Raw genomic sequence first — 57,671 nt, 5'->3', positions numbered from 1 at the left:
TTACCTCACCGGCATGTTTAATCGTCGCTATTTACAAGAGCATGGTCGGCGCTTATTTGCAAAAGATAAACACGCTGTCACGGTGGCGCTAATCGACGCCGATAACTTCAAACAGATCAACGATCAGTATGGTCATCAAGCCGGAGACAGCGCGCTTCGACAGCTTGCCCAGCGACTACAGCAGCACCTTGATGAGCACATTGTTGCGCGGTTTGGTGGCGAAGAGTTCGCCGTGTTGGCACATTGTCACGACAGTGCACAATTGCAGCAGCAGCTGGAAAATGTAAACGACTCGCTGCGCGATGAGCCAATTGAACTAGCCGATAGCACGCATACACTGAGTGTTAGCATTGGCTTAGCAGCGATGAATCATCATGACTTTGATGCCTGCTTAAGTGCTGCTGATAAAGCCCTTTATCGCGCCAAGGCGCAAGGTAAATGTCAGCTGGTGTGTGAATAACATCATCGCTGTGATGAGTTAACGCACAACTTTGGCCAGAGCGACTGATAAACGCACCACAATGGTGCGTTTTTTTATGCTCTGATAAGTTAATGCGCTGTTAAATAAAGGGAATTTAAACTGGCATAAAGGTTGGATTGGTCCTTAGACAATAATAATGAATATTGCCTAAGGGGGCCGTATGAAAATGATCAGCGCCATCATCAAGCCGTTCAAACTTGATGAAGTACGCGAAGCCTTGGCGGAGCTGGGTATAGAGGGGATGACTGTGGTTGATGTTAAAGGCTTTGGCCGGCAACGCGGACACACCGAACTCTATCGCGGAGCCGAATACCAGGTGGACTTTATTCCCAAAATTAAAATCGAAATCGCAACCTTAAGCGACAACGTCGACAGAGTGGTTGAACTCATCACCCAGGTGGCCTCCACTGGCAAAATTGGCGACGGTAAGATTTTCGTTTATGACCTTGACCAAATTGTGCGCATCCGTACGGGTGAGCTCGACGAAGAAGCGATTTAAGGGGAGCCATCATGGAAAATACGGTTGTAGAATTACAGTTTTCACTCAATACCTTTTACTTTTTAATCTCCGGGGTGCTGGTGATGTGGATGGCAGCAGGCTTTGCTATGCTCGAAGCAGGGCTCGTGCGCTCTAAAAACACCACCGAGATTTTAACGAAAAACATCGCTTTGTATGCTATCGCTTGCACCATGTACTTGCTGATTGGGTATAACATCATGTACGTGGATAACGCTGAGGGCGGCTTTATACCTAGCTTTGGAGCCTTGATAGGCACCCAAGCCAGTGATGCCGATCATGCGCTAGAGTCTGACTTTTTCTTCCAAGTTGTCTTTGTTGCCACCGCCATGTCGATTGTCTCTGGCGCTGTCGCAGAGCGTATGAAGCTGTGGGCGTTCTTAATCTTCTGTGTTGCTCTCACTGGCGTGCTATACCCACTTGAAGGCTACTGGACATGGGGTGGAGGCTTTTTATCGGAAATGGGCTTTATTGATTTTGCCGGCTCAGGCATTGTGCACGGCGCGGGTGCATCAGCAGCGTTGGCCGGTGTGTTACTGCTCGGTGCGCGCCGAGGTAAATACGGTAAAAATGGTGAAATTTACCCCATTCCTGGTTCTAACTTGCCACTGGCAACACTGGGCACCTTTATTTTGTGGATGGGCTGGTTTGGTTTCAATGGCGGTTCCCAGTTATTTATTAGCGATGCTGAGAATGCCACCGCAGTGGGTAAAATCATGCTCAACACCAATGCTGCCGCAGCAGCCGGTGCCGTGGCTTCCTTACTTGTGTGTAAAACTTATTGGGGTAAAGCCGATTTAACGATGGTATTAAATGGTGCTCTTGCTGGACTAGTGGTGATCACCGCCGAGCCGGCGTCACCTTCACCCTTGTTGGCTATTTTGCTTGGCGCGATAGGGGGCATTGCCGTTGTCTTTAGCATTGTCGCTTTGGATAAGGCGCGTATTGATGACCCAGTGGGTGCTATCTCGGTGCATGGGGTGTGCGGTGCTATTGGCTTAATGTTAGTGCCCTTGTCTAATGCTGACGCCAGCTATGCTACGCAGTTAATTGGTTTATTGTGTATCTTTGGCTTCATGTTCGTAGCGTCATTTATTGTTTGGGCGATTTTGAAGAAAACCATCGGCATCCGTGTCGGCGAGGAAGAAGAGCTCAACGGTATGGACCAACATGATTGCGGTATTGATGCTTATCCAGAGTTCGTGTCTGTACGTTCCAGTTAAGCTCACCCGTTCCCATAGAACGCCAGCCCCTATGCTGGCGTTTTTTATGCTTATTTGCTGCTGCATAAGTCAGTCACAGTTAAGTTTTACCACGCTAGAGTTCACTCGCACCCTGCTTGGCATGCTCGTGGGCGGTTAATTTCAATCACGAGTGTGCTAAGCTTCCCAACAATTTCACCCTAGCTAGCATTTGCACATACATGGCGTCGAAAAAATCTCCCAGCAAAAAGAAGTCCAATTCCAAAAAAGCAGCCTCTAAGCAGCCATCATCAACCTTTAAGCGGGTTATGAAACGGTTATTTTCCATTGCCTGGAAGCTGGCTTTAGTCACATTCATTAGTGTGGCTTTGTACATGATTTATCTTGATGCCAAGGTAACCAGGCAGTTTGAGGGCAATAAGTGGCAGTTACCTGCGCAGGTGTACGCGCGGGCAATGAACTTTTATCCTGGGCAATACCTATCTCTTGAGGAGGTAGAGTGGGAGCTGCAACGCCTAAACTACACGCAAGTGACTAAGCTTGCTCATACAGGGCAATACGAACAAAGTCGAACTCGATTACGCATTTATCGTCGTGCTTTTGAGTTTGCCGATGGTGCAGAGCAAGCACATATTATTGAGCTGCGTTTCAAAGGTGACCGCTTAGCTAGCGTACAAAATAATATTGGCCAGCGCTTAGAGCGTGCGCGACTGGAGCCGGTGCAAATTGCTCGTATCGGCAATGACAAAACCCAAGACCGAGAATTTTTGCCCCTAGATAAGTTCCCACCATTATTAAAAGAGACCTTGCTGGTGGTGGAGGATCAGGACTTTTATCAGCATCACGGTGTCTCGCTTTGGTCAATTATGCGCGCTTTGTATGCCAATATTCGAGCTGGGCGCACGGTACAAGGCGGCAGTACGTTAACACAGCAGCTTGCGAAGAACTTTTATTTATCGCGAGAGCGCACTTTAGTTCGCAAGATCAACGAGGCGTTGATCGCGCTGATCTTGGATTACCGCTATTCCAAAGATGCCATACTCGAGGCCTACCTTAATGAGGTTTACCTAGGTCAGTCATACACTAAAGGCGTGCATGGTATGGGGTTGGCATCGGAGTTTTACTTTTCCAAGCCCGTTGATGAGCTGGAGTTTGACCAAATTGCGTTACTGGTCGCCTTGGTGAAGGGGCCGTCGTACTATAATCCGCGACGCTATGAAGAGCGCGCCATGGAACGACGCGACCTAGTACTGCGGTTAATGGCCGAAAATGGTTTGCTAACAACCAACGAATATCGTCGGGCCCTAAAACGGCCTCTGGATATCGTCGCGATGCGTCGTGATATCAATAAAACCTACCCAGGCTATTTAGAGCTGGTTAATCGTGAGCTCAAAGAGTTACTTCCCAATAAAGCCACATTGGATGCTGGAGTGCGGGTATTTACGTACCTTGATTTACAAAAGCAAGAAGCGATGGAAGCGTCAATTGAAAAGTCGCTCCCCTATTTAGAACGACGTCCGAAAACACAGCAGCTGGAAGCGGCGATGCTGTCAGTTAATCGTGAAGTAGGGGGCGTATCTGCTTTGGTTGCTGGACGCGATGTCCGTTATTCCGGTTTTAACCGGGTACTGGATACTAAGCGGAATATCGGCTCTTTGGTGAAACCTGCGGTGTATTTAACAGCCTTGCAGTTACCACAATATAACTTAGGGACTTTGTTGGATGACAGACCACTGGAGGTGACTGACGAGCAGGGTGAGGTTTGGCAACCTGACAACTTCGACCATCAACACCGAGGGATGTTGCCTTTATACCGTGCCTTTAGCCAAAGTATTAATATTCCAGCGGTCAATTTGGGGTTAGACGTGGGTGTCGACAAGGTTGCCAATACTTTACAGGGGTTGGGTGTGCAGTCGCGTATCAATCAATATCCATCGCTGCTGTTGGGTGCATTGGAGCTATCGAGCTTTGAAGTGGCGCAAATGTACACCACATTGGCGAATGATGGCGCTTATGGCCAGCTAAGCAGTATTTCGGCATTGACTGATAACAGTGGCCGGGTGCTGTATCGCCATCAGTTTTCCCCGCAGCAACGTTTTGCTAAAGATGCGATGTACATGACCAAATATGGTATGAAACGGGTGACTAAAGATGGCACGGGTAAGCGTTTAAATAAACACTTCCCAACGATTCAATTGGCTGGCAAAACAGGCACCAGTAACAACTTACGTGATAGCTGGTACGCTGGGTTTGACCAAAGTACCGTCACTGTGGCTTGGGTGGGCCGAGATGACAACCAAAGTACCGGATTAACCGGTTCGGTGGGGGCATTGGAACTCTATATTCGTTATCTGCGTCAGCTCAACCCTCAATCTATCGCCGATACTCGCCCCAAAGGTATTCGTTGGGCTTTCGTTAACGAGGCCACCGGTGAGCAAGCGCCTCCTGGTTGTGGCAAGGTTATCCAGCTACCAGTGCGCGAGCGCGAGTTTAATCCACGCCCTCCGTGTCGGCAGTAACAGCCGTTAATCGATATGCATTAAAAAGCCGCCTCAAGGGCGGCTTTTTGTCAGCTAATGAACCATGGGTTTATGGCTTTACCGCCTTATAGCTTTGCAAATGCACGCTCAGCGGCGGCAATCGTTGCTTCTATTTGCTCATCGCCATGAGCGGCGCATACAAACCCAGCCTCAAACGCTGATGGAGCGAGGTACACCCCCTCTTCTAGCATTAGGTGGAAAAAGCGCTTAAAACGCTCAAGGTCACATTCGGTAGCTTGCTGGTAGCTGCTTACCTGCTCGGCGTCGGTAAAGAAAAAGCCAAACATACCGCCTGCATAGTTAGTTGTTAGGGCGATCCCTGCTTTGTCAGCGGCCGCTTGGAAACCGCTACACAGCGCCTTACTCTTCGCTTCCAGCTGCTCATGTAAACCTGGCTCGCTGAGCAGCTGCAAGGCTTTTAAGCCAGCAGCCATGGCGATGGGGTTCCCAGAGAGAGTACCGGCTTGATAAACAGGCCCAACTGGCGCGATATAGTCCATAATTGCTTGTTTACCGCCAAAAGCGCCCACCGGCATGCCGCCGCCGATCACTTTACCTAAACAGGTCAGGTCAGGGGTAATATTGTAATAAGCTTGAGCACCGCCTAGTGCAACGCGAAAGCCGGTCATTACTTCATCGAAGATCAGTACGCTGCCGTGTTCATCGCAAATTTCACGCAGGCCCTCTAAAAAGCCAGGTTGCGGTGGAATGCAATTCATATTGCCAGCCACCGGCTCGATAATAATACAGGCGATGTCTTGTAGATACTCGGCAAAAATAGCCTTCACTTCGTCAAGGTTATTGAACGACACAGTGAGGGTGTGTTTGGCAAAATCTTCTGGGATCCCTGGCGAGTTTGGCACACCCATGGTTAATGCCCCAGAGCCTGCTTTAACCAGCAAAGAGTCAGCGTGGCCGTGATAGCAGCCTTCAAACTTTAGAATCTTATCGCGACCGGTGTAACCACGCGCCAAGCGAATCGCGCTCATGGTGGCTTCTGTACCAGAGTTAACCATGCGAACCGAATCAATAGAAGGTACTAATTCTTTTACCTTCTCAGCCATATCAATTTCGGCTTCGGTAGGTGCGCCATAGCTCAAGCCGCGCTCTACCGCTTGATGTACTGCTTGTTTAATTTCAGGGTGGTTGTGGCCTAAAATCATCGGTCCCCAAGAGCCCACATAGTCGATGTATTTTTTGCCATCGGCATCATAGGTGTATGCACCTTCGGCATGAGTGATAAACAATGGCGTACCACCTACACCATTGAAAGCACGTACGGGAGAATTAACGCCACCGGGAATAGAGGCTTGGGCGCGGGAATATAAGTCTTGGCTTTTGCTCATAATGCTTCCTATAAATTCGGGTCAGTTGACCTTTTAAGTGTGTAGCAGCTCATTTGGCATGTTTACGAATCTGAGCCTGTGTAAGTTTAACTGCGTATCCAGACGGGGCAGGGCCCCTTAGCGATATGCATACACGTCGGTTTTAGTCTTCACGTTTACGGCTGAACCACGGTACTGTGGTTTCATACTTTTCTACTTGGTTCTCGACCCCAAGGGTTAATGCAAACAGCGCCATACGAATTAACACACCATTTTGAACTTGGCGGAAAATCGCTAAATTATCATTGGCATTTAAATCATTATCTAATTCATTGGCATCGCTGCGACTATCACGTGGCAACGGGTGCATCAGCACTGAACTGGGCTTGCAATGGGCGTTGTAGATGGACTGGGAAATACGAAAACCACCACGGTATTTATTGGCTTCTTCTTGGCTTGGAAAGCGCTCTTCTTGAATGCGAGTTTGGTAGACGATATCAGCGGCCAGATTACCTTCCATCTTATCGGCAAGGACAATGTGGTGGCCGGCATCGCTGACGCTGTCTAGAATGGTTTGTGGCATTTGCAAGCCATCCGGGGCAACCATGGTAAAGCGCACGTCTTTATAATGACATAGCAACTTGGATAACGAATGCACGGTACGACCATATTTTAGGTCGCCGACTAGAGCGATATGCATGCCATCAATTTTTTGGCCAAAGCGGTTTAACTCGCGGTCGATGGTTAACAAGTCGAGTAGTGCTTGAGTGGGATGCTCGTTGGGGCCATCACCGCCATTAAGTACAGGGACGCTACAGCCGGTGGCAAACTCAGCCACGGAGCCGGCATCGGGGTGGCGCATAGCGACAGCATCGGCATAAGCAGAAATGACGCGTGCGGTATCGTAGAGGGATTCCCCTTTGGCCAAAGCGGAGCTTTGCATGCCTGTTGTCTCGCGCACTAATCCGCCTAGCAAGTTAAAGGCGGTGCCAAAGCTGACCCGTGTACGGGTGCTAGGCTCAAAAAATAGATTCGCAAGAATCGCCCCTTCGAGCACTTTTGTGCGTTTTTGTTTTTTGGCATAAGGTTCCATCCGTTTAGCCACTGCAAATATATGCTCGATACTTTCTCTATCAAGTTGATTTACAGACAGAATGTTTTCACCTAAGAAGCGTAGCATGGAGGTCTTCCCAAACAATAAAGTGAGACAGTATGAGGGTACGTTGGGGCTAACACCGCCATCGAGTGTAAGCCGCAAGTACGCCACCGCGTTTGGAGGCGCACTATAGCAGATTTTTTCTAATTTTTAGAGTGCCGGCTTTAATACTGCCAAAAAGATGATGGCCAGCAGTACTAACACGGGAAGTTCATTGAAAATACGATAAAACCGATCACTACGGGTGTTTTTGTCGTGTTTAAAATCACTTAATAGTTTAAAACAGTAGCCATGATAGGCGTACAAAATAAGCACTAAAGTGAGTTTGTAGTGCAGCCACATGCTAGCGCGAAACCACTCGCGGCCATACTCGACGATCATCAGTACCCCAAACACCGCAGTTAAAATCGCAAACGGGGTAACGAACAGGAGTAACCGGCGCTCCATAACTTTTAGCATAGAGCTGCATGATTTCTCTTCGTTGAGCGCGTGATAAACAAACAAGCGTGGTAAATAAAAAATACCAGCGAACCAGGCAACCATGAAAAATAGGTGTAGAGCTTTATATACCAAAATCAGTGACATTGTACTTCCCAGTTAGAGTAAGGCATTACGAATAGTGAGAATGTGGCGGATTTGATCCCAGCGCATAATTCCCAGGATTTCTTTGTGATCGTGCATATCATACACATACACGGCGCCGCTGCGCTTGTCTTTGAGCACATCGAAGGCATCCGATAGGGTGGCCTGTGAGCTCACCCCTTCGAGCGTAACGTAGCGGATATTGATATTTTCCTCAGACATTAAATTAAGATCATATTCCGCGAGCCGGTAGCCATTTTCTTCATCATAAACAATCAGTGGCGTTTGTCCGTCGAGATTATCCAAAGACTCTTTGATTTGCTCTTTGTCCTCGGCGTATAGCAGCTTAAAGTCCTCATTCATCTCTGCCATGATACCGACTTTTTGCAGTGCCTCCGTGGCTGGAGATACTTGGTATGTCAGCCCCTGAAAGTCGAGTTGCTGTAGGAAAATAGAGCGGTTGCCAAACACTTGTAAGGCGGTGACGTAAGCGGTCACAATCACTAACATTGCTGGAACTATAATTTGCGGACTGGAAGTGAGCTCCATCACCGCTGTCAGCGATGCCAGTGGCGCATGCAGAGTCGCGGCGAGTAATCCGGCCATGCCTAATACGCCATAAGTGCCAGCAACGTCGGTGCCCGGGGCAACAAGGTGGGCGAAAAATGACATTAAGGTGCCCATAATAACTCCCAAACCAATAACCGGGCCAATCAGGCCGCCAGGTATACCTAAGCCGATGGCAAACAATGTCGCCAGTAGTTTAGCGATTAATATGGTCAGCAGCAGTTGTACATTATCCGGTGAATGAGTAGCGATAGTAATGGCGCTCATTCCCGAGCCCATTGCTTGCGGCACCAAGTAACCGATGCCACCGGCAATAATACCGGCAATAATCAATCGTGGCAGCATTGATAAGGGTTTAAAGGTGCGAATAATGAGCATCAGATTTTTGTTAAAGGCATAGGCGATGGCGCCTAAGGTCATGCCGCAAATGACTAAGTAGGGATAATGCCAAAAGCTCAGTGGAGTAACGCTGATGAGCGCTAACTCTATGTCATCACCAAAAACGAACTGAGTGGCTAAAGCCCCGGTAACGGCGGCGAGCATAATAGGAACAAAGATATGCACTTTGTATTCACGTAGGACCACTTCCATAACGAAAATTACCGCTGCCAAAGGGGTGTTAAAGGAGGCAGCAATCCCTGCGGCTACGCCACAACCGCTGAGTGTCCGCATGGCGTTATAGGGCAGGTGGAGCTGGTTAGCAAGCATGCTTGCGCCTGTTGCGCCCATATGAACGGAGGGGCCTTCACGACCTACCGAAAAACCACTAATCAATGCTAGAGCACCGCCAAAGAACTGGTTTACTGTGTTATAAAAAGGCATTTGTCCGTAGTGCATTTTCATACGGTGAATAACAAAGGGAATACCAAGGCGGTAGTGCTTAAAGCCAGTAAGGTAGGCAAACAGTGCGATAATACAGGCTGCGCCAACAGGCAGTAAAAACCGTTCTAATGCCGATAAGGTGGTAAAGTCATCAAAATTATCTAGAAAGATGTTTTGTACTAACACAATAGTCAAACGAAATAGAATAATTAATCCCGCTGCAATCAAACCTGCGGCAATACCGAGAAGGCAAAGCTGGATTGAGGTTTTAGGGCGAGCAAGGCGTCGTCTTAGCGCCTCTAGTTGCATACCTATTCCTTTGTTCTTAATGACTATGGAGTGCGCTTAAGTCTACCAAAGGTTTATATATAAATCCTTGTTTAACGTCACACTTTGTCAGAGCAATGGTTGCAGGCTGCACTGGTGTCGCACTTAAGTCATGTTATGATGCTTTCGCGCGGCAATACTTGATTAACTTAGTCGGGTATTAGATAATTCGCAGTAAATGAGCAGTGAGAGAAATAGTATGTCCGAGCAATTACCAATTAAATTCAGTGATGCCGCTGCTGCGCGTGTAAAGCAGCTTATTGAAGAGGAAGAGAATCCTTCATTGATGCTGCGCGTTTATGTCACTGGTGGCGGCTGTTCAGGTTTTCAGTATGGCTTCACGTTTGCGGAGCAGGCCAATCCAGGCGACATGCAGATAGAAAAAAATGGTGTTACCTTAGTGGTCGACCCAATGAGTATTCAATACCTAGTTGACGGTGAAGTCGATTATACCGAAGGGCTTGAGGGGTCACGCTTTTTTGTGAATAACCCGAATGCCACTACAACCTGTGGCTGTGGTGCTAGCTTTAGCGTGTAAGCATTAGGTTGAATCAGAAATCGAAAAAAATGCCGCATTCGCGGCATTTTTTGTGGTTGAACGTTATTCTAGTGGAGTATTGGTAACAAATAGCATCAAGGTGAAGAAACCTAAAACTAAGGTGGAGAAAGCAACAATATACACAAACCCTTTACGACCTTGTTTTAGCGGTATTCGGTTGTAATGGAGAAAAAGCCACCACAATAAACACAAAAGAATTGGCAAGATAAAGAGCAATCTGAGCATTTTTTCCCCTAAATTCCCTATTTTCCTTCATATTAGCTTATAAGTACCTAACGCTAAAGGTAAAAATAAACTATCGATTTTATGAGTGAAATTAATTAATATCTTGTTAAACTCTAGTGCGTGATTCATTGCGAAAATTGCAGTGAAAATTCTCGCGCCGGAATTAGGTAAATTTTTGTATATAAACTATACCTAAAATAGGACATGTGGTTTAATACCGCGTGAATGAGACGGGCAAATTTCATTCAATCCTATTTATCAACCGTGATATGTATAGCAATTCATCTAGTAGGAGATGTAATTATGATGGGTAAAACCGTTTCTTCCGAAGAAAACGGAAGACTAACAAAGTGGCTAAAAGACAAACGCCATGAAAAAGGCCACACTATGCGCAGCTTGGCTCAAGTTTTGGGCACGCCGCACTCTTTTATCGGTAAAATAGAAAACCAAGAACGTCGTTTAGATGTTATTGAGTTCATGCGTTATTGCGACGCCCTTGAAGTTGACCCTTATGAAGGTCTATCACTACTTCAAGAACAAGCGTAATACCGATAAACCAGAGCCCAGGAAGGGCTCTAGGTTCTTCTTCCTATACCCTACCAATTATTCTTTAACCTTCGCTGAACGTGCATGATACTGTTGTTCAAGCTGGTATAACCGTTTTCTGATTAGATATAAAAATAGTAGTGATGGCAGCACCATAAGTGCAGTCAGTATAAAGAACGTGGACCAGTCGCCGTGAAGCCAATCATCAACCACCACACCACTGTATCCAGAGAGCAAAGTGCGCCCCAGGTTGCCCAATGAAGCCAGCAGCGCGTAGTGCGTAGCGCTGAAAGCGCGATCGCACAGCATGGAAATAAACGCAACCATAGCAACCAGTGACCAAGCTTGAGTAAAACCGTCTAAAATGATGGCTAACGCATATAAATGTAGCTTAGGGCCAGCAACGGCTATCCAAGAAAACATTAAATTCGATGCGGCCATTGCCACGCCACTGATAAATAGCCCTTTTACAATACCAAAGCGGGCATTGAATAAACTCCCTAGGAACGCGAAAATAATCGTTAGTACCGCTGTACCGAGTTTCGAAAAGGTGGCAATATCGGAATTGCTAAAGCCCACTTCTTTGTAGAAAACGATGGACATTCGCGCTAAAAATGCCTCACCAATTTTGAATAAGAAAATAAACGCTAGCAGAGCAATAGCGGTTTTCACGCCATTTTTAGCAAAAAAGCTGCGTAGCGGCTCGATGATGGTGACTCCTAACCAAGCCAAGGTTTTTTTCAATACTAACGGAAGAGCGTTAGAATGTTGTTGTAACTTTTGCTGATACTGATGTTCCAACTGTTCATGAACATGCTCACGGTTTGACAGTGGTTCGTTAGCAACAAACACATAGGCAATGAGAGCGGCGACTATCAGCGCCAATGCGAGGTAGACATCTGGCCATTCAATGCCGGGGATATCAGCGGCGAAAAAAGGCATGGCACCGAGTAGAGCATAACCTGTCCACCAACCACAGGTTGCCATTGCCGCCGCCGCCGACATCTTTTCACTTTCATTTTCATCCAAAATATCAATACGATAAGCATCAATTGCAATATCTTGAGTGGCAGAAGCAGTGGCAATTACCAGGGCAAGCAGCGCCACTAGATACAGCTGTGCGCCTATATCAACAAAAGCCATAGCCAGCGTGCCCAGTAATATCACGCACTGACAGCAAAGCAACCAACTTCGGCGTTGCCCAAGCCAGGCAGTCACATAAGGAATTTTTACCCGATCAACCAAAGGTGACCACAGGAAGTTAATAGAGTAGGCACTAAACACCATGCCAAATAAGCCAATCATACTGCGGCTTAAGCCCTCATCTTTAAGCCACGCACTCATCACCGAGCCGATCAACACCCAAGGAAAGCCGCTGCTGATGCCAAAAATAAAAATAGTGAGTAAGCGGCGATCACGAAAGTAATTGAAAAAAGTCTGAAGTGATACGGGGTTATGGCTCATGATGACGGCTTACTTGAGATTTTGGGAGGATACGGGCGGTGACGACCGCCCATAGCTGAAAACTAATAAGGTTGCGCTTCGAGTACTTTAATATTGAAAATGATAACCGGTTGTTTAGGAACGTAGGAATAGCCTATTTTCTCTTGGTAGTCGGTCTCGACACGCATGATTTTATCTAAAGTTTCAAACCCCTCTACGACGGAGCCAAACACCGCAAAACCCCAATCACTGCCTGGATTTAGGTGGTCATTATTATCCATGTTGAAGAAAAACTGACGCGTTGCAGAATGCGGCTTGCGGTCTTGGTAAGCCATGGCAATGGTATACATATCGTTTTCCAGGCCGCTGCCGCTTTCATTAAAAATAGGGTCATTCTCATGCAGACCGTCATAATTCTTGTCGTAGCCACCCCCTTGGATGACAAAGTCGCGGTCGTTTTCTTCGTCGCGTTCAACCCGATGAAACACCGATCCTTTATAACTGCCGTCTTGTACGTATGTTAGGAAATTATTGACCGTAATTGGTGCTCGTGAGCGGTCTAGCTCAACAACAACCTTTCCTTCACTGGTGGCGAATTCTACTCGTGGGAAGAGGTTGTCCTTTTGCACAAATTGACCTTGTACAGCCGCGAGTGTGGGCAAGCTGATAAAGAAAGTAAGGAATACGGCGGTAAGTGTGCCAAGAAAACGAGTGTTCATGATGCTCCCTTTTGCATGTAATTGTTCAGTTCAGGGTCGTTCATTATACGAATTACCAGTTGCTCAATCTGCTTATTAAGCTGCGCTTCTACTTTGGCTTGATCATAACCAAATGGGCCGCTGAACTGGCTTTGGCCATTATACATTTTATTGAATTGACTACCATTACGCTGCACGAACACCTGTAGGGCAATCTTCGCAGTACTGTTATGATCGACGGTGTTTTGTTCAACATGAGCGTGTAAATCATGAATAGCAATACGGATATGGGTGGCTCCCATGGCGCTGACCTGAGCCCCATTGCGTTGTAAACCTTGCTCAAACACCCGCGTGAGTTTGCTATTAAGCCCTTGAGTGAGCTGCTGTTGTGAATGCTCGCCATCGCTCACTATCACAGTGGCTTTATTAGCACGCTGGTCATTCACTTGCAGTGATACTGTTTGATTAAATTGATGATATTGACCGCCTTGGTATTGTGGGTCAAGAATAGCCTCGGCTGCGCGGTTAGCGCACCCGCTCACAGTAACCAGTGCGGCGCTCAAGAGAAAAAGACGAATAACTGTGTTGCTCATGATCCTACCTATTTTTTTGCACTTAACACGACGAACTTTTTATTCGAACCCAGCAGCTTATGACCACCGAATAAACGGTTAAGTTTCTCATGGTATTGTAAATGTCGGTTGCCTACGATACGAAGCTCGCCGCCGGGGCGCAATACTTTTTTCGCGTCATTAAACATTTGCCAAGCAATATGGTCGGTAATCGCGTTTTGTTGATGAAACGGCGGGTTACATAAGATCAGGTCTTGGCTGGCAGCGGCAAACCCTGTTAAACAATCTGACTGCACAAATTGGCAACGGTGCAAATCATGTTCGTGGTTTTGTTCAACATTAAGTCGTGCTGAGGCCACTGCCATGCATGATTCATCAACGAAAGTGAGGTGTGCTTGTGGGCATTGAGCCAAAGTAAGCAGACCAATGACGCCATTGCCACAACCCAAATCTACAATGCGCAGTGCTTTTTTGGACTGCGGTAGGTAGTTGCTGAAAAAGCGAGCGCCAATATCCAATGAATCGCGAGAAAATACATTAGCGTGATTATGCAGGGTGTAAGGAGTGCCTTCGAGCGACCAACTCTTAGGAAAAGGGCTTTGTTGCGCTTTATTGTGCATAGAGGCGGTGATAAGCCGCGCTTTTTTCACCGCCAAGGTGGTGCTTGCTGGGCCTATGTAGCGCGATACGAGATTGATTGTTGAGGTATGAACAGCTTTAGTTTTGCCCCCTAAGATCACCAGCGTGTTTGGGCTTAATGTCTGTGATAACTGGGCCAGTTGATGTTGCAGGTAGCCACTGTTTTTAGGAATTCTGCCGATGACTAAATCATAGTCGTCCAGTTTATCCATGCTGCTAAGTGCAGTGAAATTACTTTCATCTAAGGCATTTTGCGCCAAGTTATAATGCCAAGCTTGGTGGGCCACGTACGAGTCACTGAGCGCACTAATATCAAATTGATGCAAAGCGCAGGCGAGGGCACCAAAGTCGTCATTTAATATAAGCAGCTTTTTTGCACTGGGATGATGCTCTTTGACATAATCAATTAAGTACTCGTCGGCGGCATCCCACGCCTGTAGGCTACGGTTTTTTTGCTCCAGAGGAAAGCGGTGTAGGGTGTAGTGGGTGCCACCGAGTAGGGCGGATGTTATCATAACGGTCAATGTGTAACGGATAGTAGCGCTAGTTTACCACGATGGATGGGAATTCGAAGGTGTTTAACACTGATACCGGCAACCTGTTGCCCGATGAGCTACCAGCAGACATGTTTCACTATCAGCTGCAGGCGCTGAGTGCTGATAAGGCCACCCAGCTCTATCATTATTTGCGTGATAATTTGGCTTGGCAACAGCCAAGCATACACGTTTTCGGTAAATGGCATCCTATACCTCGTTTACAGGCCTATATCGGCGATCCCGACAGCGCGTATGAATACTCGAAGCAAGTGTTTTCGCCTATGCCCTGGCCTGAACCTTTGGCGCGCATGCGGGAGCGCCTTAAAAATCAGCTAGGGTGCAAATTTAATGCGGTACTGGTTAATTATTATCGCAACGGTCTCGATAGTATGGGGTGGCATGCTGACGATGAACCTGAGCTTGGAGCGCAGCCGACCATTGCATCGTTATCCTTAGGAGCGCTGCGTAAGTTCAAATTACGCCATAAGCACTCGCGGGTGGTGACAGATGTGCCTTTGCGTCACGGTAGTTTGCTGATCATGAAAGGCCAAAGCCAGCAACACTTCGAGCACAGTCTACCGAAGCAGCGTAAAGTGACCCAAGGGCGCATTAACTTAACGTTTCGCCACATTGACGCTTCTTTGTTATAGTAATGCTCCAGTTTACGCTGACGAGTCAGTAATTTATGTCTATGCAAACTCAGATAGAGCAAAAACTCGCTGCTGCCATTGCGTGCAAGCATTTACATGTGGAAAACGAAAGCCAAATGCACGCCCGAGGTGAAGATTCTCATTTCAAAGTCACTGTGGTCAGTGAGCAATTCAGCGGCCAACGCTTATTACAGCGCCACCGCGCGATTAATGAGGTGTTGGCCGATGAGTTGCGCGAACACATTCATGCCCTTGCGATTCATGCTTACACACCTGAAGAGTTCAGTGAGCGACAGGGGCAAGCTCCGCAGTCTCCTAATTGTTTAGGTGGCTCCAAATTCGATTAAGTAAAGTCATCAGACCTGTGTAATGGGCTTTAGTCGTTACACTAGCGCTAAATTTTTCGGCAACGATATGGAATTTTATCATGGTCATTAAGCCTAAAATTCGTGGTTTTATCTGCACTAACGCTCATCCTGCGGGCTGTGCAGCGCACGTACAACAACAAATAGATTACGTAAAACGCCAAGGTGATTTAGGGCAGGGCCCTAAAAACGTCCTGGTCATTGGCTCGTCAACCGGCTATGGCTTGGCTTCACGTATTGTTTCTGCCTTTGGTCATGGCGCCAAAACATTGGGCGTGTTTTTCGAAAAGCCAGGTACAGAAAAGAAAACAGGTTCTGCGGGATGGTACAACACCGCTGCTTTTCAAAATGCAGCCGATGAAGCGGGCTTGTGGGCAAAAAATATCAATGGTGATGCCTTTTCTGATGAAATCAAAGAAAAGACGATTGATGTTATTAAAAATGAATTAGGCAAAATTGATTTAGTTATCTATTCCCTTGCTTCGCCGCGTCGTACCGATCCAAAAACCGGTGAAACCTTCTCTTCCACACTCAAGCCTATCGGTGAAGGCGTGACCACCAAGAACCTCAATACTTCAAAGCGTATTATTGATGAAGTAAGCGTTGAGGCTGCCAGTGATGAAGAAATTGCCAATACCGTGAAAGTCATGGGTGGTGAAGATTGGCAGCTGTGGATTGATGCTTTAAATGAAGCAGGCGTGCTTGCCGATAACTTTAAAACCACCGCTTACACCTACATTGGTAAAGAGCTGACCTGGCCGATTTACGGTCACGCCACAATAGGCAAAGCCAAAGAAGACTTGGACCGTGCCGTTCAGGAAATTAAAGCATCTACCGCTGATATCTCCGGTGAGGCTTATGTGAGCTCTCTTAATGCAGTGGTCACGCAAGCCAGCTCGGCAATACCGATTATGCCTTTGTATATCTCTGCGCTGTTCAAAGTGATGAAAGAAGATGGCACCTATGAGGGGACTATCGAGCAAATTACCGCGTTGTTTAAAGAGAACCTGTACGGCGAAACGCCGCGCTTTGACGAAGGCGGTCATTTATTCCAGAACTACAAAGAGCTTGAAGACGATGTGCAGCAACGAGTGCAGCATATTTGGGATCAGGTGGATACCGACAGTATTGACGAGCTAACCGATTATGTTGGTTATCATCGTGAGTTTTTACACCTGTTCGGTTTTGATTTAGACGGTGTTGACTACGAAAGTGATGTTAACCCTGAGGTTGAAATCAACAATCTCGTTTAAGTATCGCTGTTTTACATAGAAAGCCAGTCAATAGACTGGCTTTTTTGTGTTTTTACAATCTCAGGCTGTGAAATTAAGACTTTGGTCTATATTGAAGTTTATTCACTAATTTTAGCTCGGATTGCTTAGATAATTTTTACTTTTTAACTCGCATAGTCGCCGTGATTGATGTTAAAATTCGGCAGATATGTGACAAGTTCACTGCGTTGCTTTGCTCACTAACCGAAATGGGTGCTCTTTTATACCGTTTGTATTAATCGTGTGGACGACTTTTGCTTGCACAAGTGCGTAAGTGCGCACCGAGCAATAAGCGAACCGCCTTTTACGCGGCCATCACTCAACTCGGCCAACTTAGCAGCGTGGTTGGTAAGATTTTAAGTTTCTTTCCGTTAATGTAATGCAAGTGCGTATGATCAACATAAAAAAAGGTCTGGATCTACCGATAGAGGGCGCACCTCAGCAAGTTATTCACGACGGTCAACCCGTCAAACGAGTAGCCGTGCTAGGTGAAGAATATATCGGCATGCGTCCTACCATGCGAGTTCGTGTGGATGACCAAGTGAAAAAAGGCCAAGTTCTTTTTGAAGACAAAAAGAATCCTGGCGTTATCTACACTGCACCGGCCGCCGGGGTAGTTAAAGAAATCAATCGTGGTGCAAAACGTGTGCTGCAATCTGTTGTGATCGAAATCGATGGCAACGAGCAGGAAACCTTTGCAAAGTTCGACCAGGGTGAGCTCGCTAACCTTGACCGCCAAAAGGTGGTTGACCAGTTAGTTAACTCAGGTCAATGGACTGCGCTTCGCACCCGCCCATTCAGCAAAGTACCCGCTGTTGATACCAAACCTAGCTCTATCTTTGTAACAGCGATGGACACTAATCCGCTTGCAGCTGATCCAGCTGTAATTATTGCTGAGAATGCGGAAGCATTTGAAGCTGGTTTAGCGGTTGTCTCTCGTCTTACAGAAGGCAAAGTGTTTGTGTGTAAACAAGCCGGTGCTCAAGTGCCTAGCTCTTCTGTGGCTTCTGTAGAAGTTCATGAGTTTGGCGGTAAGCACCCTGCAGGTCTTGTTGGTACTCACATTCATCACCTAGATGCAGTGTCTGCATCGAAGCAGGTATGGCACTTGGGCTACCAAGATGTGATCGCTTACGGTCACCTTTTCCTAAGTGGTGAAATTTACACTCCGCGTGTGATTTCTTTAGCCGGCCCACGTGTTAAGAACCCACGTTTGGTGAAAACACAGATCGGTGCTGCTTTGGATGAGTTAGTGTCTGGTGAACTGGAAGACGGTGACAACCGTATCATTTCAGGCTCAGTACTTTCTGGTACCAATGCAACGGGTCCACATGCGTTCCTTGGCCGTTATCACACGCAAGTGTCGGTGCTGCTAGAGGGTCGTGAGAAAGAGTTGTTCGGCTGGATTGCTCCAGGCAGCAACAAGTTCTCTGTAACGCGTACCTTCTTAGGCCACTTAGCGCCAAGCCGTTTGTTCAACATGACCACATCAACCGGTGGTTCAAAACGTGCGATGGTACCAATCGGTAACTATGAGCGCGTGATGCCGCTTGATATTTTGCCTACCTTATTACTGCGCGATTTAATCTCGCGTGACCTAGATGGGGCAATTTCACTCGGCGCGTTGGAGCTAGACGAAGAAGATTTAGCGTTGTGTACCTTCGTTTGTCCAGGTAAATACGAATACGGTTCTATCCTTCGTGACTGCCTGACAACAATCGAGAAGGAAGGCTAAAATGGGCTTGAAGAAATTTTTAGAAGATATCGAACCGCATTTTGAAGCGGGTGGTAAGCATGAAAAGTGGTACGCACTGTATGAAGCAGTTGCGACTATTTTTTATACCCCTGGCTATGTCAACAAAGGCGGTACTCACGTTCGTGATAACATCGACCTAAAACGTATTATGATTTTAGTGTGGATGGCAACGTTCCCTGCCATGTTCTTTGGCATGTTTAACATTGGCCACCAAGCGGCAGAAGCGTTAGCAAACGGTTTTGCATTGGGTGATTCTTGGCAAGTAGGATTGTTCCAACTGTTAGGCGGTGAGCTCACTGCTGATTCAGGCTGGGGCGCGAAAATGTTCTACGGTGCCTGTTTCTTCCTGCCAATTTATGCCGTTACCTTTGGTGTCGGTGGCTTCTGGGAAGTGCTATTCGCGTCAATACGTAAGCACGAAGTAAACGAAGGTTTCTTCGTTACCTCTGTTCTATTTGCATTGATCCTGCCTGCAACTATTCCTCTTTGGCAAGTTGCCCTAGGTATTACCTTCGGTGTGGTTATCGCCAAAGAGGTATTCGGTGGTACAGGTCGTAACTTCTTGAACCCTGCGCTTGCTGGCCGTGCGTTCCTGTTCTTCGCCTATCCGGCGCAGATTTCAGGTGACACAGTGTGGACCGCCGTTGATGGTTTCTCTGGCGCGACTTACCTAGGCCAAGCGGCAACAGGTGCGCTTGATTATGCCAACATGGAGCTATGGTGGAATGCGTTTTACGGTTTCATTCAAGGTTCTATGGGTGAAACATCAACCCTAGCAATCTTATTAGGTGGTTTGTTCCTAATCTATGTGCGTATCGCTTCTTGGCGTATCGTGCTAGGTACTTTCTTGGGTATGGTCGTCACTGCAACGCTGCTTAACTTTATCGGTTCAGACACCAACACCGCGTTTGCAATGCCTTGGCACTGGCACTTAGTCCTTGGTGGCTTTGCGTTTGGTATGTTCTTTATGGCAACCGACCCGGTATCAGCGTCATTTACCGATAGAGGTAAGTGGGCCTATGGTGCACTGATTGGTTTTATGGTGGTGATGATCCGCGTGGTTAACCCGGCATACCCTGAAGGCATGATGCTCGCTATCTTGTTTGCAAACCTATTTGCACCGCTATTCGACCACTTCGTAGCGCAGTCAAACATCAAGAGGAGATTGGCACGTGTCCAGTAATAACGAATCAATCGGTAAAACGCTCGGTGTAGTTGTTTCGCTATGTTTGGTGTGTGCGGTTATCGTATCGTTCGCATCGGTGCAATTGCGCCCGCTGCAGCAAGAAAATAAATTAAAGGATATTCAAAGCAATATTCTTTCAGCCGCTGGATTTAATGATGTCAAAGACGTGCAAGCTACGTATGACGAAAACATTGAAACCATCGTTGTTGATGTTAATAACGGCCAACAAGTTGAGTTTGACTCTGAGCAAGCTCGCAGCGAGTGGATCAAATCTTACGACTTCGAAAAGAGTAAGTTTGACGCCGATATGAGCATTAAGTTGCCAAAAGAGCAAGACAAAGCGGGCATTCAACGTCGTACTACGGAAGCACCGGTTTACATTAACCGTGCCGATGACGGCTCAGTGAAGTCAATCATTCTACCAATCCAAGGTTATGGCCTTTGGGGTGTTATGTATGGCTTCTTAGCTCTTGAAAGTGATGGCGAAACTGTTAAAAACATCATCTTCTACAAGCACAACGAAACCCCAGGTCTAGGTGGTGAAATCCAAAACCCAGCTTGGACGGCTCAGTGGCAAGGCAAAGAGCTGCCGGTAGACTTAGTGAAAAGCGGTGCTGACAACGAGCACGAAGTAGACGGTCTCTCTGGCGCAACCCTGACCTCAAACGGTGTTGATAACACAGTTGATTATTGGACAGGTGAAAACGGCTTTGGTCCTTTCCTTGCGAAAGTACGTGAAGGAGCGTTGAAATAATGGCTGATACTAAAGAAATGAAGTCGGTTCTATTTGGACCAGTCTTCGCAAATAACCCTATCGCTCTGCAAGTACTCGGTATTTGTTCGGCGCTAGCAGTAACATCAAGCTTGAAAAATGCATTGATCATGTCAATTGCATTGACCCTAGTAACGGGCTTCTCAAGTTTGTTTATCTCTATGATTCGTAACCAGATCCCATCAAGTGTGCGGATCATCGTACAGATGACCATCATTGCCTCACTGGTAATCGTGGTGGACCAGGTACTGCAAGCCTTCTCGTATGCAACAGCGAAAGAACTGTCGGTATTCGTTGGTTTGATTATCACCAACTGTATCGTAATGGGTCGTGCTGAAGCGTACGCGATGAAGTCACCGCCGTTTATGTCTTTCCTAGACGGTATTGGTAATGGCTTAGGCTACTCAGTAGTACTACTGACTGTTGGTTTCATTCGTGAGCTATTCGGTAAAGGGTCGCTGTTCGACGTAGAAATCATCCCATTAGTACAAGACGGTGGCTGGTATCAGCCTATGGGTCTATTGATCCTGCCGCCTAGTGCATTCTTCATCATCGGTCTATTCATTTGGGTGCTACGCACTTATAAGAAAGACCAAGTAGAAGCGAAATAAGGGGCGAGTCGTGGAACAATATCTTAACTTATTTGTTAAAGCGGTTTTCATTGAAAACCTGGCGCTTGCCTTCTTCTTGGGGATGTGTACTTTCCTTGCGGTATCAAAGAAAGTAAAAACCTCAATTGGTCTAGGTGTAGCGGTTATCTTCGTACTGGGTATTGCCGTACCGGTGAATAACTTAGTTTATCACGCGGTATTAGCGCCTGGCGCACTGGAGTGGTTGGGGTTCCCTGACGCTGATTTAAGCTTCTTGCGCTTTTTGACGTTCATCGGTGTTATTGCTGCCCTAGTACAAATCCTAGAAATGGCATTGGATAAGTTCTTCCCACCGCTTTATAACGCGTTGGGCATCTTCCTACCATTGATCACGGTAAACTGTGCGATTTTCGGTGCGGTATCGTTCATGGTAGAGCGTAATTACAACTTCGGTGAGTCAGTGGTCTTCGGCCTTGGTTCTGGTGTAGGTTGGGCGCTGGCAATCACGTTGCTAGCGGGTATTCGCGAGAAGATGAAGTACTCAGACGTTCCTGATGGTTTGCGTGGTTTAGGTATTACCTTTATCACAGTAGGCCTGATGGGTCTGGGCTTTATGTCATTCTCTGGTATTTCACTATAAGGTAGCGAGGAGAAATCATGCTTGAGGTATATTTAGGCGTAGGTGTATTCGTCGCTATCGTGGTTATGCTGGTTTTGGTCATCATTGCGGCCAAATCAAAGCTAGTACCCACAGGTGACGTCACCATCGGGATCAATGGTGATCCTGACAAAGCAATTACAACATCACCAGGTAGCAAGCTACTGGGTGCCCTAGCAGATGCAGGTATTTTCGTATCTTCTGCATGTGGTGGCGGTGGCTCATGTGGCCAGTGTCGTGTTGATGTTAAAGAGGGCGGTGGTGATATCCTGCCGACCGAACTTGACCACATCTCTAAAGGTGAAGCACGTCAGGGCTGTCGTCTTGCGTGTCAGGTTGCTGTTAAAAGCGACATGGAGATTGAGCTAGAAGAGTCTATCTTCGGGATCAAGAAGTGGGATTGTGAAGTTATCTCTAACGATAACAAAGCAACCTTCATCAAAGAGCTTAAGCTTAAGATCCCAGACGGTGAGGTTGTACCTTTCCGCGCCGGTGGTTACATTCAAATTGAAGCACCTGCTCACCACGTTAAATACAAGGACTTTGATATTCCTGAAGAGTATCGTCCTGATTGGGAGCGTTTCGGCTTCTTTGACCTAGAGTCAAAAGTAGACGAAGAAACTATCCGTGCTTACTCAATGGCGAACTACCCAGAAGAGTTTGGCATCATCATGTTGAACGTGCGTATTGCTACGCCGCCGCCAAACAACCTAAGCCTACCTTGCGGTAAGATGTCATCGTACATCTGGTCGCTTAAAGAAGGCGATAAGGTGACAATTTCTGGTCCATTTGGTGAATTCTTCGCTAAAGAAACTGACGCAGAGATGGTCTTTGTCGGTGGTGGTGCAGGTATGGCACCGATGCGTTCACACATCTTCGACCAGCTGAAGCGTTTGAACTCAGATCGTAAGATGAGCTTCTGGTACGGTGCACGCTCTAAGCGTGAGATGTTCTATGTTGAAGACTTTGACGGTCTAGCTGCAGAAAACGATAACTTCGTGTGGCACGTAGCGCTTTCTGATCCTCAACCAGAGGACAACTGGGAAGGCTATACTGGCTTTATCCACAACGTATTGTACGATAACTATCTTAAGGACCACGAAGCGCCTGAAGACTGTGAGTACTACATGTGTGGGCCGCCGATGATGAACGCAGCCGTAATCAACATGCTAAAAGACTTAGGTGTTGAAGACGAAAATATCCTATTGGATGACTTCGGCGGCTAAACGAATGTCACGCATTCGTCATTGATTTATAAAAGGCTTCCTAACCCAGTTAGGAAGCCTTTTTTCGTTTACTGTTCACCAACTTGAGGCTAGCAATGTTACGCAGCGTAAAAGCCGTATTTGGCTTGTTATTCATCCTTTCTTTATTTGCCTTATCGGGGTGTGATAACGCCCCAGAATCTGACCAACAAGAGGTGTTGTTACAAGGCAAAACCATGGGTACCACTTTTAATATTAAGGTGTTTGTGCCACAGCAACAGTTACCTCAACTTAATTTATACGCTGATGTTACTGAGGAGCTTAAAAAAGTGAATCAGTCGATGTCGACGTACATTGAAGACTCCGAGATTAATCAATTTAATCGCTTGCCTGCAGGTGACGTGATGCCCATCAGCAGCGATTTTCGCGCTGTGGTGAGCGAATCTATTCGCCTTGGACAATCAACCAAGGCGCTGGATGTAACCATGGGACCGCTTATTGATCTTTGGGGATTCGGCCCCGATAAGCGACCCACACAGCGCCCAGAGCAAGCTGAGCTCGATGCCATGCTGGCGAATATTGGCGTTGATAAACTGGTCTTGAGCGAGCAAGGCTTGGCTAAAACCGTGGATGGTTTAGAGCTGAGCTTTTCCGCTACCGCAAAAGGCTATGGTATTGATAAGGTTGCTGAATTATTGCAAAACCATGGACTCACGAATTACATGGTAGAGATTGGTGGTGAAATGCGTATCTCCGGGCACAAGCCCGATAACAAGCCGTGGCGCATTGCTATCGAGCAGCCTGATGCACCGCCGGGGCAGCGCAAAATTCACCGTGTAGTTGAGCCAGGTAGTATGGGCGTTGCCACTTCGGGAGACTATCGTATTTTCTATGAAATGGATGGCGAAACCTATACCCATTTAATTGACCCGCAAACGGGCATGCCAATTAAACATGATTTGGTTTCGGTAACGGTATTGCACCCTAGCGCCATGACTGCCGATGGCCTAGCAACGGCACTGACCGTTATGGGCACAGAGCAGGCCAAAGCCTATGCTGAGGAGCATAATTTACCGGTGTACTTGATCAGCAAGACTGACAGTGGTTTGCAAACCCATGCAAGCACAGCTTTTAAGCCATATTTGTAGTTAGTTTTTGCTCGGCGTATAATAGCGGGTAAGGCGTTTTGCGCCTTAACTTGTCAACTTAAAGGGGCACAGACAATGCAACTATTTCTTCTTACATTTGGCCTACTCGTCTTAGTCGTCGCGGCGATGGCCGTTGGCGTTATTGTACAACGTAAAGCCATGGCCAGTAGTTGCGGAGGTCTTGGCTCTGTCGGCATCGACAAAGCCTGTGACTGTGACGACCCGTGTGACAAACGTAAAAAACGTATGGCCAAAGAGCAAGCCTGGAAAGAGAACCAAATTATCTAAACGAGTGTTCTTTTATAATGGCCAAAAAGCGAGCTTATTAGCTCGCTTTTTTGTTTTTTTAGACTTAAGCGATAAAAACGTATTCGTAAGTTTGTTGAGAGTTAGTGCTCAGCAAAGCAGCGAATAAGCTATTATTGTTACCCGCCCATAGCAGCCTAACTTTGCACTAAGAGAGAGTTTTCTGTAGTTCCTGTTTATCACCGAAAGGATGTTGTCTTATGGTTTTTTTATAGGTACCTGTATGAACCTAGAGGAGGGGGAGATTATAAAGTGCAATATTTTAAAGATTAGCTTTAATTTTTGTTAAATAAACGTATAATCCCTGGCTTTAAAATTTCTTAAGGGAAGGAATATGAAATTTTATAGCTGTTTACTATTTTTACTGGCTGCTTCAACAACTTGGGCGGGCGAGGCTCCGAATGCAAGAATAGAGCGCGTTATGCTTGATACGTCTTTAGGCAATAAGCTGTTTATTAAAGCAGTATCGAGTAGTCAAACCAATACATCCTGCCAACAAAACGCAGTGTGGAACTTCGTGTTGCCACTAAATACCAGTTCAGTGAATGAAGCGATGGTAAGTTATATTCTTACTGCCCACGCTACAAATACGCAAGTTACTTTAATCGGGGCCGATAATTGTTCTACTTTTAGTGCCATTGAAACATTAAAACGAATTGAAATTAATTAAAGGTTAGAGGTCTGATAGCGCTAGCCTTAGCTGCTATTTCCTATGAAAGGGACTTTATGAAGTATTTTGTTCTCATTGTTGCTGCCGCATCGTTTTTTCTAAACTTCGCGGCTGCTCAGTTACCGATGCGATATGGTGAATTGACTGTGATTTTACCAAGCCAGTCGCCATTTCCTGGTTCGTTGAACAAGCAGCCAACAGTTTCAATTTCCTCTCCTAGCAATGGTTCAGTGCTTACCACAGAAGACGCTGTTGTGGTCTCATTAGATGCGAGAGATCCTGATGGTTCAATAAGTAAATACGGTTTTCAATTGAACTCCAATGGTTGGCGGGAGCAATCATCTGCTTCTATAAATCTTGGTCGACTGAGCGTAGGCGAACATTTGATCAGTGCCCGAGCCAAGGATAACTTAGGAAAATACTCGAACGTTGCCTTCGTCACACTCATCATTACTAAACCTAAACTGAGCGGCAAAGTATCGATCTACCCCGACTCAGAAAAGTTAACGAGTGCGCAAGTCGTGACTTTAGAATACCGGAGCCAACCAGCAACTCTTGAATATTCTGTATTACCTTTGACAGGGGCATGCAGTTCTACTCGTTGGAGTACGTATAGAGCACCTATCACCCTCGATGGCGTCGCGAAGGTATGTGCTAGAGCAACTAAAGCGGGGTGGGACAACAGTAAAGTATCGATTAAAGAATACAGATCATTCGCACAAGTGCCCGATACTATCACTCCCTATATTAACTACGAAGTTGGCTCTAACTTAATTGAATTAGTGTGGGAAAGCGATAGTAACGAACTTCACTATTTAGTTGAATCAAAGAAGTTATCCGAAGAAATATGGCAGTCAGAGGGTCGATATGAAACTGCACAGCCTGTAACTTTTGAACGAGCCAGTGGTACTTATCTGTTTAAGTTAAAAGCGTGTAACAATGATGGTTGCAGTGCTTGGAGCTCGCCACAAAGTGTCATCGTCGTTGTTGAGCAGGATTCTCACCAATGCCCGGCTTGGCTCTAGTAGAAAAGGATTTTGAATAAAGTATATGGATTACTTCAAATATTTGTTGGTGCTGTGCTGTGTTCTAACCACTGGTGCAGCACAAGCACAAACTCATTTTCTCGAAGAAAAAAGCACAAAGTATGTATTCTCTGAGCAAAACACACTTCCTATAAAGCTTAAGCGCACTATATTCGAGTTTAATAGCAGGCTCAGTGGCCAAGAAGAGTTTGATATCGTAACGGCCGAAAATGTAGAGGCATCCCTTCCTTTAAACAGTGTAAAAATAGCCTTGCTTGACTCTCGCACTGGAAGTTATAGGTTGAGTGATATTTTTCAAATTCCAACCCGCTATGGAACTGCCGCTATACACAACCATAACGGATGGTGCTGTAATCAGCCCAATCACTTTAAAGGCAAGTTGCTTTATATTGCCCAAACAGATTCTCACCATGGCAAAGTGGATGTAGTACAGTTTCGTCTTGCAACTGCTGAGGGGCGCCTGATGCCCGAAGTAGGTGAAATTAGGATAGGGTTGGATAATCAGTTCGATGAGCAATACGATATTTATCCCAACGACGATAATACAGCTACTGCAGGGATAGCGATTGACCTTCATGTTTTGAATAACGACCCAGGGGTAAAAGCTTTTCATTTACTGGAGGCATACGAGTCTCCAAATCATGGAACTATAACCGTACATAATAAACATATAACTTACATACCCAATGAAGGGTATGAGGGTGTCGACTCTTTCCGTTACCGAATTAAGGGAAATAATCTATATGATGTATCTAGTGCACCTGCAAGAGTCACTATTGCGGTAAGCAAACCCAATCAGAAACCGAAAGTTTCATCGATCAATTTAGGCCAACAGCAATATACGACCCTTACACCTATTTCCGTTTCAGTTACGGCTTCAGATCCCGATGGTGTGATTACTTCATATTTATTTCAATTAAATAACGAAGGATGGATTGAAACCGACCAGCCAAGGTACGCGTTTGATAAATTGAGTGAAGGGAGTTACAGGCTTAAAGTCAAAGTAATAGACGATAAAGGGGCCAGCTCTATAATCAAGGAGCTTAATTTCAGTGTTATTAAGCCACAGTTGCAAGACCGTATTCTCATATCGCCACAAAGCGATTTAGTGACCTCGCAACAGTTTATATCGCTATCATCTAATAGCGACATCGCACAATTACAATATAAAGTTGTTGCTCCCTCAACGAGCTGCGCGAACAGCGAGTGGCAAAGTTATTCCGCTCCTTTTAAGTTAAGCGACCCCGCGCGAGTGTGCGCTAAGTTAGTTTCTTCAGGGTGGCGCGATAGCATTTCTACTTTCAGAGATTTTGATGTGGTACGTCTGCCTAGTGCCCCAACTACTTATAGTGAGTATGACTTAGGTAGTAATGAAATAACAATTAAATGGAATCCTCAGCCTGAAGATACCCGAATCCAACTGCAGTCGAAAGTAAGCCAAAGCGAGAATTGGCAGACTCAGCGTGAAGCCATTAATGATGATGCTATCAAGCTAACACGTAGTGAAGGGCTGTATAGTTTTAGAGTAAGGGCCTGCAACCCCGTTGGTTGCAGTGCATGGAGTAACCCTCTCGACATAGTGGTGGTATTAGACAAGCCAAACCACCAATGTCCAGCATTCTTATAGGAATATTATGAAACAAATAGTACAAGCCTTTGCCATTATTGTGTTCTTTTTTGCGAGTACAAATATACATGCGTTAGAAATTAGCGATGAGAAAATAATTAGAGCGAGCATTTTAGAAAACCCATCTTTAGATGGGTGTGCATATAAAGGCTACTCGGTGCTTTCGGTTGAGTACTTGCTCCAAGAGATTGGGGAAGGAACGATTGTGGTCGAGGCTCGCCTTGAACAAGGTGGATACCAAAGCGTTTTCGAAAAATTTGTCGTCGGCAGACGAGCTATGGTTCATTTGCGATTTAACGTTGATGTATGTGCTCAAGAGCTCCGCCTTAGCGTAATAGAATAAAATCAGGGAAGATACTTCATGTTGTTAAAGAAATTAGTCACACCTATTGTTGGTCTGGGTCTCGTAATCTTAGGAACTGGGGTTACCACTCAGGCAGTAGCGTCAATAAATTCAAATACGGTTGTTGGTGCAACTAACGCTAAGTTTCGCGTAGATGAATCAGGGCAGGCGAGCTATCATGTTCCTCTAAATTTACCAAGCGGTACGGCAGGTGTTACCCCAGAATTGGGGCTCAGCTATTCCAGTGGTAATAAAATTGAAGGGCCGGTGGGAGTTGGTTGGTCAATATCTGGAATGTCGAGCATTTCAAGGTGCCCGCAAACGCCAACATTTGATGAAGCAATAAAAGGAGTAGAGCTATCCGAAGATGATCGTTTTTGCCTCGATGGAAAGCGTTTACTCCTACAATCAGGCGGCCAGTATGGAGAACCGAACTCGACTTACCAAACAGAGATAGACTCTTTTTCCACTATCACAGCTCGCGGTGGGAGTGTTGATACCGGGCCTCAATATTTTGTAGTTGAAAAACACAAAACCGGTGAAACTTTTTACTATGGCGACATAACCGACCTCAGTATTAACGGCACAGATAAAAAAGACGCACTAGCTTTAGCTGCAGGTTTGGGAGATGGTAGCACAGTCCGTAGCTGGGGGATAAAACTAATCAAGGACGTTAAAGATAACTATATTCTTTTCAACTATCTACAAGATAGCACCTTGGGAAGTTTTTACCTTAAATCTGTTGAATATACAGGCAACCTCACTACTGAAGATACCCCCTACGCGAGCGTCAACTTTAATTATCAGCCGTATAATAAAGGTTTTCGTGGTTACTTGGCCGGCAGCAAAGTAATGCACAACCATATCCTAGATAATATTGAAATAACAGTGGATAGCGAAGTGTTTAGGCGCTACCAACTTGATTACGAAAACTCTAATTTTATAGAAGAGCGTACCCTGCTCACCGACATTCAAGAATGCGCATTTACCAAGCACGGCACAGAGCAATGCCTAGAGCCGCTGTCATTCAAGTGGCAACGCCCAGAATTGCAGGTCGGAGGCTTTAGAGAAAAATGTGATATTGATCGCTATGGTGAACCTTATTGTAGAGACATTCCTAACAATACAGATTACTGGGCATTTTACGAGTCCAACTCTCTAACTACTGGAACAGATAATCCAGAGTTTTCACATATTCTCGACTTTAATGGGGATGGCTTTCAAGATCTTCTATACCCAGTAGATGCATCATCAGATTCCATGTGGATGGTAAAATGGGGTAATAAATCCGGAGAGTTAAGCACTAGTGCTGAACATGTCACTAGCGGTAGGGGGCTGATAAAAGAAAATACTTTGACAATTGATTTTAATGGTGATGGTGTCAGAGACCTGCTTTTTACCGAGTCAGAGTCAGATACATGGAAAGTCGCTTACTACGCGCCTCATTCCAAGCCTATCCACTGCTATCCAGGAGTTATATGTAAGCCAGATGCAAGTTACACGGTTTATGCAAAGCAGACTGACCTAGGGATAACCGCGTTCGGCGCTGATGGTGGAACGCGAATAGCGGATGTTAATGGGGATGGCTTTGAAGATATTGTTTATATTCAAGGCAAACATATTTATGCGTATATGAACAAGGGTGAGAAAGATTCTGACGCGGCCGGGTTTTATGCAACCGCAGAAGTTTTATATTCTTTTTCGGACGAAACCTATGCAGATCCTTATGGTTTTGACTTTTCCACTTATACTGCAGACATGCCCGCAGTCAGTATGGCTGACTACAATGGAGATGGACGTTCGGACTTAATTGTAAAAGTAACCGAAGTAGAAGATAAATGTATTCTCAACAATCCTCCCAGCCAAGAGATACCACAAGATAAGAAAAACTGTGAAGATTTAGGTGGTACGTGGAAAGCGGGAGTTCCGTATTCATTTTTCCGAGTCATGCACGGAGCCGGAACATTATCTGCACCTGAACTTAGTCCAGGACCCAGGATTGGTTTGGTAGATGACCTCCGTGTTGCAGACATAAATGGTGATGGTTTAAGTGACTTGCTCTATGCGAATCGTCAAAGTTGGGCGTACCGTTTATCCAATGGTAAATACTTCCTTCCATCGGTGTCCTTGCCACAGCTAGCATCAACAGACTACAACCCGTTGACGTATCTTATCGATCTCAACCAAGATGGGCGGGCAGATCTATTGCATGCCAACAGTTCTTCTGAATGGGATATTTATTTCTCTGAACAAACTCACGACGTAGACTCTTTAACCTTTTTACATCGTGGGCAAAAGGGCTTTGCTGCCAACGCTGTGGTGCGTTTTGGTGACATTAACGGCGACGGTAAACTTTCTTTATTAACCAGTACCGGCTCAAAGTGGAGTCGTAGTTCTCAGCGTGACAATATCAATGAGTATACAATTAAAACCTTCACTACTAGCCATGGGGTGGATACACAGGTTACTTATGCGCCTTTAACAGATGAAAATGTCTATTTCCGTGATTATTCCGATGACGACAATAGTAATAATACCTTTTCACCTAAATCTGGTTCTTATGTTGTCAGCCAAGTAAAAACAGCAGTTCGAGAGCAAGGTTTAAATACCGACTATTTAACTGTGAGCTATCAGTATGGTGGTATGCTTATACACCGTAACGGTCGAGGTTCGTTAGGTTTTCAGGTGTTACGAACAACCGATGAACAAAGCGGTATTGTAACGGAAACTCAATACTCTCAAGAGCACCAAAAGGAGCGAGCAGTATTAACAGGGATGCCTGTATCCACAATTCAATCTTTGGATGGAAAAATAATTTCATCGGCGGAAAACCAATTAGCAGTTAAAAATACCGCCAAAGGGCTGTTTCCTTATATAGAGAAGTCCACTGAAAAAAGTTATACCTATAGCAGTAACCACGGTGTTGCCCATGTAGGCACCACAGTAACAAGTTCAGTGTACGACGATTACGGTAACGCTACGAATATCACCATTAAAAAGACAGACGTGCTAAGTAGCGATACAATCACAACCACCACCATTAATAACTTTGGTAATCAAGCTGAACAAAAACAGGGGCGCTTAAGGTCAACCTCGGTATCCAAGGTTCGCCATTCTGGCGGCAAGATACACTCAACAACACGTGTATCTAATTTCAGTTATTATTCTGATGGTATGCTGAAAACTTCGGTTGTTGCCAAGGACGCCGATAATGCCCTTGTGACAGAGTATAAATATGATGCCTATGGGAACCGAATTGAAGAATCTGCAAGCGGTAATATGCACGCTCAAGCATGTACTCAGACTCGCAAAGCAACGAGTTTATTTGCCAAGCAAGGTCGGTTCTTAAAACAGCAAAGTAACGCTCTCAATGAAAGCGTGACATACAAATACAATGGTGAGCCAGCTGGCGACGCTCAAGGTCTAATATTTTCTCAAACAACAGTCTCTCCAAACGGTTTAAGCAAAACAACAACGTTTGATGCCTTTGGACGAGTAAGCAAAGTTGACTACCCAGATTCTCGCGAACAGGTTGTAACCCAAGAGTTTTGTTCGAGCTGTGATAACGCAGATGCCTATTTAGTGGTAACTACTAAAGAGTCAGGGTCGCCCGATAAAAAAGTTGAACTAGACCGCTGGGGCCGTGAGCTAAAGACCAGTGTGGTTAACTTTACTGGCGGATGGAACAGTGTTACCCAAAGTTATGATGCCCAAGGGCGATTGTTCCGCACTTATGAGCCAAATTCTTCATATTATACAGAATATACATACGACAAATTAGGCAGGAAAAAACAAGTTACGCAGCCTAATGGCAGTACCCTCACATACTCATATAAAAAGCTAGAGACAACTCAAAAAGACGAAAATTCAATTTATACACGAACATTAAAAAACTTCTTTGGTGAAGTCATTAAATCCGTTGATGGGGTGGGGACAGAAGTCTACTTTGAGTACGATGCTTATAGTAACCTGTTATCTACGCAAACCATTGGCACGGACACCAAAAACTCTACAATCACTAACACCTATGATAAGTGGGGAAATAGGCGTACAACAGATGATCCAAGCAAAGGGAAGTGGACATACACCTATAACGCGTTCGGTGAGGTTTACAGCCAAACTTCCGCTAGAGGACATATCACCGTTTTTGATTACGACGTACTAGGAAGAAAAATACGAGCTTATGAGGCGACAGAGGGCACTCGTTGCTGGGTGTATGGCAGTAACGGTGAAGCTACAAAGAACGCTGTAGGTAAGCTTGTTCGAAAAGCGAAATACGACGGGCGCAATGTTCAATGTGATGCAAGCGGAGCGACTATAGAGAAGCGTTTCACCTATAATAACTTAAGCTTACCCGAACAAGTGTCAACTACATATGCGGGGGTAACGTACACTTCTTCAAAAACGTACGATAAATATAGCCGTGCCGACGTAACTACCCATCCACAGGGTGAAGAAACCTTTAAAACTCAGCAAACCTATAATGACTATGGTTATGCTCACCAGTTGAAAAACGCAACAACCGGGCAAGCCTTAAAAACCATTGAGTCGATGAATGCTCGTAATCGCGTTACAGATGTGCGCTATGCAAACGGAGTCACTGAAAGTGCAGGCTTTAAGCCGAGAACAGGGTGGTTTGAAAGTATCGATATTGCAAGTGGTACAAATGCCTTGTATAGCAGCGCGGTGGGTTATGATAACAAGGGGAATATTACCTCCCGCAGCAGTGTATACGGCTCGTTGAGTTCTAACGGAACCAGTTACAGCGAAACGTTCATGTATGACGACGCTTATCGGCTCGACGAACGCACAATTAGTATCACGAGTCTAGATGTCAACTTACCGACGAGTTTCTCTCAAGATCATGATTATCAGTATGACTCCTTAGGTAATCTAGAATACAAGCCAGGTGCAGGGTTTTATCAATATGACAATGTTAATCCCTATAAATTGTTAGGAGTGTATACAACAGAGCAAGACAGGGTTAATGATCAAAACCCGCTGTATCGCATGCATTATGATAGTAATGGCAATGTCATCAGTGATGGCAATCGCCATTTTACTTACTCTGGTTTCGATAAGGCTATTCATATAAGCAGTGCTGCTGGCGAGTCAACTATGCAGTATGGTGTGGACCATGAGTTGATTTATAAGCAAGATAGCTACCAAGAAAATGGCAAGGCGGTAACCTACAGCCGCACTTACGTTGGCAATTACACTCAGGTTGTTCGTAGCGGCGGAGAAGGGGCTTTAGTTGAACATAAATATGCCCTAGGAAATATTATCGTGACCCAACGCGACAACGGCAGTAGTGATGTGCTTTATCAGCACACCGATTACCAGGGCTCGGTCGTACTTGTCACAAATCAACAAGGCGATGCCGTTAGCCAAGCTATTTACGACCCCTTCGGTAAACGTACTCACGTCTTTTTGGCAAGCAATTATGGCGACTTCATTTACTCTGCGCCAAGTGAGCAAGGTTATACTGGCCACAAGCAACTAGATCATCTTGATATCATTCATATGAAGGGGCGTATCTATGACGCCACCCTGGGGCGTTTTTTGCAGGCTGATCCCTTTATTCAAGCCCCATTAAATGGCCAAAATTATAATCGTTACAGCTACGTGCTGAATAACCCCATGTCGATGACTGATCCTAGTGGCCATTTCTTTAAATGGCTTGGTAAAACGGTTAAGAAGTATTGGAGGGTGGTCGTTGCAGCCGTTGTGTCTTATGTGACCTATGGTTTAGCGGCAGAGTGGGCTGCAGGCTGGGCAGTTGCTGGGTTTGCTAAAGGGGCCATAGGTAATGCAATGGTAGCAGGGGCCATTTCAGGTGGGGTTGCAGGTTACGTAGGATCTGGAAGCCTCAAGGGAGCTGTTAATGGGGCCTTGGCCGGAGTCGTTTTTGGAGCTATCGGTGGCAAGATAAGAGCGGCTCAGTCTTCCGGCAACCCTTGGTCAACTTCAAGACAAATGGCGACTCATGCAATGGCTGGGGGGATATTGAGTGAAGTACAAGGAGGCAAGTTTGGACATGGCTTTATCTCAGCTGGCATTATGAAAGGAGTAGGAAAGTTTGAAGCGGAACCTTCGCTTGGACGAGTAATTACTCAGGCTTTTGTTGGTGGAACAGTATCCAGAATAACCGGTGGTAAATTTGCTAACGGTGCAGTGACTAGCGCTATACAGTTTGTTGTAAATGAGATTAGTTATAAGCAAATTTGGGGAGACATGAAGCGGACTTGGAGAGATTATTGGAGTGACGCAAATGATGAGCTCCATGGCGTATACGCAATAGGGTACGAAGGTACAGCTGTCAAAGGAAATCTAGGCGGCAAACTTGCTTTCGGAATTTATTGGGATACCAGAGTAGGTGAGTTTGATTTCTACTTCGGTTCAGGTCACAATTTTGACCCTTTTGATATATCTAACGTTTATGGAAATGAAATAAGTTCAGGGTGGTCTGTTGACTACTCTCCTAAATATAGTAAATTCTTTGGTCACTCAACTGAATACTCTGGTTCAGTGCCATTTACTAACCTTGGAGTCGATTATGCGACCTCTTATGGTCGTGGTGCGAATACGTTCTCGTCTTTCGGGCTCGATATAGGTAAAGGAAGTGGGGCGAGCATGGTTCATATGCACGTAAAACCAAGAAAAGAGTGGGGGGAATAATGTTTGAGATTTATTATCAATCTAAAATCCCAACTATAGGTTGGGAGTTCTATATCACGATCGCTATTACTTTATCTTTAATCTTCTCTTTTTTCTTTCTTAGGAGGTTATATGAGGATAAGCTAAAGCTTTCTAATTTAATGGATTTTAGGTTGCTTTTTTCGTTGGTTTTTTTGTATTTTCTCACTGAAATTTATAGCTATTATGAATTGTTTGAAACGATAGAAAGAATTGAGTCTGGAGAGTTGGTTTCTGTTGAAGGTATAATAACAGAACTGAGAACTGAAAATTTTAACAGTCGAAAGGAGAGCTTTAAAGTTGGAAAGGTTAGTTTTGATTATAATGATGTTGGCACTAGTGGCCTGTTTTTCGCCAACAGAGCACATGACTCAAAAGTAATAAAAGAGGGGAATAGAGTTAAAATAACTTATTTGCCCAAAGATAATAATAATTTAATTTTTGAAATTAAAGTTTTCAAGCCTAAAGGCAAATAATAAGAGTCATATTCACGGTTAAACAATGAGAAGAGAATGATTGTCTGTTAATGATAATTTGTAATCGCCCAAAAAGAGTATGACCATGATTTGAAGCTGAGAGTAAAAATACCAATGAGAGATCTTAACCAAGGGTTAGCTACACCCCTTGGTTAAGAATAAATAGAAAAAGAGCGACCATAAAAATAGCTGCGAAATTCGGCGCCGTGAGCTTCATCATATTTATTCTCTGCCGGAAGTTGCATAAGCTTAGGCAATGAAATGATAGTACTTGCTTAATAAATATGTCTATCTAACTGGGTATGATGTTCTGAGAAGCCCAGTTAAACCACAATTAGGGCTCAAAGCTGATTGAGAGGAGGTTGCTTTAATAGGCTGGAGGCTAGTTATTGCTTGTACACTGCAGAGTGTATTAAGGTTTTCCTAAGAGCTTAAGTTGACAGTAAACCTTTTGGTATTCAATAAGGTGCGTTGTACCAGGTCGGAATTGGTTAACTTATTTAAATTATATTCTTTTTTTTGTGAAATTAATAACTTGATATAGTCAAATAGTTTTTGTGGCAGGGTTGTTGCTTTGATATATTCTAGGTGATTTTTATCTTTACCCAATTTTTTTGTTTGTTAGAAAAATATTTAAATTATTTATAGCGTCTCGAGTTTTTGGTCGATAAATAGTATCTCCATTATCATGAAAGCAAGTCTTGAAGGTGGTTTGTTATAAATGTAACATCGCTATATTTTATTTTTATTTGTTAAGGTAAAGGGAATTTTTATAATGAGGTTTTATAGATTGGCTGCTTTCACGCTTGCAGCCTTTTTTTGTGCACCTATTTTTGCTGCTCCGGAAATAATTGAAGCAAGATATGCACCTTCGCGTATAGAGTTGGGTCAAACACAACAATTAAGATTGCGTTGGAAAAACGCACATAAGTGCTATAACGATAAGTATGGTGTAGTTTACCACCAGGCCGGGTCTGGTAAGAATACTGATGGTACTTTTATTTGGGATTCGCCGGTTCGTAATAAAGTGGAGTCGAAAAGCTTTAATATTATTTGTGAAGACACGGCCGGGAGCAAAGTATCGAAAGGCGTGTACATGCGCGTAAGTAACCCTGCACCGAAAATCGTCTCTGCATACTACTCACCACGACGAGTTTCAGTTGGGCAGCGACAAAGCCTCGTGATTCAATACGAAAATGCAACAAAGTGCTATAACACTAAGTATGGCGTAACCTACTACAGCGGTGCTCAAAGAAATGGCCGTTACCAGTGGACCTCCCCCATTCGAAACAAAGAGCTCACGTATAATTTTAATATTTATTGTGAAAATAGCTCTGGGGTTAAGGCATCCAAAGCGGTGAGTGCTGAAGTGTATAATGCACCACCTCAAGTCAGTGCCGGCAGCGATGTTCATGTTATGAGTGGGCCTCAAGTGATTCAATTGCAGGGCAGTGCCAGCGATCCTAGCCCTAATGGCGGTATAAGCAGTTTCTCGTGGCGCCAAGATAGCGGTTCAACTATTATGAACTGGCGTAACAAGCGTGCTCCGAATAGCAATTTTGATTTACCTTTTCACGGTCATGGCGATCAAACCCTAAAGATAAGTTTACGCTCTGTTGATAAACATGGCAAAGCAGGGGTGGATGCCATGAGAGTACATGTTAATGGTCGTTCGTCTATAGATATCGTGTCTCCTAACCAAGTACGACTTCCACACTTTTCTCCTATAGACGTGGCTTTAGGCAACTATGAAGATAGCAGTGATAACTTAAAGCAACTGCATATCAAGGTACAAAAAAGCAACAACGGCAGTTGGCAAACGGTGTTTGCTCACAACTTTGCGCCCAGCAATTCGTTGGGCGGTCAAACCTCTTTCCGAGCGCAACAAAAAGGGTTATTACCCGATACAGAATACAGGTTAGTGGCCCACGCCATTGATGATGGTAATGCAGGTGGGGTGGGAAGCGCACATTTTCACTACTTCACCGTTAACCATCGCCCTAAACTAACACTTAAAAAGCAACAAGTTGATCTAGTTAATACTCGTCAGCTCAGGTTAGATAGCAGTCTGACTGGCATTACTGACGCTGATGATAGCACGCACTTTTGGCAGCTCCCCTCTGATAGCCGCTATAGCTTAAACGGTAATGTTGTTACATTTAGTGATGAGTTTACAGGCTCTATTACTTTGGCTTTGAGGGCCTCTGATGGTATTGAGTCCAGTGAACCGGTAAATTTAGTTGTTACCCACAAAAGCTTGGCAACACCAAAGATTATCACCCACCAGTTTGTGAGTGAAACGGGGCAGATCAACACCGCAAAAGTGGGACAAAAACAAACCTTGAGCTTTCGCTGGCAAGGCGCTGATGCATGTAACGCACATTACGAGTACGACAATGGCGATAAAGGAGTCGTCACTTATAGTAAGGATAGTCAGTATACCACTGAGCATACTGATGGCAGCTATGAATTTAACTGGACCAGTGATGTCCGAAGTCATATATTTTCAATGGACCAGAAAATAATTTGTGAAAACTCCGCAGGCTCAGTGCAAAGTCGCTTAACGAATAATGTAACTTTAGGAGTGATACCGAATGTCTCTTATACTCCTACTTACAGTGACGAAAGAAAGCAGGTTACTGTCAGCGTTGGCCCATCTCAAGGTGAAAGCTTCTTCATCGTTGAATCCCAGAAGCAGGGGAGCGATAACATCAATACTCACCAACTTGGTTTAGCAAATAAAGTATTTGATGTTTCTGATGCTGGAGTTTATCGAGTTCGAATCAAAGCGTGTGAAACACAGTCTGTATGCGGCCCTTGGAGTGGTTATACAAGCGTTACTATGAAACGTGCAAACCCACCCCAGATACTCGCACATATTTACAACGCAGAAAAAGAGCGAGCAAACTTTGGGTTCACTGGCGACCCCCAATCTTTAACTATTCAATGGCGTGATGCTGACCGATGTTTTGCAGTGTATGAATACTTAGGTCAAGAATCAGAAATTAGCGATACATGTGCTCAGGGCGGAAGCTGGCAAGGCTGTGTAGACTACACCGCTCATGCGACTAAGCAAGCTAACGGAAGTTACTTGTTCGAACATACGACACCTGTAAGAACACAAGCGTATCAGATGAAGCATAAGCTTATTTGTGAGAGCTTTGGCTACCCGAATGCTAGCCATGAGCTAACCAACGTAATTGACTTCGCTGTGCAACCTGAACCAAAAATACTGCCGCTCAGCGAGGCTATCTTTGAGAGTAACACTATTAGCTTGCAAAGCGACTCGAGCAGAGACCACAGTATTTTTTATCAAGTACTCTCCGCCGCTGAGCAATGTGATAAGCAAAGTGACTCTTGGCAGCTGTACAGTGTGCCTTTTGTTTTATCGCCGGGGAATATGAAAGTATGTGCATATACACGTGCAGAGTTATCAGAGGATAGCCCGATAGCTGAGAGGCAATATAAGGTTTTATCACAACCTACCATACGCTCTAGCTATATTGATTATACGTTTGGTGCTCAAGTCTATGTGTTGCACTGGCAGCTAGAGCAAGTAGATGCATCTATAGCCAACTCAATTCACTATCAAGTCCAACAAACAGAGGATTTAGGGCAGCAGTTATGGCAAGACGTGGAGCGCAGAACGCCGCTAACACGACGTGAGTTTTTCAGTGGAAGTGGCACCTATCACCACCGCGTTCGTGCTTGCAGCAATGAGCAGTGTGGTGCTTGGAGTACACCGGTATCTGTTATAGTTAGGGCAGACGAACAAACACATACGTGCCCTGCTATTTAGTAGTAGGGAGCGCTTTATTTAGCTCCTTATTAGCTCTTAAATATATGGCCGCAAATGAGTTTAGAACTCATAACTCATCGACAGTGTGATTGTGCGGCCAAAAATGGGTCTGGCGTAAAATAGCGCTTCTTGATGGCTTAAATCATCGCGGGGGTTGCCCTCGGTAAGGCCTAGCGTGTTGGTTAGGTTTTTAATCTCTAATTGCACCTTTAGGTGCTCATTCAGAGCGACTTCTGAGAACAGATCCCAAGTATGATAAGCAGGCAGAGCAAAACGGTTGGCGACATCAGAATAGCGCTCGCCAATGTACGAAAAGGTCAGTGCAGCGGTGATAGGCCCTTGACTATACTGAGGGGTTAGTCGCAGTTGTAACTCTGGCGTTCGGGTAATTTGATTGCCGTTGAATTGGCTTTGCGGCAAAGATGCAGGAATGCCGTAAAAGCCTGCATCCTGCCACACCCCAATCGCTTTTAACTGCCAGCTCGCGTTGTAGCGGTATTCATATTCAAATTCGACCCCGGTTGTTTGCGTATTGATTAAAATGGCGTGTTGTGGGCTCGTTGCACCGCGATACACGGTGAATGGCAGTGGATCAAAATGAGTAGTAAATAACGCGCCACTGAAGTGTGAGTGGGCTGTTTGGTATCGCAAACCTACCTCACTAAGCGTGAGACGAATAGGTTCACCGTAATCAACTTCGCCGCGCTGATGAGCATTGCCAGCCCAGCCTAGGGCATTGCCGAAATTAATAAGCCGTGGCATTTCAAATGCATCGGCATAACGGGCAAACACAGCCATATGCTCCGCAGCCTGATAGTTCATCCCCACACTGATGGCATTGTCACTAAAGTACTGACGCAAAGAAGTGCTGGGGCCATAATGCGAGTAAAACACTTGGCCGTTATCAGCTTGAGTGCGCCGGCCTTGGGCGCTGGTGCTATCAAGTGTTAGGTGTTCGTGGCGTATCGCCGCATCAAGGCGTAGCTGCTCGGTGATGCGCCAGTCGATATTGGTGTATAAGGAGTGCGATTGTGACACTCCATGACCTTTTAAGTAAACCGGCCCCGCATGCGATAAAAAGCCACTGTCGGTGAATGTATCTACAACCTGGTTATGCTCATCAATAAGCACTATATCTAGGCGCTGAGGCTGGTGTTGCACATCGGTTAGCAGCTCTCCGAGCCACTGATCTAAGGGTAGGGCGCCATAATCGCTATGGGCATAGAGATGACCCAGCGTCACAGCCCAGTCCGTGTCTTGGTAACTAAGGCTGAGGTGATTGATTAATTGTGTTTGTTGGTAACGTGAGTACAGTGGAAAGGTTGCAGTAACAAGGCCATTGTTATTAAGCGTTGCAGGGTCGGCGATTAGGCTGCCATCGCTGACCCGTTGATAGGCCAAGCTTAAGGTGTCATCTGCGGCGTTATCCTTGAACTGACTGACATCGGCCAAGGTTAAACGCTGCTCAGCACTATTAATCGTTTGGTTGCCTAAATTCATTAAGGTGTACAGGCTATTATTGAGCTTCGCATAACGAGTGCGGTTGTCGATGGCTAGGTGTGTTGATAGCGGTGCATTAAACAGCACAGTGTAGCTGTTCATACGCGTTTGCTGCGCATCCTCTAAATCATGGGTTGTTGTCCCTTCGGGGGTATAAAAGTTCAGTAATTGCATATCCTTACTGAGTAGGGTGCCGTAGTCATGGGGCAGGCTCGATAAGGCCTCAATCCCGTGGTGATTTTGCATCACCAAGGGAGCGTAAAAACTGGTATTGTCTTGCAAGTGTTTGTAAATAACATCGAGCTCAAAGGCATCGGTCCGCAAGCTCAGGCGAGCGCTTAATTGCCCGCCTAAGTCACTGATAAACCCCGGTTCGCGAATGCCATCCGAGAAGCGGTAAAAGCCACCCACAGTATAAAATAGTTGCTCGTTGATGGGGCCACTGGCAACCCCATCCAGACGCGAGTAGTCATAATTTAGACCCTGGCTGAGTTTGAGCAGTTGCAACGGCGTGTGTGAGCCGCGTCGACCAACATAGTTAACCATCGCTGCTGGCCCATTCAGGGTGAAGATCCCACTACTGCCACCGCGCACGGCTTCGATTCGTTGATGGGTTAAGTCTGGACGTAAAAAAAAGTCACTCCATATGCCGTCGTAGGTCATGGGCAGACCATCTTCCATCAAGCTAATAAAGCGAAACCCTTCGCCGCCCCTGAGCCCTCGTGGCGAAACATTGTTATTGGTTTCGCCGCCTGAGTCCTCGACCCAAAATCCGGTGACGTTTTTGAGCACTTCAGCACTGGAGTAGGGCGTGCGTTGCCTCAGTTCTAAATTAGATAACTGGGTAATGGCGATGGATGAATTGAGTATATTGCGGCGCTGACCGCTGACGCCGGTGACAATAATGCGTTCAAAATCGCCTTTGGGTGTTGCTTCACTTGCCGCAGTAATAACAATACGGCGCTCGCTCACGTCCAAGGCATATCCATAGTGCGTGTCACGGAGACTGAGGTTTAAAACATGCTCTAGGCTGTATCGTCCATTAAGGGCCGCTAGGGGGGGCGATTGCTCAATTGCTGCGGCATTAAGCTGCCAGTTGCTCTGCGCAGCAATATCGAGCAAGCGCTGCTGCAGTGTCGCTTCAGGCAGCGCAAAGGAATGTTCGCTTTGGGCATAAGTACAGCTACTAAATAATATTAACCATGGCAGAGCGATGGTTAATAATCTTAATAACATGGCGGGTTCAGCTTTATTTTTATTGTTTGAATTTTGTACCACACTTTGGCTGTGGTCACTATGCCACTTTTAGCTAATTCGCCACTAAGGTCACTTTATCACCGCTGCGCAATACCTTAATGGGGTAAAGCTGTTGCAGGCTCGTTAGCCACGCTTCGATTTCAGTCGTTAAAAAAGTGCCTGTATACACTAAGTGCTTTAACTTTTCGTCGCTGATTGTGATGTCCATTTGGCTATAGCGGGCGACATCATGGAGTACATCACCTAAGCGAGCATTATGATAAATTAAGTGACCTTGTTGCCAAGCCATTTGGGTGCCTTTTCCCTGTGCCTGGCTGCGAGTAATATTACCATCAGTGGCCACTTCTGCGGCTTGCCCTGCCGTTAATTCAATGGCGTTTTGTTGCGCCACGGCAACTCGCCCTTCTAATACATCAACACGCACTGAGTCAGGGTTGGCGCGGACGTTAAAAATAGTGCCTAACGCCTCTACCAGGCTTTGCTGATAGCGTACGATAAATGGTCGCGTCGGGTCCTTGCTGACATTGAACAGCGCTTCCCCTTGATATAGCAATAACTCTCTCGTGCTATCGCTATAACGCACGGCAAGCTGGGTGTTGGCACCTAAGGTGACCTGCGAATTATCATCCAAGGTCACGGTTTTATGCTCGCTCACCGGGGTGTGGAAAAATTCGCTGTACACCTTGCTACTGGGTATGGCGGGACTGTTAACGATTTGTCGTGGCGCCGGTGAGCTGGGCGGCCACAGCATCAGGGTGGTCACAAGCACAAAGGACGCCGCTAAGGCTGCGTACCAAAGCGTCGCTGGTTTTTTTGGCTTGCGCTTGGTTGCGGGCTCGGCGTCAAGGTGAGCAAGCTGACTGTCAACAAACGCCGGGTCGAGTTGTGCCGACAATGCCCACAGTTTGTTTACCTTAGTAAAGGTTTCACGGTGGCGGGCACTTTGGGCGAGCCACAGGGTAAGCGCCTCAGGGTATTGGCTGTCGTTGTCATGATCCAGTTGCTGCTCATGGAGCGTCAGTAGCCACTGTGTGGCTTGTTGCTCAATGACAGTTTCATCATCACCGGGAAGGGTCATATCAATATCCTTTCTGCTCATGCTTAAAGCTCATGCTTAAAGCTCATGCTCAAGTTGTTGGTAGCAATGACGAACTGCACGTAGAACGTATTTTCTCACCATACTGGTCGATATTTGCAGGGTCAACGCGATCTCCTCATAGCTTTGTCCGCGCATCTTATATAACAAAAAGGCCAAGCGGCACTTGTCTGGAAGGCTCGCGAGGGCTTTTTCCATTTCTTTAAGTAATTCGTGATTATGATGGTTTTGCTCCGGCCCCGTTGGCGCACACAGCTTAGGTAATTCATCACTGTCACTAACATAGTGATCAAAGGGGCTGCGAGCCTTACGCCTTAGCTTATCAATGGCCAGGTTAGTGGCTATTTTATATAGGTATGCGGCTATATAGCTGCTTACCTTCTCTTGCTCTAAGCCCAGCAGCTTAACAAATGCTTCTTGGGCAATGTCTTCGGCTTCACGCTTATCCAGCCCCTTGGCCATAATGTGGCGAATGAGTTTGCGTTGCTGCTTTAAAAACAGCTGCTCTACTTGCTGGCGTCTATCTGATTCATAGTTGCTTTCGCTGTTCGCCGCTTTGCGCTTAAACGATAATAAAGATGGCATGGGTACGCATCCTGCTATTCCTTTTATTTAGCGTACGGCGAGCCTTAAGTGCAGGCCCGCCGCCTTGATTTACTCAGACAACGTAGCCACTCGACTCACTCGTCCAGAGTCACTCACAGTGCGTAATTGCACTGATGCCGAGGTGGTAAGTGGGACTGGCTGTTGGTAGTGATGCCAGGTCGCACCTTGATCTAAGGAGTACTCGGTATTCATCCCTGCAAAGCGAGTATTGACCACAAGCTTTCCGTTTTCGATGGCGCCACCGGGCAAGGGGATGCGGTAGTTTACGCCAGGCTGATGGGGTATTTGACCATGAATGTCGACTACTTGGTAATAGTCTAATAGTGGTAGAGCGTGCTGCCCCAGGGTGTTCGCAAAAGTGTCCCAGGCCTGCTCTGTTGCTAAGCCTTCAGCGGGCATGGTTTGTACCCAAGCGCGCTCGGCGGCTCCGAGTAACTTCGGAAAGGTCATGTAATCAAGGATCTCAGGGGATTTTTGATTTTCACCAAAAAGTTGCGCCTGAATGCCATCAATATTTTGCTTACCCGTGGCGCTCAATGGCAGCCAATTTTCTCCCCAGGGGACCGGGTTGCCGAGCTTATCAGACTCGGCATTGGCATAGATATTAAAAGGGCGATAAGTAAAGGTTTTTTTGGTATCCGTATAGCCCGCCCAATGATAACCCACCTCGTCCGGGTGCTTATTGTAGGCTAAATCGAGATACATATTAGTGGCATGCGCGAGCACCACTTTATAGCCTTGGTTGGCAAATTTATAGGCTTGATGCTCATTGCCCCAGCCCCAAACGTTATTCCAAAACACCGGGTATATATTGCCATAATCGACGTTGCCTGTGCCGTTATGAGAAAGCACATCGCCCCAGGTAGCCATATCAAAGCCATGGCTATTAATGATGTCTTTCCAGCGCGTGAAAAAGTAGTCAAATAGTTCGGCGTCGGTTTTCCCTGCTGTTGCTGGGTTCGCCTGCACGGCCGGGGATTTGGCCCACCATTCATTTGCGCCTAAATGCGGCAGCTCATCGCCACCGCCGTGTAAGCGTGTGCGCTTAGCATCGGGCACCGCATCGTACATAGCGCGAGTCTCTCTGACCACATGGTTGAGAAAAGTAAAGGTGCCCTCTAGCGCTGGGTTGACAAAGTTGTCGGTGTAAAACTGCGGGGTGTAGTATTGAGACTCATCGAGTGGGTCAATCAATCGGTATTGATTGGCGGCAACCGGATCGGTGTCTTTGTATTTGTTATATCTGTATTCCATGGCTTTGATGGCGGCGCGAGCATGGGCGGGGAAGTCATACTCAATAATGACATCAATATGGCGGTCTGCCGCGTATTGCAGAATTTCTTGAAACTCTGCGACGCTATAATAGCCCCAGCCTTTGCCAAGGAAGTTTTGCTGGGCGATTTCAAACCCTTGGAACTGTGGCTCGGTGCCTAAGTTAGCCGCGACTTTATCGGCTGGTTTGTTGTCGATGCCGTCACCGGGCGCAAATTCATTGGCTGCGCCCATAAAGGTATGCAACATCGTGGTTTCTTCAAGGTCGTGTCCGCGTTTGGCACCAAACTCAGTGAGCTCCGGCAGCCCAGGTATTTCTAAGCGCCATCCCTCGTCATTAGCAACATTAATCTCAAATTTATTGAGCTTATAAAACGCCATTAAATCCAATAGTTTAAAAACAGTTTCAAGGGATTGAAAGTTACGCGAGACATCGAGCATCATGCCTCGATAAGCAAAGCGAGGGGCATCTAAAATGGTGCTTGCTGGCAGCACTGCATTATCAGCCAAGGTATTTGAATTAACAGCATTTTTGTATACGGATGTAGGAATTAATTGGCGCAAAGTTTGGATGGCGTAAAACACCCCTTGAGCATCGCGACCGGTGATAGTAATACCGGAAAATGCATCTATCTCAAGGCGATAACCGCCGGCATCCGGTTGGCCATCGTTGTTGGTATCGAGCTGAGCATCTAGTTGCAAAGTGATATGGTTCGGGCCATTTTGCGCAGCGCCATTAATGGCAAAAGAACCACTGAGAATGTCGCCGAGCGCCGTTTGTAAATAGGCCGCTTCCGTGGCCAAGGCGGAGGGCGCCGAGATGCCGGTTAATTGGCTCATTAGGGTGAGAAACTCATCGTTTTTATGCTCGACTGAATAAGGCTGTGGCACTAACTGATGTTGCAAGGCTAAGGGAGAGAGCGCTGTGGTGTTCTCTGTAAATCGCAGTGCCGTGGTTTGCACTGGCATGGTGTCATTGCTGGCTTGAGTGGTTTGCTTCGGATCGCTGGGGTCCATGATGACATTCACCAGCACAGCCTGAGGCGTTTGTCCGTCATAACTGATATGAAAGCCAGAAGGCGAGTCGTTTTTAAGCATTTGCCAGTACTGAGCGATTATCTCTATCTCTCGCGACTGCCCTGGTTGTATGGGCTCAAAGCCAGGTTGCGGCTTTAACACAAAGTAATCGCCGCTTTTGGCGACATCGGCATTATCCAAACTGAGGTTTTGTGCTGCTATATGCTGACGCGCATAATCGCCATTAGCATCACCGCTTGGTAACACACTGGCTGGGGGGCGCACTGAGCTGAAATACAGTGCCCATCCAGACTCTGAAAGTGGCTCCGTGCCGTTATTAGTAATGGTTAAACTGCCAAGAAAGATATTCTCGCCAATTCCGTGATCGACCACTTGCCAGTGTAAATCGAGGTTATCAGGATGGGGCTGAGCAACGGCTAACTGGCTCGCGCTCAATAAGCTCAAGCCTGCCAATGCGAGTGTGAATGTAGATAGTTTTGCAACCATGAGGGCTCCTAAGACGTTGTTATTGTGTAGTGAGAGCGAGTACCGCAAGTGGCTCTAGTGCTATAAACGTCTTAGCGTTAAGGTTTGGGAATAAAAAATAGCAATAAGCCCTAAATACGTATTTAGTACTAGGGCTTAAAAGGTTAATACACCGCTATTTCATCAATGTATAAAGGCAATTTGGGGATTTGTATATCCTGAGATTGCTTACTATTGATGGCACTCACTTTGAGGTAGCGTACACGCGTGGCCGCAAAAGAGAGAATCGACATGGGCCCGGGAGGTTGCTGAATGTGGGCCAGCGGTTGCCAGTTTTTGTTATCGTTAGAACCCCATATCTTGATGCTTGTTGGCGGATGCAGTTGTCGATGACGACCGCTGTTATAGCCTATTTCTACGCGCTCGACTAAGGTTGAGCTGTCTAAATCGATGACCGCTTCAAGGTCGCTATCATAAAAAATAGCGTAGTCATTGACGCTGTAAAATTGATCATAGGCGAACTGACCGTCTTGCAGCTTAGTGGCAGAGCCTTCTGCTGGCGGATAGCTAAAGCTTATTTCTTTCCCCAGTGCGAGGTGCGGCGCTAAGGTAAGCTGTGCGTCTCCTACTAGTTGCCCGAGCGGCTTTGCAAAACTACGCGCCCGCACGCGCGTGCGCTCGCTGATAATAATAGGTTGCTGATAACGTAACGAGGCGAGTGTCGGCTCGCTGCCATCGAGGGTGTAGTAAATCTCGGTGCCTTCGATATCAGTGCGCATGGAAACCTGTAGTTGCTCGCCTATTATAGTGCTGCTGATGGTGGGGTTGTAGGCGCTGGTGGCGGCATTTATATGCATTTTTTGGTAGCGCTGCATTAATTTGGGTAAGCGCTTTTGGCTATATTCAGACCACGATTTATCTGCTTTTGCAGACCATAAGGTTTCGGCCAACGCACTTAAGCGCGGAAAAACCATATACTCGGCGTGGCGCGGTGTTTTTATATATTCCGTCCATAAAGCACCTTGCGCACCAATGATGAGCTCTTGTTGCTCGGGGCTTAGATGGCTGGGCTGGGGCTCATAATGATAAACGTTTTTGAGTGTGGAAAGGCCGTGAATGGCCTTGGGCTCATCGAGGTTACGCGATTGATAAGCGTCAAAGTATATATACTGATAGGGGCTCATTACCACTTGATGGCCCAGTTTTGCAGCGGCTATTCCTCCTTGCGTCCCGCGCCAAGACATCACCACAGCCCCTTCTGCGACACCCCCTTCTAAAATTTCGTCCCAGCCAATCACTGTTTTGCCCTGCGCTTGAACAATATTCGCGACGCGCTTTATAAAGTAGCTTTGTACTTGCTCAGGCGTGCTGAGCTGGTGTTCACGCATGAGCTGCTTTACAAAGGGGCTGGCGAGCCACTGCTTTTTAATGACTTCATCGCCGCCAATGTGAATATATTGGCTAGGGAAAAGCTCGGCCATCTCTTTATACACTGTGCTTAAAAATGCAAATACATCCTCTCGGGGGCAAAGTACGTCCTCAAAAATACCAAATTGGGGTTGTACTTTGACCGGTTGTTGATGGCAAGAAAGTTCTGGGTAAGCGGCCAGCAAGGCACTGGTGTGCCCGGGAATATCAATCTCTGGTATTACCTCAATATGGCGGGCCTGTGCATAGGCTATCACTTCTTTTACCTGAGCTTGGGTGTAAAAGCCAGAAACGGGTTGCTGATCAAACAGCGGTTGATAGTCATAGGTATGACCGACCACAGTATGAGGGCGGGTGGCGCCAATTTCAGTTAGTTTCGGATAGGCATCAATGGCAATGCGCCAGCCTTGGTCATCGGTTAAATGCCATTGAAAGACATTAAATTTATGCATAGCTAACCAATCGATGTAGCGCTTTACAAAATCGACATCGAAGAAATGGCGGCTTACATCTAAGTGCATACCACGGTATTTAAAGCGCGGCTGATCGTTAATGGTCACTTGGGGGACAGCCCAACTGGCTTGGTTTATAGGCATGCGCGATTCTATCTCTGCAGGAAGCAATTGCCGCAATGATTGCACCGCCCAAAATAGTCCCGTTGGCGTTCGCGCGCTTATTTTTATGCTTTGTGCACTCACTGCTAGCCGGTATTGCTCCTCGGCAAGCCCGCTATCCACAAGATGCAGCGTGATGACATTTCCTTTGCTACGCGTTTGCTTGGTTATAGGCAGTAAATAGCCTGTGGGCGGGCGTAAAAACTCTGCCAAATACTCAGCGACTGGCTTAGCATCGGGGTGATTAAAGCTTATTTCGGTCTCCTGAGTGAGCTCAAATTGGCCTTGTGCATAGGCAATATGATGGGGTTTTGGGGTGATCTCGGCATACGCCTGTTGGCAGCTAAAAAACAACGCGAATGCCACCAAGGTGCTGGATAAGTAGTAAGAAAGGGTACTGTCATTCATAGTCAATTCCTGAGAAAAGCCCGCAACAGCGGGCTTGGGTGTACTAATTGGCACTGGGCAAAGCGCTAATTAGTAGGGGAACATTAAAAGTTAAGCGTTAATGAGGCACTCACTGTGCGCCCCAGAATAGGTCTGGCGTAGTAATAGTCATAGCCCGCTTGAACATCGTTCACGGCACGTGGATTGCCTTCAGTTAGGCCTAGCTCGTCGGTGAGGTTTGTCGCTTTAACATGCAACGCAGCGGTGTCGTTAAAGCGGTAGTTAACGCCCATATCCACGGTGGTATAGTCGGGAAGAACAAACTTATTTTCGCCATCGGAATAACGCTCACCTAAGTGGTGGATGGTTAAGTACACATCGCCATCGTCAAAATAATAGGTTGGGGTGAGTCGTAGTTGCACCTTCGGAGTGCGCTTAACCTGTTTACCCTGCCAATGTGCAAAGGCGCCCGTGAAGCCCTCCATTTTTGGATCTTGTACCACCCCGGTTAAGGTCAGCTGTACATCATCCAAGGCTTGCCATACGGCCTCGAATTCGACGCCATCGGTAATAGTGTCAATTACTTGATTAGCGACTTGGCCATCACTGCCGGTAAAGTTACGTTCAACTAAGTCATTAAATTTAGTGCGGAATAAGGTAACAGAAGCGCCCAGATCCGCACCCGAGTAGCGGGCCCCAAGCTCTCCAAAGGTCAGGTTTACACTGTCGTTAAAGTCTGCCTCGCTGTGGGCATGAATATTCTGACCAAAGCTCATTAAGCGTGGCATTTCAAAGGCATCTGCATAACGACCAAAGGTCGATACACTCTCAGAGAGGCGGTAATTAAAACCTATGGTCCAGGCTGTCTCGGTTTCACTGCGGGTTTTCGATAAGAATTGCTGCGAAGGTGTATCAACGTAGTTATTAGCTAAGTTGTTGTCGGTATCGTTGCCATTGTCGTCAAATGCACCCTCTACCGACTGTGCAAACTCGGTGCCCGACGCAGTACTATCAAGCTCTAGCCACTCGAGGCGAAGGCCGCCGTCTATACGCAGATTATCCGTTACCTGAAATTGCTCATTGATAAAGAAAGAATGCGAGGTACTGGTGCCAAAAGCGGTCGCTTGACCCCATCCGGGTGCATACCCTGTCGAGCCTCTATCGGTGAGTTGACCTACCACCTGTTGGTTATTGTCTACGGCAACGATATCGAGCAACCGGGCGTTGTCTTTTACCTCGGTAAGGAACTGTGATTGCCACTGATCAACCGGCAGTGCATCGGCATCAACATAAGCAAATAGCCAACCCATAGTCACTGTATGTTGGTCGCCTTCATAGGTAAAGCTCAGTTTATTTACGAACTGCTCGGCTTGATATTGTGAGTACAAAGGGTAGCTTGTGGTGACCAAACCATTACCATTAAGGTTACTGACATCTGTCAGTAGCTCACCGTTATCCACGTAACGATATCGCGCTGCAACAGCGCCCTCATCGGCGAATTGTGTCAACATTGCGGTGACATCTTGCTGGCCTAGGCGCTCGTTGGCATTGATAAGCGTGGAGTTATCAAAGTTCAGCAGGATATACATGTCATTCTCAAAGCGAGAGTAACGCCCAGCGGTGTCGAGTAACCAGCGATCGTTGAGCTCCCAATCCAGGTTATATCCTAAAGTAGAAAACTTAGTATGCTGCCCATCTTTAAGGTCTCGGGTTTGATAGCTGCCATCTTGTTGCAAGTACTGTAACAGCCGCTGGCCATTACCTATTAAGGTACCATGTTGCGGATCGACACCGGGGATGCCCTCGGGATCATCTTGGTTTTGCAGGGGGATGGGCACGAAGAAAGTGGTGTGATCGTTTAAATGCTTGGCAGATAAAGTTAACTGACCTTTATCAAACTCTCGAACTAAACTCATGCGCAGCTGGCCGCCATGATCCGCCGTAAATTCGGTATCTCTGACCCCGTTTGAGCGTCGATAAAAACCGCCCAACGACATTTTCCAATCATCGCTAATAGGGGTGCCGTAAAAGAACTCACTGCGGTACATGCCATAGTCGGCGGTGGTTAAGCGAATGGTAGCTTCTTCAACGCTATCGGGCTTGCGGGTAATAAAGTTCACCAAGGCAGCCGGACCATTGGTGGTTAGCAAGCCCGAGGTGCCACCGCGAACCGCTTCCATATGCTCGATAGTGATGTCTTGGCGCTGATAAAAATCGACCCAGACGCCGTCGTAGACCACCGGTAGCCCATCTTCTTCCACGCCTATATAGCGAAATCCTTCGCCGCCGCGAAGACCCCGTGGAGCGACGTTATTGTTGGTTTCACCACCAGAGTCCTCAACCCAAAACCCGGGAACGGTTTCCAGTAAGTCTGCCGTGCCGAGCGGTGCTTCGCGGGCGAGATCTTCGGCGCTCAAGGTAGTGATAGACACCGATGACTCAAGCTTAGTTTGCCCACGCCCGCCACTCCCTGTGACCACTATGCGCTCAAGGTCGAGCAACTGCTTTTTATCGGATTGTTGTTGTGGTTCTGTAGCGGCGAACGCTTGGCTACTGAAAAGTACACTGCTTATAGCAAGCGCAATAAGGTGTTTTTTATACTGAAGTGTGTGCTGGTTCATTTTGGCCCCTTCGTTTTTATTATGAGCAAAACCAATGGTTTTTGGATTTGTAAATCTATTAACGAACGAGGGCGGCGTTTTAGGAATGCGATTTACGCAGTTATCTCAATTAACGATCGAATGCTTGAGAGGATAAGAGCGTTACATTCAGCTGAATTGGCCGTTTATTATATGCGAATGTCGATAATAAGTGGGATAGGGGTTCATACTAGATTGGATCAAGCATCTTAGCAGATACAGTGGCTATATCGTTTTTGAACATATAGCCACTGAGATAAAAGCCTTCGTTTTACCTTTGAACTGGTGCTTGCACGCTCTTAATCAACGTTTTCTTAGGGTTGCGTCTGAACAATAGCGTGCCCATCATAAGCAGTGATAGTAATGATAGCGCTCCACTGCTTCCCTCTTGTTTATCCTGATCGGGAATCGCTTGACCAACGACCTCAAAGGTCACCGTCTGCACTTGAGAATACTGTGCTCCATCATATACGCGATAGCTCACTTGATCTTGGTAAGATACTTCACCTTGCGGCTCATAGGTAAATAGGCCTGTATCTTGCTCAAATTCGAACTTACCTTTTGACGGAGGAGTAACTACCTCGTAAGTCACGGGGTCATGATCAGCGTCGGTGGCTAAGAATTTGCCGCTTAGCGTACTGCTGTAGTAGGTGTCAAAACTGGCGTTTTGTCCTTCAGGAGCGGTGTTACTGAACTGAATAGTTGCCACGGCGGCTTCTGTGGATTCCAAGCCGTCAGTAACAGTAAAGTTAAAGCTAATAGGCTCTAAACTATTATCGCTCGGCACGTAGCTAACTTTTCCTAAGCTATCATTAAGTAACGTTAACTCACCTTCATTAGGCACAGTGGTCAGAGAGTAAAGCAGGGCGTCACCATCTGCATCCTGTGCAGCAATATGAAACGTACTTTCGCCACGCCAATGCATGGTGAATGTTTGATCACTTGTTTGTGGCTTTTGATTAACTAGCTCAATAGTAATGACTGCTTCATTAGACTCAATACCACCTAAAATTGCTATAAAGCTAAAGTTATCTTCACCAATAAAGTCTCCATCGGGCGTATAGGTAATAAGCCCCTCAGTGCGATCCATGAAGGTCACATCACCATGTTTAGGTGGCTTTAACACGAAAAATTCCGCTTCCTGATCTGTGGTTGCAGTTAAGCTCGCAGTGAAACCTTGTTTTGCATGAGTAGACATACTTTGCCCGAGTGCTTCTAGATTGGTATTTGATGTGGGTGTTTGGAATAGCGTTACCATGTCTCCCCCAACCAGGTAATGGGACTTACCTTCAAATTCAAAATATGAGACATGGTGTGGATTAGAAACTGGCTGACGCCATTTAATTTCACTGTTCGTTAAATCAAAAAGACCAATGTGATCACTACAGCTAAATGCAACTTTAGTATTGGAAATGGTAGAAAGGTAATCGATAGGTTGAGTGCAAAGGTTACTGATTGCTGTGGTGCTAAGATCCATATTTACAGCAAATAATTGGCCCTGCTCATCTCCAATTAAAAGGCTCTCACGTTCTTGATATATGCCTTTGGCCAAGGCTGTAAAACCTTGCTCTTGGCTTGTTTTTAAGACTCCTTTAGTAACATCAAAAATATGCACTTTGCCGTCCAATATAGCGACAACATCAGCGTTGCCGTCTTTATTATAATCGTGAACTTCGATGTGCTTGATATCCGCCCAGTTATTTCCTAGCGATGGAGATGTCTGTTCTATTTCGCCGTTAACACCATTGATTACGTATATAAAACGCCCAGGAGAGCCGGTATGCGCGATCCCACCTGAGGTAATTATTTCGATTTGGCCATCGTTATCTATATCAGCGGTTTTAACGGCATGAAGAGGTGAACCCCTATCAAGCGTTTTGGTGAACTCGAGTTCACCGTTTTGACCATTGAGAATGTAAAGTGCGCCATCATAGAGCTTGTCGGTTGCAACAAGTATCTCATTGGTATTGTCTCCATCAATATCAGCAATACTTAGGTCATGTAGCCCGGTCACAGCTTGGCCTCCAAATGGAGATTGTTCAGCGGTGGACCATTCAAGTTCATATGTACTAGCGTTAAATACATAAATAACACCATCATCATAACCACTGTTGGACTTGTTAGAGATTGCTATGATTTCTAGCTCTCCATCACTGTCCACGTCAGCGATTTCATAGGCGTTGAATGGGCCAGAGATATCCTTAGTTTTGGTTTCTTTGTGTTTTGTCTCTAAGTCATAAACGTAGAGGTGATCCGACCCCGAAGATGAATAGCCTCCCCCCCAAAATATTTCCATTTCAGAGTCATTATCAAGGTCGCTGATCATAATGTTGGTAACACCGTGGTCAGGATTGGCAAGGGACCACAAGCGTTCACCCGATGTTGCATCTAGCGCATGAATACTGCCCCATTGACCATCACCGTATAGCAATTCTTTCTTACCATCGCCATCGATATCAAAGGTGAGTAATGCATCAATATCTAAGTCAGCTTTATAAGACCAAACCTTGGACTGACTATCGATATCAAAAGCTTGGATGTCGTACCAAGATTTAGCCGTGATGAGTTCGTCACTGCTGTCTTCATCCAAATTGACAGTAGTAAGGTGGCGACCAAAAGATTCATCATAGGACCAAATTAATTGCTCAGGTTGCTCTGATAGCTGATAAACATGACCCGTGCTAAAGGCAATTTCCAGAGCCCCACCGGCAACAAATTGGCCAACGGCTGCATGCTCTCCGCCAAAGTTATAACTGGCAAGCAACTCTTTAGTACTGATGTTAAATATGTTTGTTTGTTCTGTGCTAACAGCAATTAATTCATCACTACCGTTATTATCAATATCAGCTAACAACAACTGCTGAGCTGATTTTGTTGTCAAGCTCTCGGTCCAAATTTGTGCTGAGAGGTTGTACGACCATATGCCGTCGTCTGTACTAATAAAAAGTAAGTGATTGTCAGAGGCTTGATCAAAGGCACCCACTAGATCAATTACGGCTGCAGAGTTAGGTGTTTTCTCCTGATGGTTTATAACGTATTGATTATCTTTGAACTCCACGATGGAAATTTTGGTGCCTGCGCCAAAGCCATCGCCACTGGCAAACGCTAAATTCTGTTTGTCGTTGCCATCGAAGTCACCAGAGTAAAAGCCAGAAGCTCCAATTCCTGAGCCATAGGTATAAAAACCCCACACTTGGGATAATGTATTTGTTATATCACTATTGGCGGTCCTGATTTTATCTGCCTGTAATGTATTACTAAAAACTCTTTCCTGTTTGTCCTGAAACAACTCTTGTGACAGCTGCTTACGCTCATAATTTATGAGTTGGTCATTGTTTTTTACATTCAGGCCTTGGACGTTTGTGGCGGTATCTATCGCAGCGTAGGCTCCATAACTGTTGATCAAGCTGAAGCTCAAAGTTGATACCAGGGCGGTGAGTAGATTTATTTTAGTTGGTCTGAATATCACTGCAAATATCTTCCATTCTATGCATGTTGGGAGTGGGGTCATAACTACGACAAGCCAATTAAGCTAATTTAAAGAGCGTGAGCTGAGTGAAATTAGCACTCGCCTAGATACGTAAGTTAAGTTTTATAATTCAATTAACAGCTTATTGGTACTTGTATTTATTCCAAAGGGCTGGGGGGATCTTCACTTGGTGGGTAAACATTACCTTAACCACAGCAAAAACTCCTTGTAAGTCATACTAGTCCCTAGTTCATACTGTATTCATAAAATCGGCACCGATTGTACCGACATAAGAAATAAAGTGAAGAGTAATTACCCTAAAATAGTATGAGGGACGAACCGAGAGGTATCTTTGGTGATGGGGCCGTCATCTTCGCGAATAGTGAGGCCGCAACTTTGGTGTCCGACGACCCAAGAGCCGATCAAGGTGTGATTACCGGCAAACACGGGTAAGGGTGCTAACGCTTGAGTAATAAAGCCTTCGCTACCGTAACTACCGCTTTGGTGCACACGGCCCTTGTCTGGATGCACCCAAGTGATATTCTCGCCTTCGCGGCTAAACAGGGGTTTATTCACAAAGCCTTGCTCCAGCCCATCGCCTTCTTCACCGCTAAAGTAGGCGGCTAGGAGATTCGGGTGGCCGGGAAACATTTGCCACAGCAGCGGTAATATGGCTTTATTCGATAACACAGCCTTCCAAGGCGGCTCGACAAACAGGGTGTCGGTGCTGAGCACATGGGGGGCAAAGTCGTCATGCAGCAACTCTTCCCAAGGGTAAAGTTTAAAGAGTTGCGCGATAGGAGCATGTTCTAGGTCAGTGAGCTGGCCGTGCTCATCAACGCCAATATCTTCAATAGCCATGCGCGCCGTGGGCATGCCTGCTTGATAGGCACAGTCCTGTAAATAACTGACGGTGCCTTTATCTTCAATGGAGTCGCGACTGTGGACAAAGTGCAGCAATTCGCGGTTAGAGAAGAAGTTAAAACGCTCAATGAGCGCCTCTTGAATACTATTGAATTGATCACTTTGCCGTGGCAATTTGCCTCTATCTACTTGCTGTTCCAGCCACAGCCATTGGAAAAAACCCGCTTCATAGATGGAGGTGGGGGTATCGGCGTTGTACTCCAGTAATTTGGCAGGGCCGTTGCCGTGGTAACTAAAGTCCATACGGCCATATAGGCTAGGCTCTTTGTTGTGCCAACTGGTGGCGATAAAGTCCCAATACTGCTCGGGCAAAGCGAACTTGCGCAGCCAATACTCGTCACGTACAACTTTGTCGACCAATTCCAAGCACATTTGCTCCAGTTCATTGGTCGGTTGCTCTAAGTCGTTCTCAATTTGCTCTAGAGTGAATTGGTAATAAGCACTTTCATCCCAGTACTTTTCACCATCAATGCGGCAAAAATCAAAGCCGAAATAATCGGCCTGAGCGGCTAAATCCGGCCGCTCAGCAATAGGGTGGCGAAACATCTACCCACCAAAGCTACGTGATGAAGCACGGCGGCCAAAGCCTCCTCGGCTGCGAGTAACGCGCTTGGGCTTAGAAGCGTATTTAACTTTAGACTTTTTCACCATAGTGGTGCCGCGATTGTTGACTGAGCCAATGTAATCATTGTTGGCATTGCGGAAGCTGAAAAAGTCATCGCGTGAGCGATAAAGGGGCTTCGCACCTGAGTAGTAATTTCCCCCTAAAAACGCGTATTTTTTGCGTTTTTTCTTCTTCATAAGGTCTAAACCTTCATCCACCGCCTCAGCGACGGCGGCGATCATAAAGCCTGCCATAATGGGTCGCCAAATACTGCCTTCTTGCTCACAGCGCTCAAACCCGAAGTCATTTTCACAGAGGTTTTCATTGGCGTACTTTGGCGCTTCAATATCGTGATTAGCCAAGGCCTGTTGGTATTGTGCTTGGCATACATCGCGTTCGACGCCAAAGTCGGTGCAATCATCTACATCGGTAAATAATAGTGCTGGTTCTTCAGGGTCGGTGCAGCCACTCAGTCCGGCACTGGCACCGAGCATAAGTGTCAGTTTAAGTTTGCTAGTACGTTTCATTGCCGCCTCCTTAGTAGGTGATACAGGCAGCGTTGAGAATACCGGTGGCCAGTGAAGCAACCCCTAAAAATGCCCCTGCGCTCATATGCCCCTGAGCAATTTTTTCAGACAACTTCGGCATGTATAAACGCACTAAGAAGAAGGTCACTAATTGCATAATGCCAGCGATAACGCCCCAGATAGCAAAGTCTAGCAGCGAGACCGAGTTCACCGCTGCACTGGCAACTGGAAGGGTAAAGCCAATGAACGCGCCACTAAACGCGGTGGCAGCGGCGGCATTGTTTTCCTTCATCAAGGTCCATTCGCAATGCGGGGTGATAAGGGTGTAAATGAATAGAAAGGCTAGGATAAGTAGGTAGCCTAAACCAAAGTACATGATAAAAGGGACAAAGCCCTGGATGGATTCCATGATCATTATTGTGCTCTCACTGCAATCGTTATTATTGTTCGGGCGCAGCAAGCTGCGCTAACTCCCTGTGCAGTAGCTTATCATCACCCACGTTAAGTTCAATAAGGCGTTTTAAATGAGTGGCACTGTCAATAT

Annotated in this window: 44 protein-coding genes (2 of these 44 cut by a window edge); 24 read left to right on the top strand and 20 right to left on the bottom strand. The window is 46.1% G+C overall.

All coding sequences use genetic code 11. The features are described from left to right. The 4 genes from MHM95_RS07860 to mrcB all read left to right on the top strand — a co-directional run. Positions 1-460: the end of a response regulator gene (locus MHM95_RS07860; RefSeq protein ID WP_045980492.1), read on the top strand. The gene continues 782 nt to the left of window position 1, outside the view; only the last 460 of its 1,242 coding nucleotides appear in the window; the start codon falls outside the window, past its left edge; it ends in the stop codon at positions 458-460. 181 nt (positions 461-641) lie between these two features. Next, the gene (locus MHM95_RS07855; RefSeq protein WP_022944590.1) at positions 642-980 is read left to right on the top strand and encodes a P-II family nitrogen regulator; all 339 of its coding nucleotides are present in this window, start codon (positions 642-644) and stop codon (positions 978-980) included. A gap of 11 nt (positions 981-991) precedes the next feature. After that, entirely contained in the window at positions 992-2,221 is a 1,230-nt protein-coding gene (locus tag MHM95_RS07850) for an ammonium transporter (RefSeq protein ID WP_022944589.1), read from the top strand. 287 nt (positions 2,222-2,508) lie between these two features. Then, positions 2,509-4,719: a penicillin-binding protein 1B gene (gene mrcB, locus MHM95_RS07845; RefSeq protein ID WP_239384977.1), complete on the top strand. Its 2,211-nt coding sequence runs from the start codon at positions 2,509-2,511 to the stop codon at positions 4,717-4,719. An 86-nt stretch (positions 4,720-4,805) separates the two neighbouring features. Here the strand turns inward: mrcB and hemL are convergent, their stop codons facing one another. The 4 genes from hemL to MHM95_RS07825 form a co-directional block, all read right to left on the bottom strand. Further along, positions 4,806-6,086, bottom strand: coding sequence for a glutamate-1-semialdehyde 2,1-aminomutase (hemL, locus tag MHM95_RS07840; protein ID WP_239384976.1), 1,281 nt, complete (start codon positions 6,084-6,086; stop codon positions 4,806-4,808). 142 nt (positions 6,087-6,228) lie between these two features. Continuing rightward, complete coding sequence (locus tag MHM95_RS07835) at positions 6,229-7,245, bottom strand: aspartate carbamoyltransferase (RefSeq protein ID WP_053910567.1); 1,017 nt, start codon at positions 7,243-7,245, stop codon at positions 6,229-6,231. A 126-nt stretch (positions 7,246-7,371) separates the two neighbouring features. Continuing rightward, positions 7,372-7,806: a CopD family protein gene (locus MHM95_RS07830; RefSeq protein ID WP_022944584.1), complete on the bottom strand. Its 435-nt coding sequence runs from the start codon at positions 7,804-7,806 to the stop codon at positions 7,372-7,374. Between the two features lie 12 nt (positions 7,807-7,818). Further along, positions 7,819-9,501 (bottom strand): chloride channel protein, encoded by a 1,683-nt coding sequence (locus tag MHM95_RS07825; protein ID WP_022944583.1) that lies wholly within the window; start codon positions 9,499-9,501, stop codon positions 7,819-7,821. Between the two features lie 217 nt (positions 9,502-9,718). On the opposite strand from MHM95_RS07825, the gene erpA reads away from it, so the two are divergent. Continuing rightward, complete coding sequence (gene erpA, locus MHM95_RS07820; RefSeq protein ID WP_022944582.1) at positions 9,719-10,057, top strand: iron-sulfur cluster insertion protein ErpA; 339 nt, start codon at positions 9,719-9,721, stop codon at positions 10,055-10,057. Positions 10,058-10,120: 63 nt separating this feature from the next. Here the strand turns inward: erpA and MHM95_RS07815 are convergent, their stop codons facing one another. Beyond that, on the bottom strand, positions 10,121-10,303 hold the full coding sequence (locus MHM95_RS07815) for a hypothetical protein (protein WP_081604397.1): 183 nt from the start codon (positions 10,301-10,303) through the stop codon (positions 10,121-10,123). 303 nt (positions 10,304-10,606) lie between these two features. Here MHM95_RS07815 and MHM95_RS07810 point away from each other — a divergent pair, with 303 nt between their 5' ends. Beyond that, a complete protein-coding gene (locus MHM95_RS07810; protein ID WP_022944581.1) occupies positions 10,607-10,849 on the top strand; it encodes a helix-turn-helix transcriptional regulator in 243 nt (80 codons plus the stop codon). 57 nt (positions 10,850-10,906) lie between these two features. Here MHM95_RS07810 and MHM95_RS07805 read toward each other — a convergent pair whose 3' ends face one another. From MHM95_RS07805 to MHM95_RS07790, 4 genes are all read right to left on the bottom strand, one after another. After that, on the bottom strand, positions 10,907-12,313 hold the full coding sequence (locus tag MHM95_RS07805; RefSeq protein WP_239384975.1) for an MFS transporter: 1,407 nt from the start codon (positions 12,311-12,313) through the stop codon (positions 10,907-10,909). A gap of 62 nt (positions 12,314-12,375) precedes the next feature. Further along, a complete protein-coding gene (locus MHM95_RS07800) occupies positions 12,376-13,011 on the bottom strand; it encodes a peptidylprolyl isomerase (protein ID WP_239384974.1) in 636 nt (211 codons plus the stop codon). Then, positions 13,008-13,583 carry a YajG family lipoprotein gene (locus MHM95_RS07795; protein ID WP_022944578.1) on the bottom strand — a complete coding sequence of 192 codons (576 nt, stop codon included), beginning with the start codon at positions 13,581-13,583 and terminating at the stop codon, positions 13,008-13,010. Before MHM95_RS07795 ends, MHM95_RS07800 begins: the two co-directional genes overlap by 4 nt. Positions 13,584-13,591: 8 nt before the next feature. Further along, entirely contained in the window at positions 13,592-14,716 is a 1,125-nt protein-coding gene (locus tag MHM95_RS07790; protein WP_239384973.1) for a methyltransferase, read from the bottom strand. Between the two features lie 59 nt (positions 14,717-14,775). Here MHM95_RS07790 and MHM95_RS07785 point away from each other — a divergent pair, with 59 nt between their 5' ends. The 18 genes from MHM95_RS07785 to MHM95_RS07700 all read left to right on the top strand — a co-directional run bounded on the left by MHM95_RS07785 (position 14,776) and on the right by MHM95_RS07700 (position 39,301). Continuing rightward, entirely contained in the window at positions 14,776-15,387 is a 612-nt protein-coding gene (locus tag MHM95_RS07785; protein ID WP_239384972.1) for an alpha-ketoglutarate-dependent dioxygenase AlkB, read from the top strand. 35 nt (positions 15,388-15,422) lie between these two features. Continuing rightward, the gene (locus tag MHM95_RS07780) at positions 15,423-15,734 is read left to right on the top strand and encodes a BolA family protein (protein WP_239384971.1); all 312 of its coding nucleotides are present in this window, start codon (positions 15,423-15,425) and stop codon (positions 15,732-15,734) included. Positions 15,735-15,814: 80 nt separating this feature from the next. Continuing rightward, a complete protein-coding gene (fabV, locus tag MHM95_RS07775) occupies positions 15,815-17,005 on the top strand; it encodes an enoyl-ACP reductase FabV (RefSeq protein ID WP_045980501.1) in 1,191 nt (396 codons plus the stop codon). A gap of 409 nt (positions 17,006-17,414) precedes the next feature. Then, entirely contained in the window at positions 17,415-18,758 is a 1,344-nt protein-coding gene (locus MHM95_RS07770) for a Na(+)-translocating NADH-quinone reductase subunit A (RefSeq protein ID WP_239384970.1), read from the top strand. A 1-nt stretch (position 18,759) separates the two neighbouring features. After that, positions 18,760-19,962: an NADH:ubiquinone reductase (Na(+)-transporting) subunit B gene (locus MHM95_RS07765; RefSeq protein ID WP_022944572.1), complete on the top strand. Its 1,203-nt coding sequence runs from the start codon at positions 18,760-18,762 to the stop codon at positions 19,960-19,962. After that, positions 19,952-20,719 (top strand): Na(+)-translocating NADH-quinone reductase subunit C, encoded by a 768-nt coding sequence (locus MHM95_RS07760; protein WP_022944571.1) that lies wholly within the window; start codon positions 19,952-19,954, stop codon positions 20,717-20,719. The genes MHM95_RS07765 and MHM95_RS07760 overlap by 11 nt, the downstream gene beginning before the upstream one ends. Then, the gene (locus MHM95_RS07755) at positions 20,719-21,348 is read left to right on the top strand and encodes an NADH:ubiquinone reductase (Na(+)-transporting) subunit D (RefSeq protein ID WP_022944570.1); all 630 of its coding nucleotides are present in this window, start codon (positions 20,719-20,721) and stop codon (positions 21,346-21,348) included. The genes MHM95_RS07760 and MHM95_RS07755 overlap by 1 nt, the downstream gene beginning before the upstream one ends. Positions 21,349-21,358: 10 nt before the next feature. Then, positions 21,359-21,967 carry an NADH:ubiquinone reductase (Na(+)-transporting) subunit E gene (gene nqrE / locus MHM95_RS07750; RefSeq protein WP_022944569.1) on the top strand — a complete coding sequence of 203 codons (609 nt, stop codon included), beginning with the start codon at positions 21,359-21,361 and terminating at the stop codon, positions 21,965-21,967. A gap of 17 nt (positions 21,968-21,984) precedes the next feature. After that, positions 21,985-23,211: an NADH:ubiquinone reductase (Na(+)-transporting) subunit F gene (gene nqrF, locus MHM95_RS07745; RefSeq protein ID WP_045980502.1), complete on the top strand. Its 1,227-nt coding sequence runs from the start codon at positions 21,985-21,987 to the stop codon at positions 23,209-23,211. Positions 23,212-23,306: 95 nt separating this feature from the next. After that, positions 23,307-24,338 carry an FAD:protein FMN transferase gene (locus tag MHM95_RS07740; RefSeq protein ID WP_239384969.1) on the top strand — a complete coding sequence of 344 codons (1,032 nt, stop codon included), beginning with the start codon at positions 23,307-23,309 and terminating at the stop codon, positions 24,336-24,338. Positions 24,339-24,413: 75 nt separating this feature from the next. Next, positions 24,414-24,626: a (Na+)-NQR maturation NqrM gene (nqrM, locus tag MHM95_RS07735; protein ID WP_022944566.1), complete on the top strand. Its 213-nt coding sequence runs from the start codon at positions 24,414-24,416 to the stop codon at positions 24,624-24,626. Between the two features lie 352 nt (positions 24,627-24,978). Beyond that, a complete protein-coding gene (locus tag MHM95_RS07730; protein WP_239384968.1) occupies positions 24,979-25,314 on the top strand; it encodes a hypothetical protein in 336 nt (111 codons plus the stop codon). 56 nt (positions 25,315-25,370) lie between these two features. After that, a complete protein-coding gene (locus MHM95_RS07725) occupies positions 25,371-26,339 on the top strand; it encodes an Ig-like domain-containing protein (RefSeq protein WP_239384967.1) in 969 nt (322 codons plus the stop codon). A gap of 25 nt (positions 26,340-26,364) precedes the next feature. Continuing rightward, a complete protein-coding gene (locus tag MHM95_RS07720; RefSeq protein ID WP_239384966.1) occupies positions 26,365-27,987 on the top strand; it encodes an Ig-like domain-containing protein in 1,623 nt (540 codons plus the stop codon). A gap of 7 nt (positions 27,988-27,994) precedes the next feature. Beyond that, positions 27,995-28,330, top strand: coding sequence for a hypothetical protein (locus MHM95_RS07715; protein WP_239384965.1), 336 nt, complete (start codon positions 27,995-27,997; stop codon positions 28,328-28,330). An 18-nt stretch (positions 28,331-28,348) separates the two neighbouring features. Next, a complete protein-coding gene (locus MHM95_RS07710; RefSeq protein WP_239384964.1) occupies positions 28,349-35,008 on the top strand; it encodes a toxin TcdB middle/N-terminal domain-containing protein in 6,660 nt (2,219 codons plus the stop codon). Further along, a complete protein-coding gene (locus MHM95_RS07705) occupies positions 35,008-35,502 on the top strand; it encodes a hypothetical protein (protein WP_239384963.1) in 495 nt (164 codons plus the stop codon). The genes MHM95_RS07710 and MHM95_RS07705 overlap by 1 nt, the downstream gene beginning before the upstream one ends. Before the next feature lie 775 nt (positions 35,503-36,277). Continuing rightward, positions 36,278-39,301: a PKD domain-containing protein gene (locus MHM95_RS07700; RefSeq protein ID WP_239384962.1), complete on the top strand. Its 3,024-nt coding sequence runs from the start codon at positions 36,278-36,280 to the stop codon at positions 39,299-39,301. A gap of 60 nt (positions 39,302-39,361) precedes the next feature. Here the strand turns inward: MHM95_RS07700 and MHM95_RS07695 are convergent, their stop codons facing one another. The 11 genes from MHM95_RS07695 to MHM95_RS07645 all read right to left on the bottom strand — a co-directional run. Further along, positions 39,362-42,037, bottom strand: coding sequence for a TonB-dependent receptor (locus MHM95_RS07695; RefSeq protein WP_239384961.1), 2,676 nt, complete (start codon positions 42,035-42,037; stop codon positions 39,362-39,364). 73 nt (positions 42,038-42,110) lie between these two features. Then, entirely contained in the window at positions 42,111-43,157 is a 1,047-nt protein-coding gene (locus MHM95_RS07690; RefSeq protein WP_239384960.1) for a FecR domain-containing protein, read from the bottom strand. Between the two features lie 15 nt (positions 43,158-43,172). After that, positions 43,173-43,739, bottom strand: a complete 567-nt coding sequence (locus MHM95_RS07685) for an RNA polymerase sigma factor (protein WP_022944563.1) — start codon at positions 43,737-43,739, stop codon at positions 43,173-43,175. A 69-nt stretch (positions 43,740-43,808) separates the two neighbouring features. Next, a complete protein-coding gene (locus tag MHM95_RS07680) occupies positions 43,809-46,556 on the bottom strand; it encodes a family 20 glycosylhydrolase (RefSeq protein WP_239384959.1) in 2,748 nt (915 codons plus the stop codon). A 143-nt stretch (positions 46,557-46,699) separates the two neighbouring features. Continuing rightward, positions 46,700-48,985, bottom strand: a complete 2,286-nt coding sequence (locus MHM95_RS07675) for a family 20 glycosylhydrolase (RefSeq protein ID WP_239384958.1) — start codon at positions 48,983-48,985, stop codon at positions 46,700-46,702. An 83-nt stretch (positions 48,986-49,068) separates the two neighbouring features. Further along, positions 49,069-51,585 (bottom strand): TonB-dependent receptor, encoded by a 2,517-nt coding sequence (locus MHM95_RS07670; protein WP_239384957.1) that lies wholly within the window; start codon positions 51,583-51,585, stop codon positions 49,069-49,071. A 289-nt stretch (positions 51,586-51,874) separates the two neighbouring features. Continuing rightward, the gene (locus MHM95_RS07665; RefSeq protein ID WP_239384956.1) at positions 51,875-55,114 is read right to left on the bottom strand and encodes an Ig-like domain-containing protein; all 3,240 of its coding nucleotides are present in this window, start codon (positions 55,112-55,114) and stop codon (positions 51,875-51,877) included. A 270-nt stretch (positions 55,115-55,384) separates the two neighbouring features. Then, complete coding sequence (locus tag MHM95_RS07660; RefSeq protein WP_138509872.1) at positions 55,385-56,542, bottom strand: glutathionylspermidine synthase family protein; 1,158 nt, start codon at positions 56,540-56,542, stop codon at positions 55,385-55,387. Next, positions 56,543-57,127: a DUF1190 domain-containing protein gene (locus MHM95_RS07655; protein WP_239384955.1), complete on the bottom strand. Its 585-nt coding sequence runs from the start codon at positions 57,125-57,127 to the stop codon at positions 56,543-56,545. It lies immediately after the preceding gene. 10 nt (positions 57,128-57,137) lie between these two features. Next, the gene (locus MHM95_RS07650) at positions 57,138-57,542 is read right to left on the bottom strand and encodes a DUF350 domain-containing protein (protein WP_022945794.1); all 405 of its coding nucleotides are present in this window, start codon (positions 57,540-57,542) and stop codon (positions 57,138-57,140) included. Positions 57,543-57,567: 25 nt separating this feature from the next. Further along, positions 57,568-57,671, bottom strand: partial view of a PilZ domain-containing protein gene (locus MHM95_RS07645; protein ID WP_022945793.1) — the 3' portion only. 262 nt of this gene lie beyond the right edge of the window; only the last 104 of its 366 coding nucleotides appear in the window; its start codon lies off the right edge, out of view — the gene reads right to left on this strand; its stop codon occupies positions 57,568-57,570.

The organism is Pseudoalteromonas sp. CnMc7-15, from assembly GCF_022347925.1.
GTDB classification, from domain to species: domain Bacteria; phylum Pseudomonadota; class Gammaproteobacteria; order Enterobacterales; family Alteromonadaceae; genus Pseudoalteromonas; species Pseudoalteromonas ruthenica.
This window is presented reverse-complemented; position numbering and strand designations above follow the sequence as displayed.

Bases quoted from the DNA above. Each gene is read 5' to 3' on its own strand.
- MHM95_RS07855 (WP_022944590.1), top strand. From the start codon at position 642: ATGAAAATGATCAGCGCCATCATCAAGCCGTTCAAACTTGATGAAGTA.
- MHM95_RS07850 (WP_022944589.1), top strand. From the start codon at position 992: ATGGAAAATACGGTTGTAGAATTACAGTTTTCACTCAATACCTTTTAC.
- mrcB (WP_239384977.1), top strand. From the start codon at position 2,509: ATGAAACGGTTATTTTCCATTGCCTGGAAGCTGGCTTTAGTCACATTC.
- hemL (WP_239384976.1), bottom strand. From the start codon at position 6,086: ATGAGCAAAAGCCAAGACTTATATTCCCGCGCCCAAGCCTCTATTCCC.
- MHM95_RS07835 (WP_053910567.1), bottom strand. From the start codon at position 7,245: ATGCTACGCTTCTTAGGTGAAAACATTCTGTCTGTAAATCAACTTGAT.
- MHM95_RS07830 (WP_022944584.1), bottom strand. From the start codon at position 7,806: ATGTCACTGATTTTGGTATATAAAGCTCTACACCTATTTTTCATGGTT.
- MHM95_RS07825 (WP_022944583.1), bottom strand. From the start codon at position 9,501: ATGCAACTAGAGGCGCTAAGACGACGCCTTGCTCGCCCTAAAACCTCA.
- erpA (WP_022944582.1), top strand. From the start codon at position 9,719: ATGTCCGAGCAATTACCAATTAAATTCAGTGATGCCGCTGCTGCGCGT.
- MHM95_RS07815 (WP_081604397.1), bottom strand. From the start codon at position 10,303: ATGCTCAGATTGCTCTTTATCTTGCCAATTCTTTTGTGTTTATTGTGG.
- MHM95_RS07810 (WP_022944581.1), top strand. From the start codon at position 10,607: ATGATGGGTAAAACCGTTTCTTCCGAAGAAAACGGAAGACTAACAAAG.
- MHM95_RS07805 (WP_239384975.1), bottom strand. From the start codon at position 12,313: ATGAGCCATAACCCCGTATCACTTCAGACTTTTTTCAATTACTTTCGT.
- MHM95_RS07800 (WP_239384974.1), bottom strand. From the start codon at position 13,011: ATGAACACTCGTTTTCTTGGCACACTTACCGCCGTATTCCTTACTTTC.
- MHM95_RS07795 (WP_022944578.1), bottom strand. From the start codon at position 13,583: ATGAGCAACACAGTTATTCGTCTTTTTCTCTTGAGCGCCGCACTGGTT.
- MHM95_RS07790 (WP_239384973.1), bottom strand. From the start codon at position 14,716: ATGATAACATCCGCCCTACTCGGTGGCACCCACTACACCCTACACCGC.
- MHM95_RS07780 (WP_239384971.1), top strand. From the start codon at position 15,423: ATGTCTATGCAAACTCAGATAGAGCAAAAACTCGCTGCTGCCATTGCG.
- fabV (WP_045980501.1), top strand. From the start codon at position 15,815: ATGGTCATTAAGCCTAAAATTCGTGGTTTTATCTGCACTAACGCTCAT.
- MHM95_RS07770 (WP_239384970.1), top strand. From the start codon at position 17,415: ATGATCAACATAAAAAAAGGTCTGGATCTACCGATAGAGGGCGCACCT.
- MHM95_RS07765 (WP_022944572.1), top strand. From the start codon at position 18,760: ATGGGCTTGAAGAAATTTTTAGAAGATATCGAACCGCATTTTGAAGCG.
- MHM95_RS07755 (WP_022944570.1), top strand. From the start codon at position 20,719: ATGGCTGATACTAAAGAAATGAAGTCGGTTCTATTTGGACCAGTCTTC.
- nqrF (WP_045980502.1), top strand. From the start codon at position 21,985: ATGCTTGAGGTATATTTAGGCGTAGGTGTATTCGTCGCTATCGTGGTT.
- MHM95_RS07740 (WP_239384969.1), top strand. From the start codon at position 23,307: ATGTTACGCAGCGTAAAAGCCGTATTTGGCTTGTTATTCATCCTTTCT.
- nqrM (WP_022944566.1), top strand. From the start codon at position 24,414: ATGCAACTATTTCTTCTTACATTTGGCCTACTCGTCTTAGTCGTCGCG.
- MHM95_RS07730 (WP_239384968.1), top strand. From the start codon at position 24,979: ATGAAATTTTATAGCTGTTTACTATTTTTACTGGCTGCTTCAACAACT.
- MHM95_RS07725 (WP_239384967.1), top strand. From the start codon at position 25,371: ATGAAGTATTTTGTTCTCATTGTTGCTGCCGCATCGTTTTTTCTAAAC.
- MHM95_RS07720 (WP_239384966.1), top strand. From the start codon at position 26,365: ATGGATTACTTCAAATATTTGTTGGTGCTGTGCTGTGTTCTAACCACT.
- MHM95_RS07715 (WP_239384965.1), top strand. From the start codon at position 27,995: ATGAAACAAATAGTACAAGCCTTTGCCATTATTGTGTTCTTTTTTGCG.
- MHM95_RS07710 (WP_239384964.1), top strand. From the start codon at position 28,349: ATGTTGTTAAAGAAATTAGTCACACCTATTGTTGGTCTGGGTCTCGTA.
- MHM95_RS07705 (WP_239384963.1), top strand. From the start codon at position 35,008: ATGTTTGAGATTTATTATCAATCTAAAATCCCAACTATAGGTTGGGAG.
- MHM95_RS07700 (WP_239384962.1), top strand. From the start codon at position 36,278: ATGAGGTTTTATAGATTGGCTGCTTTCACGCTTGCAGCCTTTTTTTGT.
- MHM95_RS07695 (WP_239384961.1), bottom strand. From the start codon at position 42,037: ATGTTATTAAGATTATTAACCATCGCTCTGCCATGGTTAATATTATTT.
- MHM95_RS07690 (WP_239384960.1), bottom strand. From the start codon at position 43,157: ATGAGCAGAAAGGATATTGATATGACCCTTCCCGGTGATGATGAAACT.
- MHM95_RS07685 (WP_022944563.1), bottom strand. From the start codon at position 43,739: ATGCCATCTTTATTATCGTTTAAGCGCAAAGCGGCGAACAGCGAAAGC.
- MHM95_RS07680 (WP_239384959.1), bottom strand. From the start codon at position 46,556: ATGGTTGCAAAACTATCTACATTCACACTCGCATTGGCAGGCTTGAGC.
- MHM95_RS07675 (WP_239384958.1), bottom strand. From the start codon at position 48,985: ATGAATGACAGTACCCTTTCTTACTACTTATCCAGCACCTTGGTGGCA.
- MHM95_RS07670 (WP_239384957.1), bottom strand. From the start codon at position 51,585: ATGAACCAGCACACACTTCAGTATAAAAAACACCTTATTGCGCTTGCT.
- MHM95_RS07665 (WP_239384956.1), bottom strand. From the start codon at position 55,114: ATGACCCCACTCCCAACATGCATAGAATGGAAGATATTTGCAGTGATA.
- MHM95_RS07660 (WP_138509872.1), bottom strand. From the start codon at position 56,542: ATGTTTCGCCACCCTATTGCTGAGCGGCCGGATTTAGCCGCTCAGGCC.
- MHM95_RS07655 (WP_239384955.1), bottom strand. From the start codon at position 57,127: ATGAAACGTACTAGCAAACTTAAACTGACACTTATGCTCGGTGCCAGT.
- MHM95_RS07650 (WP_022945794.1), bottom strand. From the start codon at position 57,542: ATGATCATGGAATCCATCCAGGGCTTTGTCCCTTTTATCATGTACTTT.